The organism is Streptomyces sp. ATexAB-D23, assembly GCF_000373645.1.
Taxonomy (GTDB): domain Bacteria; phylum Actinomycetota; class Actinomycetes; order Streptomycetales; family Streptomycetaceae; genus Streptomyces; species Streptomyces castrisilvae.
Window position 1 is genome coordinate 1 of record NZ_KB892002.1, and the last position, 57,671, is coordinate 57,671.

General features: G+C 71.7%; 46 protein-coding genes and 1 pseudogene (1 of these 47 running past the window's edge). 12 read left to right on the plus strand and 35 right to left on the minus strand.

Translation table 11 applies throughout. The features are described 5' to 3' along the window. A pseudogene (locus B082_RS35435) lies at window positions 1-345 on the plus strand (coagulation factor 5/8 type domain-containing protein); the annotation flags it as partial. Window positions 346-419: 74 nt separating this feature from the next. Here B082_RS35435 and B082_RS0102400 read toward each other — a convergent pair. Continuing rightward, window positions 420-986 carry a TetR/AcrR family transcriptional regulator gene (locus B082_RS0102400; protein WP_026249349.1) on the minus strand — a complete coding sequence of 189 codons (567 nt, stop codon included), beginning with the start codon at window positions 984-986 and terminating at the stop codon, window positions 420-422. 136 nt (window positions 987-1,122) lie between these two features. On the opposite strand from B082_RS0102400, the gene B082_RS0102405 reads away from it, so the two are divergent. Then, a complete protein-coding gene (locus tag B082_RS0102405; protein ID WP_018550222.1) occupies window positions 1,123-2,040 on the plus strand; it encodes an SDR family oxidoreductase in 918 nt (305 codons plus the stop codon). Between the two features lie 74 nt (window positions 2,041-2,114). On the opposite strand, the gene B082_RS0102410 is transcribed toward B082_RS0102405, so the two are convergent. The 10 genes from B082_RS0102410 to B082_RS0102455 form a co-directional block, all read right to left on the minus strand. Continuing rightward, a complete protein-coding gene (locus B082_RS0102410) occupies window positions 2,115-3,491 on the minus strand; it encodes an alpha-amylase (protein WP_037709291.1) in 1,377 nt (458 codons plus the stop codon). A gap of 204 nt (window positions 3,492-3,695) precedes the next feature. Continuing rightward, entirely contained in the window at window positions 3,696-3,905 is a 210-nt protein-coding gene (locus B082_RS0102415; RefSeq protein WP_018550224.1) for a hypothetical protein, read from the minus strand. Between the two features lie 72 nt (window positions 3,906-3,977). Further along, window positions 3,978-4,589 (minus strand): response regulator transcription factor, encoded by a 612-nt coding sequence (locus B082_RS0102420; RefSeq protein ID WP_018550225.1) that lies wholly within the window; start codon window positions 4,587-4,589, stop codon window positions 3,978-3,980. Next, on the minus strand, window positions 4,586-5,764 hold the full coding sequence (locus B082_RS0102425) for a sensor histidine kinase (protein ID WP_018550226.1): 1,179 nt from the start codon (window positions 5,762-5,764) through the stop codon (window positions 4,586-4,588). Before B082_RS0102425 ends, B082_RS0102420 begins: the two co-directional genes overlap by 4 nt. Next, window positions 5,761-6,501: an ABC transporter permease gene (locus B082_RS0102430; protein WP_018550227.1), complete on the minus strand. Its 741-nt coding sequence runs from the start codon at window positions 6,499-6,501 to the stop codon at window positions 5,761-5,763. The genes B082_RS0102425 and B082_RS0102430 overlap by 4 nt, the downstream gene beginning before the upstream one ends. Further along, window positions 6,498-7,433, minus strand: a complete 936-nt coding sequence (locus B082_RS0102435) for an ABC transporter ATP-binding protein (protein ID WP_026249350.1) — start codon at window positions 7,431-7,433, stop codon at window positions 6,498-6,500. Before B082_RS0102435 ends, B082_RS0102430 begins: the two co-directional genes overlap by 4 nt. Before the next feature lie 168 nt (window positions 7,434-7,601). Then, entirely contained in the window at window positions 7,602-9,875 is a 2,274-nt protein-coding gene (locus B082_RS0102440) for a hypothetical protein (RefSeq protein ID WP_199783747.1), read from the minus strand. A 194-nt stretch (window positions 9,876-10,069) separates the two neighbouring features. After that, entirely contained in the window at window positions 10,070-10,489 is a 420-nt protein-coding gene (locus B082_RS0102445) for a DUF6113 family protein (protein WP_026249351.1), read from the minus strand. After that, complete coding sequence (gene mshB, locus B082_RS0102450; RefSeq protein ID WP_018550231.1) at window positions 10,486-11,391, minus strand: N-acetyl-1-D-myo-inositol-2-amino-2-deoxy-alpha-D-glucopyranoside deacetylase; 906 nt, start codon at window positions 11,389-11,391, stop codon at window positions 10,486-10,488. The genes B082_RS0102445 and mshB overlap by 4 nt, the downstream gene beginning before the upstream one ends. 63 nt (window positions 11,392-11,454) lie before the next feature. Further along, window positions 11,455-11,649, minus strand: a complete 195-nt coding sequence (locus B082_RS0102455; RefSeq protein ID WP_018100847.1) for a hypothetical protein — start codon at window positions 11,647-11,649, stop codon at window positions 11,455-11,457. Between the two features lie 163 nt (window positions 11,650-11,812). Between B082_RS0102455 and B082_RS0102460 the strand changes: the two genes are divergently transcribed. Then, the gene (locus B082_RS0102460; protein ID WP_078622469.1) at window positions 11,813-13,939 is read left to right on the plus strand and encodes a prolyl oligopeptidase family serine peptidase; all 2,127 of its coding nucleotides are present in this window, start codon (window positions 11,813-11,815) and stop codon (window positions 13,937-13,939) included. A gap of 4 nt (window positions 13,940-13,943) precedes the next feature. Here the strand turns inward: B082_RS0102460 and B082_RS0102465 are convergent, their stop codons facing one another. The 17 genes from B082_RS0102465 to B082_RS0102545 all read right to left on the minus strand — a co-directional run bounded on the left by B082_RS0102465 (window position 13,944) and on the right by B082_RS0102545 (window position 34,310). Next, window positions 13,944-15,029, minus strand: a complete 1,086-nt coding sequence (locus tag B082_RS0102465) for a hypothetical protein (RefSeq protein WP_026249352.1) — start codon at window positions 15,027-15,029, stop codon at window positions 13,944-13,946. Window positions 15,030-15,206: 177 nt separating this feature from the next. Beyond that, the gene (locus B082_RS0102470; RefSeq protein ID WP_018550234.1) at window positions 15,207-16,493 is read right to left on the minus strand and encodes an ABC transporter ATP-binding protein; all 1,287 of its coding nucleotides are present in this window, start codon (window positions 16,491-16,493) and stop codon (window positions 15,207-15,209) included. Further along, on the minus strand, window positions 16,483-17,460 hold the full coding sequence (locus B082_RS0102475; protein WP_018550235.1) for an ABC transporter ATP-binding protein: 978 nt from the start codon (window positions 17,458-17,460) through the stop codon (window positions 16,483-16,485). The genes B082_RS0102470 and B082_RS0102475 overlap by 11 nt, the downstream gene beginning before the upstream one ends. Window positions 17,461-17,473: 13 nt before the next feature. Then, window positions 17,474-18,448, minus strand: a complete 975-nt coding sequence (locus B082_RS0102480) for an ABC transporter permease (RefSeq protein WP_018550236.1) — start codon at window positions 18,446-18,448, stop codon at window positions 17,474-17,476. Continuing rightward, window positions 18,441-19,364 carry an ABC transporter permease gene (locus B082_RS0102485; RefSeq protein WP_018550237.1) on the minus strand — a complete coding sequence of 308 codons (924 nt, stop codon included), beginning with the start codon at window positions 19,362-19,364 and terminating at the stop codon, window positions 18,441-18,443. The genes B082_RS0102480 and B082_RS0102485 overlap by 8 nt, the downstream gene beginning before the upstream one ends. A 103-nt stretch (window positions 19,365-19,467) precedes the next feature. Then, window positions 19,468-21,102, minus strand: coding sequence for a peptide ABC transporter substrate-binding protein (locus B082_RS0102490; protein ID WP_018550238.1), 1,635 nt, complete (start codon window positions 21,100-21,102; stop codon window positions 19,468-19,470). Between the two features lie 199 nt (window positions 21,103-21,301). Then, on the minus strand, window positions 21,302-22,447 hold the full coding sequence (locus B082_RS0102495) for an ABC transporter ATP-binding protein (RefSeq protein WP_018550239.1): 1,146 nt from the start codon (window positions 22,445-22,447) through the stop codon (window positions 21,302-21,304). Continuing rightward, window positions 22,440-23,498 carry an ABC transporter ATP-binding protein gene (locus B082_RS0102500; protein ID WP_018550240.1) on the minus strand — a complete coding sequence of 353 codons (1,059 nt, stop codon included), beginning with the start codon at window positions 23,496-23,498 and terminating at the stop codon, window positions 22,440-22,442. Before B082_RS0102500 ends, B082_RS0102495 begins: the two co-directional genes overlap by 8 nt. A gap of 10 nt (window positions 23,499-23,508) precedes the next feature. Further along, window positions 23,509-24,456, minus strand: a complete 948-nt coding sequence (locus tag B082_RS0102505) for an ABC transporter permease (RefSeq protein WP_018550241.1) — start codon at window positions 24,454-24,456, stop codon at window positions 23,509-23,511. Next, on the minus strand, window positions 24,449-25,381 hold the full coding sequence (locus B082_RS0102510; RefSeq protein ID WP_026249353.1) for an ABC transporter permease: 933 nt from the start codon (window positions 25,379-25,381) through the stop codon (window positions 24,449-24,451). Before B082_RS0102510 ends, B082_RS0102505 begins: the two co-directional genes overlap by 8 nt. Before the next feature lie 167 nt (window positions 25,382-25,548). Then, window positions 25,549-27,189, minus strand: coding sequence for a peptide ABC transporter substrate-binding protein (locus B082_RS0102515; protein ID WP_018550243.1), 1,641 nt, complete (start codon window positions 27,187-27,189; stop codon window positions 25,549-25,551). 556 nt (window positions 27,190-27,745) lie between these two features. Beyond that, a complete protein-coding gene (locus tag B082_RS0102520; protein ID WP_158688847.1) occupies window positions 27,746-28,009 on the minus strand; it encodes a hypothetical protein in 264 nt (87 codons plus the stop codon). Window positions 28,010-28,228: 219 nt separating this feature from the next. Continuing rightward, the gene (gene typA, locus B082_RS0102525) at window positions 28,229-30,103 is read right to left on the minus strand and encodes a translational GTPase TypA (protein WP_018550245.1); all 1,875 of its coding nucleotides are present in this window, start codon (window positions 30,101-30,103) and stop codon (window positions 28,229-28,231) included. Between the two features lie 234 nt (window positions 30,104-30,337). Continuing rightward, on the minus strand, window positions 30,338-32,728 hold the full coding sequence (locus tag B082_RS0102530) for an ABC transporter family substrate-binding protein (protein ID WP_018550246.1): 2,391 nt from the start codon (window positions 32,726-32,728) through the stop codon (window positions 30,338-30,340). A gap of 229 nt (window positions 32,729-32,957) precedes the next feature. Beyond that, the gene (locus B082_RS0102535) at window positions 32,958-33,509 is read right to left on the minus strand and encodes an isochorismatase family protein (RefSeq protein WP_018550247.1); all 552 of its coding nucleotides are present in this window, start codon (window positions 33,507-33,509) and stop codon (window positions 32,958-32,960) included. A 55-nt stretch (window positions 33,510-33,564) separates the two neighbouring features. Then, a complete protein-coding gene (locus B082_RS0102540) occupies window positions 33,565-33,798 on the minus strand; it encodes a hypothetical protein (protein WP_018550248.1) in 234 nt (77 codons plus the stop codon). Continuing rightward, window positions 33,795-34,310 carry a MarR family winged helix-turn-helix transcriptional regulator gene (locus B082_RS0102545; RefSeq protein WP_234018103.1) on the minus strand — a complete coding sequence of 172 codons (516 nt, stop codon included), beginning with the start codon at window positions 34,308-34,310 and terminating at the stop codon, window positions 33,795-33,797. The genes B082_RS0102540 and B082_RS0102545 overlap by 4 nt, the downstream gene beginning before the upstream one ends. Before the next feature lie 159 nt (window positions 34,311-34,469). Here B082_RS0102545 and B082_RS0102550 point away from each other — a divergent pair, with 159 nt between their 5' ends. Together B082_RS0102550 and B082_RS0102555 are read left to right on the plus strand one after the other, a co-directional pair. Continuing rightward, window positions 34,470-36,593, plus strand: a complete 2,124-nt coding sequence (locus B082_RS0102550) for a TPM domain-containing protein (protein WP_018550250.1) — start codon at window positions 34,470-34,472, stop codon at window positions 36,591-36,593. Between the two features lie 72 nt (window positions 36,594-36,665). Further along, the gene (locus B082_RS0102555; RefSeq protein WP_018550251.1) at window positions 36,666-37,379 is read left to right on the plus strand and encodes a PspA/IM30 family protein; all 714 of its coding nucleotides are present in this window, start codon (window positions 36,666-36,668) and stop codon (window positions 37,377-37,379) included. A gap of 25 nt (window positions 37,380-37,404) precedes the next feature. On the opposite strand, the gene B082_RS0102560 is transcribed toward B082_RS0102555, so the two are convergent. From B082_RS0102560 to B082_RS0102585, 6 genes are all read right to left on the minus strand, one after another. Continuing rightward, complete coding sequence (locus B082_RS0102560) at window positions 37,405-39,960, minus strand: SpoIIE family protein phosphatase (protein WP_018550252.1); 2,556 nt, start codon at window positions 39,958-39,960, stop codon at window positions 37,405-37,407. 193 nt (window positions 39,961-40,153) lie between these two features. Continuing rightward, window positions 40,154-40,582 (minus strand): ATP-binding protein, encoded by a 429-nt coding sequence (locus tag B082_RS0102565; protein ID WP_026249355.1) that lies wholly within the window; start codon window positions 40,580-40,582, stop codon window positions 40,154-40,156. A gap of 299 nt (window positions 40,583-40,881) precedes the next feature. Beyond that, a complete protein-coding gene (locus B082_RS0102570; RefSeq protein WP_026249356.1) occupies window positions 40,882-41,292 on the minus strand; it encodes a (deoxy)nucleoside triphosphate pyrophosphohydrolase in 411 nt (136 codons plus the stop codon). A 106-nt stretch (window positions 41,293-41,398) separates the two neighbouring features. Further along, on the minus strand, window positions 41,399-41,599 hold the full coding sequence (locus tag B082_RS0102575) for an SPOR domain-containing protein (RefSeq protein ID WP_018550255.1): 201 nt from the start codon (window positions 41,597-41,599) through the stop codon (window positions 41,399-41,401). Window positions 41,600-41,864: 265 nt separating this feature from the next. Continuing rightward, window positions 41,865-42,617: a GntR family transcriptional regulator gene (locus tag B082_RS0102580; RefSeq protein ID WP_018550256.1), complete on the minus strand. Its 753-nt coding sequence runs from the start codon at window positions 42,615-42,617 to the stop codon at window positions 41,865-41,867. A 190-nt stretch (window positions 42,618-42,807) separates the two neighbouring features. After that, window positions 42,808-43,134, minus strand: coding sequence for a hypothetical protein (locus tag B082_RS0102585; protein ID WP_018550257.1), 327 nt, complete (start codon window positions 43,132-43,134; stop codon window positions 42,808-42,810). 403 nt (window positions 43,135-43,537) lie between these two features. On the opposite strand from B082_RS0102585, the gene B082_RS0102590 reads away from it, so the two are divergent. The 7 genes from B082_RS0102590 to B082_RS0102620 all read left to right on the plus strand — a co-directional run bounded on the left by B082_RS0102590 (window position 43,538) and on the right by B082_RS0102620 (window position 55,656). Next, the gene (locus B082_RS0102590) at window positions 43,538-45,721 is read left to right on the plus strand and encodes a M4 family metallopeptidase (RefSeq protein WP_026249357.1); all 2,184 of its coding nucleotides are present in this window, start codon (window positions 43,538-43,540) and stop codon (window positions 45,719-45,721) included. Between the two features lie 199 nt (window positions 45,722-45,920). Continuing rightward, complete coding sequence (locus B082_RS0102595) at window positions 45,921-48,824, plus strand: AAA family ATPase (protein WP_018550259.1); 2,904 nt, start codon at window positions 45,921-45,923, stop codon at window positions 48,822-48,824. A gap of 250 nt (window positions 48,825-49,074) precedes the next feature. Further along, a complete protein-coding gene (locus tag B082_RS0102600) occupies window positions 49,075-49,794 on the plus strand; it encodes a lytic polysaccharide monooxygenase (protein ID WP_018550260.1) in 720 nt (239 codons plus the stop codon). Between the two features lie 289 nt (window positions 49,795-50,083). Beyond that, window positions 50,084-51,328, plus strand: coding sequence for a helix-turn-helix domain-containing protein (locus tag B082_RS0102605; RefSeq protein ID WP_018550261.1), 1,245 nt, complete (start codon window positions 50,084-50,086; stop codon window positions 51,326-51,328). 289 nt (window positions 51,329-51,617) lie between these two features. Next, window positions 51,618-52,409 carry a toll/interleukin-1 receptor domain-containing protein gene (locus B082_RS0102610; RefSeq protein ID WP_026249358.1) on the plus strand — a complete coding sequence of 264 codons (792 nt, stop codon included), beginning with the start codon at window positions 51,618-51,620 and terminating at the stop codon, window positions 52,407-52,409. Continuing rightward, on the plus strand, window positions 52,406-54,373 hold the full coding sequence (locus B082_RS0102615) for a hypothetical protein (RefSeq protein WP_018550263.1): 1,968 nt from the start codon (window positions 52,406-52,408) through the stop codon (window positions 54,371-54,373). Before B082_RS0102610 ends, B082_RS0102615 begins: the two co-directional genes overlap by 4 nt. 17 nt (window positions 54,374-54,390) lie before the next feature. Then, complete coding sequence (locus B082_RS0102620; RefSeq protein ID WP_234018104.1) at window positions 54,391-55,656, plus strand: hypothetical protein; 1,266 nt, start codon at window positions 54,391-54,393, stop codon at window positions 55,654-55,656. 67 nt (window positions 55,657-55,723) lie between these two features. Here the strand turns inward: B082_RS0102620 and B082_RS35440 are convergent, their stop codons facing one another. Continuing rightward, window positions 55,724-57,671 carry the 3' portion of a tetratricopeptide repeat protein gene (locus tag B082_RS35440; RefSeq protein ID WP_018550265.1) on the minus strand. The gene runs 293 nt beyond the window's last position, so only the last 1,948 of its 2,241 coding nucleotides appear in the window; its start codon lies beyond the right edge, outside the window; it ends in the stop codon at window positions 55,724-55,726.

Genomic DNA, 57,671 nt, shown 5'->3' on the forward strand with positions numbered 1-57,671 from the left:
GAGAACGGCAGGACGATCTTCTACCAGAACGAGAAGGCGTACGACGCCCCGAACCAGGACGCCATCCAGAACGGTGACATCAAGGGCTTCGCGGCCTACAAGGTCGACGACTCCGTCACCACCCACGAGGCCTGGGGGCTCGGCAGCTACTGCAACTTCACCTCCGACCCCAACATCCACCAGGACCACGGCTTCCAGGCCCCGGTCAAGCCCGGCGTGAAGTTCCACGACCTGATCGTCGTCTCCCTCGGCGGCCAGGGACAGTACAACCACGTCATCAACGACACGGGTTCGCCCACCTCGGGGACCGACACCATTCCGTCCCAGGTCGTGTCGTTCCCGTAGAGCAGCACGGCTGAAGCACAGCACAGCCGGACTTCCGAAGGCCCGGACCGCGTCCACGCGGTCCGGGCCTTCGGCTATGCGCCCGCCGTCACCGCTCTGAGCGCTGCGAGGGCCTCGTGCGTGAAGTGCCCCATACTCCGGGAACCGTCGCCGTCGATCCAGCGTTCGAACGCGACCTTGAAGACGGCGATGCCGGCCTCGGCGGCCAGGCTCGCGGCCGGTTCCGCGACGCCGCGTGCGCGCAGGGCCCCGGCAAGCGCGGCGGACAGCGAGGCGAGCTTGATCAGCTCGCGTTCCCGCAGCTCCGCGTTGGCGGAGATGATCCCCTGGCGCCGCAGCGCGAACTCGCGCCGCCCGTCGAAGGAGGCCGCGACCACGTCGAGCGCCGCCGCCACCACGTCGATCGCGGGCGCGGACGCGGGCGCGTCGCCCAGACCGGCGACCAGGAGGTCCTGGAGCGCGGCCGACCCGCCGAACAGCACCTCACGCTTGTCGGCGTAGTGCCGGAAGAACGTGCGCTCGCTGAGCCCGGCGCGCCTGGCGATCTCGGTCACGGTCGTCTGCTCGTAACCCCGCTCGCCGTAGAGCTCCATGGCGGCCTGTTCCAGCCTGCCGCGTGCGTTCGGCTCCCATCGACCCATACGGCCGAGTGTATGGGACGGCAGTGACTGTCATCGGGGAGTACGCTGATGACAGTCGCTGACATCGGAAGTCCGGCCCTCGTCCTCCCGACCGGCCCGGACCGCCGGTATGTCGGCCTGTTCCAGGAGGTTTCCCATGCGTGTGTTCATCACCGGAGCGTCCGGCTGGATCGGTTCCGCCGTCGTTCCCGAGCTCATCGAAGCGGGCCACCGGGTCGTGGGGCTCGCCCGTTCCGACGCCTCGGCCGAGACGCTCGCCGCCGCGGGGGCCGAGGTGCGGCGCGGGTCGCTGGACGACCTCGGCGTTCTGCGCGAGGCGTCCGCCGACGCGGACGGCGTCATCCATCTCGCCTTCAAGCACGACATCGCGTTCTCCGGCGACTTCCAGGGCGCCACGGACGCGGACCGCCGGGCCATCGACACCTTCGGCGACGCGCTCGCCGGCTCCGGCAAGCCGTTCGTCATCGCGTCCGGTCTCCTCGGACTCGCCCCGGGCCGTTTGGCGACCGAGCGGGACGGGCAGAGCCCCGACCCGCAGGCGCCGTCCGGGGGCCCCGGCGGCCGGCAGGACAACGCCAGGGCGACCCTCGCGCTCGCCTCACGCGATGTCCGCTCGTCCGTCGTCCGGCTGCCCCCGACGGTCCACGGCGACGGGGACAACGGCTTCATGGCGGCCCTGATCGGCATCGCCCGCGAGAAGGGCGTGGCCGGTTACGTCGGCGACGGCTCCAACCGCTGGCCGGCCGTGCACCGCTCGGACGCGGCCCACCTGTTCCGGCTGGCCCTGGAGAACGCCGGCGCCGGCTCGACGCTGCACGCCGCGGCCGAGGAGGGCGTCCCGCTGCGGGCCGTCGCCGAGGTCTTCGGGCGCCACCTCGGCGTCCCCACGGCCTCGGTCCCGCCCGAGGAGGCGGCCGGTCACTTCGCCTGGCTGGGCGGCCTCGTGGGGATCGACGGCCCCTCGTCCTCCGCGCTGACCCGCGAGGCGCTGGGGTGGCAGCCGACCGGCCCGGGGCTCCTCGAAGACCTCGGCCGGGGGCACTACTTCGCCTGACCACCGACGGAACCGGCCGCTGCCGCCCCTGCGGAGGGGCGGTAGCGGCCGGCGATGTGCGCCGCTTGCCGGGATCAGCCGTGCAGGGCCAGTGCGCTCTTCGCCGGGACGGTCGCGGTCAGCGTGCCGTCGTCACCGACCTGAACCGTGTTTCCGTCACAGGCGTCCGGGGAAGCCTGCGCCACATTGCAGTACGTGCCCGCCGGGAGCGAGGTGGAGAACGTCTCGGTCAGCTCGCCTTCCCCGTTGTTGATGGCCACGAACCCCTTGTCGCCCCGGCCGAAGGCGATCGCCGACGAACCGTTGTCCCACCAGTCCGTCAGCTCCGCGCCCTCGGTGGCGTTGTGGAAGCCGACCATGCCGGTGATCGCGGTCTGCGCGTGCGTGCAGGTCCAGCCGTCGCTCCCGCAGGCCGCCGCGCCGCCGTTCGGCGGGCCGGCGTCCTTGTCCGACCACTCGTAGCCGGAGAAGACGTTCGGCGAGCCGTAGGGCGAGGCCAGCATGAAGACGTTGGCCAGGGTGTAGGCCGCGCCGTCCTTGTAGGTCAGCGTGGAACCGTTGCGCTCGGTGTCCCAGTTGTCGACGAACGTACGGGCGCTCGCGCTCGCCAGCTTGCCGTCGGCCACGCCCTGGAGCCCGCTGATGCCGCCGCCCTGGAAGGCGCTCTTGAGGTGGCCGCCGTAGCGGAACTCGTCCACGTCGCCCACGCCCGTGTACTCCTCGGGCTGGACCGCCTCGCCGCCACCGTGGATGACCTCGCCGACCCAGTAGCCCGGGTCGTCCATCTTGCCCTTGATCGCGGCGATGTCGTCGGCGGCCATGTGCTTGGCGGCGTCGATGCGGAAGCCGTCGACGCCCAGGCTCCGCAGGTCGGAGAGGTAGGCGGCGATCGTCGTACGGACGGCGTCGCTGCCGGTGTCCAGGTCGGCCAGGCCGACCAGTTCGCAGTTCTGGACGTCGTCGCGGTCGCCGTAGTCGCTGATGTCCTTGCGGCAGCCGTGGAAGTCCTGGTCCTGGAAGTACCCGGGATAGTCGTACTTCGTGTACGCGGTGCCGCCGGTCCCGGTGCCGGAACCGGACGACATGTGGTTGATGACCGCGTCGGCGACCACCTTCACCCCGGCCGAGTGACAGCTCTCCACCATCGAGGCGAAGGAGTCACGGTCGCCGAGCCGCCCGGCGATCTTGTAGCTGACCGGCTGGTACGAGGTCCACCACTGGTCGCCCTGGATGTGCTCGGAGGCGGGCGAGACCTCCACGTACCCGTAGCCTGCCGGGCCCAGGGAATCCGTACAGGCCTGGGCCACCGCGTCGTACTTCCACTCGAACAGGGTGGCGGTGACGGTCTTCTCGCCCGGCGGGGTGGCCTGGGAGGGCCAGGCGGTGAGCGCGGTGGCCCCGGCGGCTGCGAGCAGCCCGGCCAGCGTCACGCGGAGGGCGCGGGAACTCAATTGCGGCTCCTTCGGTCGCGGGTACGGAAATGGGGTCCGTACCCTGCGGGGGCGGCCACGCGCCTGGCCACCGTGGGGGGAGTTCGGAGCCTGCCGCGATGGCCGTGAGCACGTCAAGAGATGGCGCAAGAAATTCCAGCATGTTTCTGAAATGTTTTGCCGGGCAGGCGAGTTGGCGATACGGGTGCGGTGTCTTCCGCATCGTCACTGGTCACGGCGGTGCACCGCGAGCACCGTCACCGCTCCCGCCACCAGTGCCCACAGGACGTAGACGGTCCACGCACCCGTCTCCGACCACGGAAAGAGCCCGGGCCCGGCCGGCGGGAACGCCACCTCCGTCAGCCGCTCCCACCCGCTGACGGGCAGCGCGTGCCGGAGCACCGCCGTCAGGTGGCGCCGGTCGCTGAGGATCACGAGGCGGGGCTGGTCTCCCCCGGCCGGTGAGCGCGCCGGAGGCCGGCCCCGGCGCGGACCGCCGCGCGGGCTCTACAGCCAGCCCTTCTCGCGGGCCATCCGGACGGCCTCCGCGCGGTTGCGGGCCGCCATCTTCTGGATCGCCATGGAGAGGTAGTTGCGGACCGTGCCCTGGGAGAGGTGGAGCGCGGCGGCGATCTCCGCGTTGGTCGAGCCGTCCGCCGCGATGCGCAGCACCTCGCGCTCCCGCTCGGTCAGCGGACTCGCCCCGTCGGCGAGGGCGGCGGCGGCCAGGGTGGGGTCGATGACGCGTTCCCCGGCGAGCACCTTGCGTACCGCTGCGGCGAGCTGGGCCGCGGGAGCGTCCTTCACCAGGAAGGCGTCCGCGCCGGACTCCATCGCCCGGCGCAGATAGCCGGGCCTGCCGAACGTGGTGACGACGACGACCTTGACGTCCGGGAGGGCGTCGCGCAGCTGGGCCGTGGCCTCGATGCCGGTCATGCCGGGCATCTCGATGTCCAGGAGGGCCACGTCGACGCCGTGTTCCCGGGCCGCCGCGAGGACCTCGTCGCCGCGGGCGACCTGGGCGACCACCTCGATGTCGGGTTCCAGCCCGAGGAGCGCCGCGAGGGCCTCGCGCACCATGGACTGGTCCTCAGCGAGGAGGAGTCTGATCATGCTCATTCCGCGGATCCTAGGCCGGATTCGAACGGAACACTGAGGACCATGGTGAAGCCTTTGCCCGAGCGGGGGTGGGTGGGCCGGGTGGTGAGGGTGCCGTCGACGGTGGCGAGGCGTTCGGCGAGACCGGTGAGGCCGTTGCCGGGCCGGGTGCCGCCGGCGCCGCGGCCGTCGTCGGCGACGGTGAGTTCGAGGACCCGGCCGCCGAGCGTCTGTCGGGGGGCGACGGTGACCGTGCAGCGGTGCGCGCCGCTGTGGCGTACGACGTTGGTGACGGCTTCCCGCAGCCCCCAGGCGAGCACCTCCTCCGGCTCCTCGGGCAGGCCTTCGGGGACGTCGGTGGGGATGTCCGCGGTGACTCCGGCCGCGGCCAGCGCGGTCCGGGCCCCGGCCAGTTCGCCGGGGAGGGTGGGCCTGCGGTAGCCGGTGACGGCGCTGCGTACGTCCACCAGCGCCTGGCGGCTGACCTGTTCGATGTCGGCGACCTGTGCGGCGGCCTGCTCCGGCCGGCCGGGGAGCATCCGCCCGGCCAGTTCGCTCTTGAGGGTGATCAGGGAGAGGGAGTGGCCGAGCAGGTCGTGCAGGTCGCGGGCGAGGCGGAGGCGTTCCTCGTTGGCGGCGAGCTGGGCGACGGTCGCGCGGGCCTCGCGCAGATCGATCGTGGTGCGGATCATCTGCCGGATGCCGGCCATCGCGAAGCCGCCGAGCAGCGCCGGGAAGGCCAGCGCGCTGATGACCTCCCTGGGGTGGCCGCCGGCCGCGCCGATGCCGATCAGGACGGCGGTCACGAGCGGGATCAGCCAGCGGGCGGCCGCCAGGGGCAGGGTGGCCCCGACGGAGACCGAGACGTAGACGAACAGCACCAGCCAGGGGGTGCCCAGCGTCAGGGACAGCACGACGGCCAGGGCGCCGAGGAAGGCGAGCGCGGAACGGACCCGCAGGGGGTCGAGCGCCTTCGAGGTGTGGCGGTAGACCAGGAGCAGATAACTGCCGACGAACACCAGCAGGCCGAGCGTGCCCAGCGCCGTCGCCCACGCGGTGTGGTGGGCGTCCACGAGGTCCTTCACCGGGGCGCTCATGAAGGCGAGCCAGATCCCGATCCACAGGGCCTTGAGCCGCATCTGCTTGCGCCGCTCCGGCGGACTGCCGATACCCACCGGTGTCTCGTCCTCGTTCACGCTTTCAAGGTGTCCTTCCGGTAGAGCCAGGCCGCGCCGCCCGCGAAGAGCAGGAAGTAGACACAGAGGACGGCGATGTCCCTGGCGTGCGGCGCGCCGCCCATTTCGACGGCCTGGCCGAGTGCAGCGTACGCGTGTGTGGGAAGCCACTCGGAGATGTTCTGGAGCCACTGCGGGAAGGTGGCGCTCGGCATCCACAGGCCGCCGAGGATCGAGAGGCCGAAGTAGATGATCATCGTGACCGGGCGGACCGCGTCCCCGCTGGTGAGGTAGCCGATGGCGACGCCGAGCGCGGCGAAGACGAGCGAGCCGGCCCAGATGACGCCGGTCAGCGCGAGCCACTGCCACAGGTCGAAGCGGACGTGTTTGGCCGCCGCCGCGACGAGGAAGACGACGACGATGCAGGGCAGCGTCACCATGGCGGCGCTCGCGATCTTCGCCAGGACGTAGCCGCGGCCGGGCAGCGCGGTCAGCCTCAGCTGGCGCACCCAGCCCTTCTCGCGCTCCTTCGCGATGCGTTCGCTGTTGCCCATCAGGACGGCGGTCAGCGCGCCGAAGGAGGCCATGGAGACCATGAAGAAGGCCTGGAGCGTCAGATCGGTGCCCGGCACCGTGTCGGTGGTGTTCTGGGTGCCGGAGATCAGCAGGTAGATCACCGACGGGTAGATGACCGAGAAGAACATGAACTTCTTGTTCCGCAGGGTGCGGGTCACTTCCAGCCTGATGAGCGTGTTCATACGGTCCTGGCCTCCTCGGCCTCGGTGATGGCGACGAAGGCCTGCTCCAGGCCGAGTCCGGCGACTTCCAGCTCGCGCGGGTAGAGGCCGAGTCCGTAGACGGCGTGCACGGTCGCGTCCGCGTTGTGCGACTGGATGCGCACCCGCCGGCCGCTGATGTCGAGCGTGGCGAGGAACGGCAGTGCGCGCAGGGCCGTTTCGTCGACCGCGCCCTCCAGTTCGAAGGAGATCCGGCGGGCCCCCGCCTTCGCCTTGATCTCGGCGGCGGTGCCGTCGGCGAGGAGGCGGCCCTTGTGCAGGACCAGGACGCGGTCGGCGATCGCGTCGGCCTCTTCGAGGTAGTGGGTGGCGAACAGGACGGTACGGCCCTGCTCGGCCTGCTCGCGCATGGTGGCCCAGAACGCCTGGCGGGCGGTCACATCCATGCCGGTGGTCGGTTCGTCGAGCACGATCAGGTCGTTGGCGCCCGCGGTGGCGAGGGCGAACCGTACGCGCTGTTCCTGGCCGCCGGAGAGCTTGTTGACCATACGGCCGGCGATCGACGCGACGCCGGCTCGGGCCAGCACCTCGCTCACCGGGTAGGGGTGCGGGTGCAGATCGCAGACCAGCCGGACCAGTTCCTCGACGGTGACGTCCTCCATCAGGCCGCCGCTCTGGAGCATGGCGCCGACCCGGCCTGCCGCGATGGCCTCCTGCGGGGACGTGCCGAAGAGGCGGACGCTGCCGGAGTCCGCGGTGCGCAGGCCGAGGAGGAGGTCGAGGGTGGAGGACTTCCCGGCGCCGTTGGGGCCCAGCAGCGCGACGGTTTCGCCGGGGTGCAGGTCGAGGGTGAGTCCGTCGACGGCGCGTACGTCTCCGTAGGCCTTGGTGACCTGGTCGAAGCTGACCACGGCGGTCCTCGCCGCGGTCGTTTCGGTGGCTGTCGTTGTCATGCGTCCAGCCTGGCGGACCGGGGGGTGCGCCCGGCAGGGTCACGGGTCGTGGATACGGGATGACAGATGTCATGGCTCACGGATGACGGGCGGGCGGACCGGCCCCGGAACGCCGCCGCCCCCGGCCGGAGGTCCGGCCGGGGGCGGTGACAGGTGGTGCGGGGCGGGTCAGCCCTTGCCGTCGAGGTCGATGGTGACGGTCCGCTCGGCCTCGGTCTTGCCGAGCAGCGCGCCCTTCATGGCGGTGGCCACGTCGTCCGCGCCGAGCTGGTGCTTCTTGCCGTCGCTCTTGGTGATCATGACGCCGTCGAAGACGCCCCCGCAGAGCCGTTCGATGGCCTTCTTGTCGTAGAAGTCGACGAGCTTGCCGTCGACCGCCTTCATCGACAGGATCTGCGGCAGCGACTTGGCCGGGCCGAACGGGATCTGCCTCCCGCCCGCCTTGATGACGACCAGGCCGGACATCGCGGGCTCGGCGAACTCCTTCATCGCCCGGTCCAGTTCGGCCTGGGTGATGGTGGGCTGCTTGGTGACGACGGGCAGCTCGACGGTGTTCGTGCGGCCGGTCTCGACCTGGGCGCGGTAGGCGTCCCGGACGGAGACGACCGACTTGTTCACGTCGAGCGCCTGGCCGGCCTTGCCGGGTACGGCGACGGCCTTGCCGGGCTCGAACTTGATCGTCCCGTCCTGCGCGGTGCCCGAGACACCGGCCAGGTCCTGGAGCGCGACGGCGAGCTTCTCCTGGTCCACCGGGAACACCGGCTCCACGGTCCGCTCGCCGCCGAAGAGCGAACCGATGACGGAGACCGGGTTGTAGTCGGCGCCCGCGGCGGAGCGCACCGTCGCCTGGCTGTCCAGGGCGAGCCCGGCCTTGTCCGGCGCGAGCTGCGTCTCCTTGCCGTCGACGCTCAGCCGGAGCGGGGCCGCGGCGCGCTTGGCGAGCGCGGCGTCCAGCTTCTCGACGCCCTGCTCCTTCGTGCCGCCGCCGATGTCGACACCGAGCACGGTGGTGCCCTTGGGCACGTCCGAGTGGTTCATCAGCAGCCCGGCGCCGTACGCGACACCCAGCAGACAGACGGCCGCCACGGCGAGCAGCACCAGCTTGGAGCGGCCCTTCTTGGCGGGGGCCTCCTGCTTCGGGGCGGTCCGGGCCGCCGGGGCCTCCTGCTTCGGGGCGAAGCCGTCCTGTCCGGCGGGTCCGGTGCCCATCGGGTCGGCCGGGGCCCCGGCACCGTCGCCGCCCGGGAACGGCGAGGGGTTGTGCCGGTCGCCGGGCACGACGGGGATGCCGCTGTTCAGCGTGTCGCCCGAGACGTTGCCGCCGGGGGGCTGCGCGAACTGCGGGGTCAGCACCGCCGTGTCGTCGGACATCCGCGGCGGCACGGTTCCGGGGCCGCCAGGGCCACCGGGACCCTGCGCGCCGGGGCCGCCAGGACCACCGGAGCCGCCAGGACCACCGGGGCCGCCGGGACCCTGCGCGCCGGGGCCCGGCGGGAACGGCCCGGGGCCGTCGAGGTTCGGGGTGAGCGCCGAACTGCCGGCGGCCGGGCCCGTGGTGGGACCGGACGGGCCGGGGGTGCGGACCCCGAGGTTCGGCGTGGGGCGCGGGCCGTCGCCGGGCGCACCCGGGCCGGCCTGGACATCGCGCTGCGGGCCGTCCGAGAAGTACGGCAGGTCGGTGCGCGGGCCCGAGGGCGGGGTCACCCGGCCCGGCAGCCGGCCGCCCGGCCGAGCACCGGGGCCACCAGGACCGGTGGGGGCACCGGGGCCGCCCTGGCCCGTCGGGGCACCGGAACCACCGGACGGGCCGGGACCACCGGAAGCGCCGGGGCCACCGGGCATGCCGGGACCACCGGCACCGGGGCCGCCGGAAGCGCCCGGTCCGCCGGGAGCGTCCGGGCCGCCCGGGGTGCCGGGGCCGGTGGCGGGGAAACCCGCGCCGTCCGTGCCGCCGGACTGCCCGTCCGTGGACGGCTTGGCGCCCGCCGGCGCCTTGCGCGGGGCGAACCAGTCGCTGCCGCTCTTCTCCCTGGCCGGCTTCTCGGGCGCGGGTTCGGCCGCCGGGGCGGACTCCTCGCGGGCCTGGGGCGCCGATGGCTGGGGCGTCTGCCGGGCGCCGCCCTGTGCCGGGGCACCCGGGCGCGAGGTCTCGCCGGTCCGCTCGCCGCCGCCCTCGGCGTCGCTCATGGGCGTACGCATGACAACCGGCGGGATGGGCCGCGACCCGGGGATGTTGATCCGGATACGCGTCGTCAGGGTCGTCTCGGTCTTCGGCTCTTCGGACCGTCCGGGATCAGTGGATTCCGGGGTCTCCTCCGGGGCGTCCTGCGACGGGTGCGGCGACGGATACTGGCGGGATCCGTACGGCGGCGTACCCGAGGGGTACGCGGCTCCTCCGCGACCCTGGGGCCCGGAGGACGAACTGTCAGTTTCACGACTCAAAGCAGGTTCTCCCGATTGGCTCCGCCGCCCGTACTTCCCCCGTGCCGCAGCTCGGGCGCGCGAACCACCTTACTGGCCGCCGCCGACAGACACCCCGCGACCGGGGGAAACGACGGCGCACCCCCCGGACGGACAGGAGGCATTACGGGATCGGACGTGGCACATTACTTGGCAGGTCGGCCGCAGTCGGCCCGCTACCGGGGTGTGCGCGGCAAGGTGGCACAGATCACAGCGATGGCCATTCCGCCCAGCATGAAGAGGGCGAGGCCCAGCGCGTCACCGAAGACGTAGTCCCCTTCGGGCCGTCCACCGAGCAGAAAAATGACCGAAATCAGCCAGCCCGCGGCCGGCACCATGGCGCCCGCCTGGGTGCCGGTCAGGGTGCGCCCACCGAAGAAGAGACCGGCCGCCGCCGCCAGGGCGAGGACCAGTCCGCCGGGGAACCAGGCGGGTTGGACCAGCGCCCCGGCGATGCCGACGAGGATGCCGACGACCAGGAGACCGAACAGGGCGGCGATCCTGCCGAGGTTGAGAGGAGCGGCCATACCGGTGGCCGGAATGTCCCGCTTCGGCGCTTCCGTCCGACCGGCTCGCGCCCTGCTGCTGCCGCTCATCGTCCGGCTCCCGTCACACCCGCGAAGAGATCGTGTTCGAGTTCGGCCGTCAGAGCGCCCGCCGGGCCCGGTTCACCCGTGACCAACTCGTAGTACTCGACGGTGAAGAGGGGCTGGCCCAGGTCGTTCGAGAGAGCGAAGTAGGGCTCCTGGACGGCGATCTGGGTGGCGTGCGCCCGCATCGCGGCGGCCTTCGCCCCCTCGTACCCGGCGCCGTCGACGAGGGTGGTGACGAAGGCGTCGTCCACCACACCCGGCACGTCCTCGATCGCGGCGATCCCCCCGAACGCGTCGGGGGCGTCCGCCCGCAGAGCCGCGAACGCCTTCTCGGCGACCGAGCGGGGCACCCGGTTCCAGTAGACCTTGGCGACGGTGTGCGGGGCGGAGCCGGGGCGGTAGGCGGTGTCGGCAGCCAGTTCCGCGGCGCGGGTGGCGACCCGGTGGGCCTGGATGTGGTCGGGGTGGCCGTAGCCCCCGTCCGGGTCGTACGTCACCAGGACCTGGGGGCGCACCTCGCGGATCACGTCCACGAGGTGTCCGGCGGCCTCGTCCAGGTCGGCCGCCCAGAAGGCGCCGGGGCGGTGGTTCTGCTCGGTGCCCATCATCCCGGAGTCCCGGTAGCGGCCGGGACCGCCGAGGAAGCGGTGGTCGGTGACGCCCAGCGCCCTCATCGCCGCCGCGAGTTCGCCGCGGCGGTGGGGGCCGAGGGTGTCGTCCCGGTCCGCCGCGAGATGGGCGAGCGCGGGCGGGATGACCTCGCCCTCCTCGCCGAGTGTGCAGGTCACCAGCGTGACCAGGGCGCCTTCGGCCGCGTACCTGGCCATGGTGGCGCCGTTGTTGATCGACTCGTCGTCCGGGTGCGCGTGCACCAGGAGCAGCCGCCGGGCGGGAAGGTCCGTCATGGGGACCACCCTACGAGCCGGCGGCTCCGCCGGCCGAAGGCGGCCGGGGGCGGGGCGGTGGCGTCAGAACTTGATGCCCCCGATCATGCCGGCCACATTCGTGGTCAGCTCGGAGATGGTGGGCGCGATGGACGAACTGGCGAGATAGAAACCGAGCAGCGCGCAGACGACCGCATGTCCCCCCTTCAGTCCGGATTTCCGGATCAGCAGGAAGACGATGATCGCCAGCAGCACCACCGCCGAAATCGAGAGCGCCACGGCGGTTCACCTCCATCTGTACGGTCGGGACGGGCAGCACGCATGGAGCCAGCAGGTTCATACCCACCGAGCGCTACGGATCATAACTATCCGTGGCAACGCATTGATCGGGGCACAGCAGCACGAGGGGCGCACGGACGGGAGCGGCCGATAGGTTCGGCGCATGACTTCGCCAGAGATCAGCTTCCCGCTCCAGTTCGCCCGGACGATGAGATTCACCCTCGGGGCACCTCGCGCGTTCACGGTTTCACCCGACGGTGGACGCGTGGTCTATCTCCGCTCGGGTTCCGGCACGGATCGCTCGAACCGGCTCTGGGTGCTGGACCTGACCGGGGGCGCGGCCCCGCGCGAGCGGCTGGTGGCCGATCCCGCGGCGCTGCTGGGCGGTTCGACGGAGCGCCTGTCGGCCCAGGAGCGCGCCCGCCGGGAGCGCAGCCGCGAGGGGTCGTCGGGGATCGTGGGCTACGCGGTGGACGGGGCCGCCGAGTTGGCCGCGTTCGCCCTCTCGGGGAAGGTGTACGTCGCCGATCTGGTCTCCGGTACGGCGCGCGCGCTGCCCGTGCCGGGTCCGGTGATCGACCCGCGCCCCTCCCCGGACGGGCGACACGTCGCGTATGTGTCCAAGGGGGCGCTGCGCGTCGTGAGTGCCTCCGGCGAGGAGGACAGGACGCTCGCGGAGCCGGATGACGCCCATGTCACGTACGGGCTGGCGGAATTCGTCGCGGCCGAGGAGATGGGGCGCTCACGGGGCTTCTGGTGGTCGCCGGAGTCGGACCGGCTGCTCGTCGCCCGGGTCGACGACAGCCCGGTGCGGCGGTGGTGGATCGCCGACCCCGCGCACCCCGACCGCCGGCCCGCCGAGGTCGCCTACCCGGCGGCCGGCACGCCCAACGCGGTGGTGGGGCTCCATGTGATGGGCCTGGACGGCAAGCGCACCGAAGTGGTCTGGGACCGGGCCCGGTTCCCGTACCTGGCACGGGTGCACTGGTCGTCGCACGGGGCGCCGCTGCTGCTCGTGCAGGCCCGGGACCAGCAGAGCCAGCTGTGCCTCGCGGTGGACCCGGAGACCGGGGCGACCCGGACGGTGCACGCGGACGAGGACCCGGTGTGGCTGGAGCTGTTCCCCGGGGTGCCCGCGTGGGCGCCGGACGGGCGGCTGGTGCGGATCGCGGACGAGGGCGGGGCCCGGGTCCTGGCGGTGGGCGACCGGCCGCTGACCGGGGCGCAGCTGCACATCCAGTCGGTGCTGGACATCGGGGAATCGGACGTTCTGGTGGCGGCGTCGGCGGGCGAGGCGGCGGCCGCGCCGGAGACCGGCGAGAGCCATGTGTACCGGGTCAACGAGCTGGGTGTCGAGCGGGTCTCCGAGGGCGTGGGCGTGCACACGGCGGTCCGCTCCGGCCGGGTGACGGTGCTGGTCTCGGCGTCGCCGGAGCGGCCGGGGGCGGTGGCGCGGGTGCTGCGCGACGGCACGGAGATCGCGACGGTCGCGAGTCACGCGGAGCGCCCGGTCCTCGCCGCCCGGCCGGTTCTCACCGAAGGGGGCGCACGGCGGATTCCGTGCGCCGTGCTGCTCCCCACCGGGTACTCGGAATCGGATGGTCCGCTTCCGGTTCTGATGGACCCGTACGGCGGGCCGCACGGCCGGCGGGTCCTCGCCGCCCACAATCCGCACCTGACCTCGCAGTGGTTCGCCGACCAGGGCTTCGCCGTGGTCGTCGCGGACGGCCGGGGCACCCCGGGCCGCTCACCGGCCTGGGAGAAGGCGGTCAAGGACAACCTGGCACTCACCCTGGACGACCAGGTGGAGGCCCTCCAGGGGCTCGCCGGGCGCTTCCCGCTGGACCTGGGCCGGGTGGGCATCCGGGGCTGGTCCTACGGCGGCTTCCTGGCCGGCATGGCGGTGCTGCGGCGCCCCGACGTCTTCCACGCGGCGGTCGTCGGCGCCCCGGTGACGGACCTGCGGCTCTACGACACGCACTACACCGAGCGCTACCTCGGCGACCCGGCGAAGCAGCCGGAGGTGTACACGGACAACTCGCTGCTCGGCGACGAGGGGCTGTCGCACGCCGCCGAGCAGGTCCGGCCGATGATGATCGTCCACGGCCTGGCGGACGACAACGTGGTCGTCGCCCACACCCTGCGGCTGTCCTCGGCACTGCTCGCCGCCGGCCGGCCGCACGAGGTGCTGCCGCTGAGCGGGGTGACGCACATGACCCCGCAGGAGAAGGTCGCCGAGAACCTGCTGCTGCTCCAGGTGGACTTCCTGAAGCGGTCGTTGGGGCTCTGAGCCGCTACCAGCCGGGCGGCGGCTGCGAGGGCGGCGGGGGCGGGCCGAAGCCGCCGCCGCCCTGCGGGTAGCCGTAGCCGGGGGCCGGCCCCTGCCCGGGGTACGGGGGCTCCGCCGGTCCGGGCCGGGGCTCCGGCCCCCACCCCGTCCCGCCGTACCAGGGGTCCTCGCCCGGCCCCTGCCCGCCCGGCACGTCGGCCAGGCCCCGCGGGGCGAGGGTGATCAGCACGACCACGGCGGCGAACGCCTGGAAGATCCAGCTGGCCAGCGTGAGCTGCGTCTCGACCGGCAGCGAGCCGAAGTCGTCGAGCATGTCGTAGTGCGCGATCCGGACCACGCCCATCACCCCGCCGGGCAGCAGCAGCGCACCGGCCACCAGACCGAACGGACGGGCGTGCCGGGCCCGTGCCACGGCGCTGATCCCCGCGTACACGCACAGCAGGGCCAGCACGGCGTCGGCCCAGCCCGGCGGCGGTCCGGTCAGCTGGTGCCCCATCAGGTCACTGCCGACGTACCAGTCGGGGAAGATGTCCGGAGTCCGCACGACCTGGCGGACCTCCCAGGCGATCTGCACCGCCCCGGCCGCGCACAGCACCAGGAACGCCACCACCGCCGCACCCGGCCCCGGCCTGGCCGGCGGCTGCTCGTACGAGCCGGCCGGGGGCCTGCGCCCCGCCCCGGCCGTGATGATCATCGCGGCGCCCGCCGCGAGGGCCACGAACGCGGAGATCAGCGCCCGAGAGCGCAGATCGTCGGAGTACGAGATCTCCATCCGGCCGTTGTCGATGGTCCAGAGCCCGGGAAGCCGGACGCCGATCGTGACCACCCCGGCGACGACGAGGGCGGGGGCGGCGACCGCGGTGCGCAGCGCCGCCACGGCGACGGCCACGTACAGCACGAACAGGACGACGTCCATGGCCGAGGTCGCGGGCACGGCGTGCGGGCGGGCATCGTAGAACCCCATCCAGTAGCGCCACAGCTGGCCGAATTCCGCCGCCCTGGCGTCCCGTACCAGCCAGCTCGCGACGATCACCGCGAGCACGCCGGAGAGGACGGCACCGGTGACTCTTGCTCCGCGGGTAAGTATCACCCTCGCGATACTTCCGTGCGCCGGGTCCGCCGACAAGAGGGCCTGCCCCGGTGGCCGGTACGGCGACCGGCCGGGGGCGTGACACCCACCGGCCGGTCCACGGCACCCGCACGGCCGTACGACGTCCATGGTGCCGGGTCCGTATATCGGGCGAGTTGCCCGCGTGTTAACGCCCGGTCAGCTCACCCGGCTGCTTCCGGAGGCCGGCGGCGGGCCTTCATCGGGCCCGCTGGGCGCCTCCGGGGCCGGAGCCCCGGAGACCGGAGCGCCGGGCGCTGCCGGGGCGTCCCGGCCCCGCCCGTCGTCGCCCCGCACGGTCTCCTGCACCGGCTCCAGCGTGCCCTCCGGCGGCACCACCCGCTTCTCCTCCGCGAAGTGGCAGGCCGAGTCGTGCCGGGCCGGGCTGTCCGCGTCCCGGAAGGCGGCCGGGACGGCGAGCAGCGGTACCTCCAGTTCGCACCGCTCCTGCGCCTTCCAGCAGCGGGTGCGGAAACGGCAGCCGGACGGCGGGTTGGCCGGGGACGGCACGTCGCCGTGCAGGATGATCCGCTCCCGGTACTCGCGCGCCGCGGGGTCCGGCACCGGCACGGCGGAGAGCAGGGCCTGTGTGTAGGGGTGCGTGGGGTGGTCGTAGATCTCCGCGTCCGTGCCGATCTCGATGAAGCGGCCGAGGTACATGACGCCGACCCGGTCGGAGATGTGCCGCACGATGGACAGGTCGTGGGCGATGAAGACGTAGCTCAGGTTGAACTCCGCCTGGAGCCGGTCCAGCAGGTTGACGACCTGGGCCTGGACGGAGACGTCGAGGGCGGAGACCGGTTCGTCGGCCACGATGATCTCCGGGTTGAGCGCGAGGCCGCGGGCGATGCCGATGCGCTGGCGCTGACCGCCGGAGAACTGGTGCGGGTAGCGGTTGATGTACTCCGGGTTCAGGCCCACCACGTCCAGCAGGTCCTGCACCTTGCGCCGCCGGTCGCCCTTCGGGGCCACCTCGGGGTGGATCTCGTACGGCTCCCCGATGATGTCCCCGACGGTCATCCGCGGGTTGAGCGAGGTGTACGGGTCCTGGAAGACCATCTGGATGTTGCGGCGCACGGCCTTCAGCGCGCGGCCGGACAGCTTGGTGACGTCCTCGCCCTTGTACCGGATGGAGCCGGCCGTCGGCTGTTCCAGGTGCACCAGCAGCCGGGCGACCGTCGACTTGCCGCAGCCGGACTCCCCCACCACGCCGAGCGTCTCGCCGGCCCCGAGGTCGAAGGAGACCCCGTCGACCGCCTTGACGGCACCGACCTGCTTCTTGATCACGATGCCCTGGGTCAGCGGGTAGTGCTTGACGAGGTCGCGCACCTCAAGGATCGGTTCGCGGCCCGCGTACGCGCTCTGCTGCCGCGATTTGGCCAGGAGGTCGCGCGCCGTCTCGCCCTCCTGGCGCGCGACCCTGCGCCCCGAGTGGTCAGCGTGCATCGAGCGTCTCCTTCCAGAAGTGGCAGGCGCTCTGTCGGTGCTCGGCCACGTCGTACAGCGGCGGCACGTCGGTGCGGCAGACGTCCTGGGCCATCGGGCAGCGCGGGTTGAAGGCGCAGCCGGGCGGGATGTGCAGCAGGTTCGGGGGCAGGCCCTTGATCGCGTAGAGCTCCTGGCCCTTCTGGTCCAGGCGCGGGATCGAGGCCAGCAGACCCTTGGTGTACGGGTGCGCGGGTGCCTTGTAGATGTCGTGCACGGGCGAGGTCTCGACGATCCGGCCCGCGTACATCACGGCGATCTTGTCGGCGACGTCGGCGACGACCCCGAGGTCGTGGGTGATGAGGATCAGGCCCATGTTCAGTTCGCGCTGGAGCTCCGCGAGGAGGTCCATGACCTGGGCCTGGACGGTGACGTCGAGGGCGGTGGTGGGTTCGTCGGCGATGATCAGGGAGGGTTCCAGGGCCAGCGCCATGGCGATCATGATGCGCTGGCGCATGCCGCCGGAGAACTGGTGCGGGTAGTTGCCCACCCGCTCCTTGGCGGCCGGGATGCGTACCCGGTCCATCAGCTCGACCGCCTTGGCCTTCGCCTCCTTGCGGGACATCCCGCGGTGCACGACGTACATCTCGCCGAGCTGCTCACCCACGGTCAGGACCGGGTTCAGGGAGGACAGCGCGTCCTGGAAGATCATGGCCATCTCCTGGCCGCGGATCTTCCGGCGCTCCTCCCTCTTCATCTTCAGCAGGTCGCGGTCCTTGAAGAGGATCTCGCCGCCGCTGATCTTCCCCGGGGGCATGTCGAGGATGCCCATGACCGCCTGCGCGGTGACCGACTTGCCGGAGCCCGATTCGCCGAGCACGGCGAGCGTCTCGCCCTCGGCCACCGAGTAGTTGACCCCGTTGACGGCCCTGACGATCCCGTCCCGGGTGTGGAACTCCACGTGCAGATCGCGCACTTCGAGCAACATGGCAGCGGACTCCTCAGCGCAGCTTGGGGTCGAGGGCGTCGCGCACCGCGTCGCCGAGCATGATGAAGGCGAGCACCGTGACGGCCAGGGCTCCCGCGGGCCACAGGAGCATGTGCGGGGCGTTGCGGATGTACTGGGAAGCGGCGGAGATGTCGATGCCCCAGGAGACGGCGGGCGGCTTCAGGCCGACGCCGAGGAACGACAGGGTGGCTTCCAGGGAGATGTACGTGCCGAGCGCGATGGTCGCGACGACGATGACCGGGGCGACGGCGTTCGGCGCGATGTGGCGCAGCATCATGCGCCCGTTGGACGCTCCCAGGGCCCGTGCGGCCTGGACGTAGTCGTTGTGCTTGGCGGTGATGACGGAGCCGCGGGCGATGCGGGCGATCTGCGGCCAGCCGAGGAGCACGATGAAGCCGATCACCGGCCAGACGGTGGAGCTGGTCACCACGGAGAGGAAGACCAGGCCGCCGAGGACGACGGGGATGCCGAAGAACACGTCGGTGAGGCGGGAGAGGATCGCGTCCCACCAGCCGCCGAAGAAGCCCGCGAGGCCGCCGAGGACGCTGCCGATGAGGGAGACGCCGAGGGTCGAGCAGATGCCGACCGTCACGGAGTTGCGGGCGCCGTAGACGACGCGGGTGTAGACGTCGCAGCCCTGGCCGTCGTAGCCGAAGGGGTGGCCGGGCTGGGAGCTCTCCTGGGCCTTGCCGAGGTCGCAGTCGAGCGGGTCGCCGGAGGCGATGAGCTGCGGCCAGATGGAGATGACGACCAGGAACAGGATGATCAGCGCGGAGATGATGAAGACGGGGTTGCGGCGCAGGTCGCGCCAGGCGTCGGACCACAGGCTCTGCGGCTTGGAGTCGGGGCCCGTTCCGTCCGGGCCGCCGGGGGCCCGCTCCAGGCTGTCGCCCTCCGCGAGCGCGAGGTCCGTCGGTCCGCCGGCTCCGGCCGCCGAGATCGCCTCGTCCGGTGTCTGCTCAGGCATAGCGGATCCTCGGGTCGAGTACGGCGTAGAGCAGGTCCACGATCAGGTTGGCGGCCAGGAAGACGAGGACCAGGACGGTGACGAAGCCGACGACGGTCTGCGAGTTCTGGCGCAGGATGCCCTGGTAGAGCTGGTAGCCGACGCCGTGGATGTTGAAGATCCGCTCGGTGACGATCGCCCCGCCCATCAGGGCGCCCACGTCCGTACCGATGAAGGTGACGACGGGGATCAGCGAGTTGCGCAGCAGGTGCCGGATGATCACGCGGCGCCTGGGCAGCCCCTTGGCGGTGGCGGTACGGACGTAGTCGGCGCGGGTGTTCTCGGCGATCGAGGTCCGGGTGAGCCGGGTGACGTACGCCAGGGAGACGGAGGCGACCACGAGGCCCGGGATGATCAGCTCGTCGAGCGGGGCGTCGGTGGAGACGGACGGTTTGATGACGCCCCACTGGACGCCGAGCAGCAGCTGGAGCAGCAGACCGGTGACGAAGGTCGGGATCGAGATGACGATCAGCGTCAGGATCAGCACGGTGGTGTCGACGGGGCGTCCGCGGCGCAGTCCGGTGACGACGCCGAGGGTGATGCCGATGACGATCTCGAAGACGATCGCGACGAGGGTGAGGCGGATGGTGATGGGGAAGGCGGTGCCCATCAGCTCGGTGACCTTCTGCCCGTTGAACGCGGTGCCGAAGTCTCCGGTGAAGACGTTGCCCATGTAGGTGAGGTATTGCTGCCAGACCGGCTTGTCGAGGCCGAATTCCGAGCGGAGTTGGGCGGCGGTCGCCGGGTCGCACTGGCGGTCGCCGCAGAGACCCGCGATGGGGTCACCCATCACGTTCACCATGAGGAAGATCAACAGCGTGGTGCCGAAGAAGACCGGGATCATCTGCAGCAGCCGCCGGATCACATAACGTCCCATGAAGGGCTCCGGAGGTCGCGGGGACGGAGGCTGAGGTGTCGTGCGGGGACGGGGAGGCCGGGCGGCCGGTGCGTCGCCGCACAGGTCACCCGGCCGGGGTCCGCTACTTGACCTTGATCTGCTCGTACACCGGGACGCTGAACTGGTTCAGCGAGACGTTGGTGACGTTCTCCGAGTAGCCGGCGCTGCCGTTCTGGTACCAGAGCGGGATGACCGGCATCTGCTGGACCATGACCTTCTCGGCGTCCTGGAAGGTGGAGACGGCCTTGGCCTTGTCGGATTCGGCGTTGGCCTTGTTGACGAGGTCGTCGAACTGCTTGTTGCTCCACTTGCCGTCGTTGGACGAGGCGTTGCTGTAGTACACCGGCTGGAGGAAGTTCTGGATGAGCGGGTAGTCCATCTGCCAGCCCGCGCGCCAGGCGCCGGTCAGCTTCTGCTGGGAGACCTGGCTGCGGAAGTCGGCGAAGGTGCCGACGGGGGCGCCGACGCAGGCCCGGTTGTTGCCCATGACCTTGTTGATGCTGTTGCAGACGGCGTCGACCCATTCCTTGTGGGAGCCGGTGTCCGCGTTGTACGAGATCTTGAGCTGGCCGCCGGGGATGCCGCCGCCGTCCTCGATCATCTTCTTGGCCTCGGCGGCGTCGTACGTGCACTCCTTGCCGCAGAGGCCCTTCTTGAAGCCGCCCTCCTCGCCGAGGACCGGGGAGGTCCAGTCGGAGGCGGGGGTGCGGGTCTTCTGGAAGATCTGGCTGGTGATCTGGTCGCGGTTGATCGCCATCGACAGGCCCTGGCGGACCTTGATGCCGCCGGGGGTGTCCCACTTCTTGTCGTAGAAGGGGAACGCCAGGGTTTGGATGATGCCGGCCGGGGTGTTGATGTAGCGGTCGCCGAGGTCCGCCTTGACGTTCTTGAGCTGGGAGGCGGGCACGTCGTCCACGAGGTCGAGGTTGCCTGCCGTCAGGTCGGTGTAGGCGGTGTTGTTGTCGGTGTAGACCTTGAGGTCGATGCCGCCGTTCTCCGCCTTGTCGTCCCCGGGGTAGTCGTCCCACTTGCGCAGGCTCATCGAGGAGCCCTTGGTGTACTTGTCGATGGTGTACGGGCCGTTGCCGATCGGCTTGGAGACCCAGGCGGCGTGGTCGGTGTAGAAGGCCTTGGGGAGCGGGGCGAAGGCCGGGTAGCCGAGGGTGTCGGGCCACAGCGAGAACTTCTGCGTCAGCTTGACGGTGAAGGTCTTGTCGTCCACCTGCTTGAGGCCGGAGAGCTTGGTGGCACTGGCCTTGCCGGTCTCGGGGTGGACCTTGTCGTAGCCGTCGATGTAGCCGAAGAAGTAGGCGTTCTTCTGGTTGTTCTTCAGCAGGGCGCCGTAGTTCCAGGCGTCCACGAAGGACTTGGCGGTGATCTTCTCGCCGTTGCTGAAGGTCCAGCCGTCCTTCACGGTGATGGTGAAGTTCTGGTTGTCCTTGGTCTCGATCTTCTCGGCGAGCATGTTCGTGGCCTCGCCGGTCTTCGGGTCGTACTTCTTCAGACCCCGGAAGATCATGTCCAGCACCTTGCCGCCCTGCACCTCGTTGGTGTTGGCCGGCTCCAGCGGGTTCTGCGGGTCACCCCAGGACGAGCTCACGATCCCGTCGGCGCCACCTCCACCACCGCCGCCGCTGTCGCCCCCGCCGCAGGCCGTCGCCGCCAGGGCGACGGCCGCCGCACATGCGGCCCACTTGACGTGTGTGGCTCCGCGCATGGAGTGCCTCCTCGTAGTGCTCCGTCTCACGTGAGGTCAAATATCACCGCATACGGGACCTTGTGCATGTTCGCACCCGCCATCCGTGGGTATCCCCGGGGGTCGGCTCGCACCGCGTGACGTGTATCCGACAAGGCGGTCGGGGCAAAAAGGCGCCCCGGAACCGATCGGTTCCGGGGCGCCTTCGCTCGCGCGCGGCTTACGAGGCCGCGTGCACCACGTCCTTCTCCTCCGCGAAGTGGCACGCCGACTCGTGGGCGGCCGGCGTCTTCGAGGCCTTGAAGCGCTCGGGGACGGCCAGCAGCGGCACGTCGGTGGCGCACTTGTCCTGGGCCTTCCAGCAGCGGGTGCGGAAACGGCAGCCCGACGGCGGGTTGGCCGGGGAGGGGACGTCACCGGAGAGGATGATCCGCTCGCGGCCCTCGCGGGCCTCCGGGTCGGGCACCGGGACCGCCGACAGCAGCGCCTGGGTGTAGGGGTGCGTCGGGTGGTCGTAGATCGCGGTGTCCGTACCGATCTCGGCCATCTTGCCGAGGTACATGACGCCGACCCGGTCCGAGATGTGCCGGACGATGGACAGGTCGTGCGCGATGAAGAGGTAGGAGAGGTTGAACTCGTCCTGGAGCTTCTCCATCAGGTTGATGACCTGCGCCTGCACCGACACGTCGAGCGCGGAGACCGGCTCGTCGCAGATGATGATCTCCGGGTTGAGCGCGAGGCCGCGGGCGATGCCGATGCGCTGGCGCTGACCGCCGGAGAACTGGTGCGGGTAGCGGTTGATGTACTCCGGGTTCAGGCCCACCACGTCCAGCAGGTCCTGGACCCTGCGCCGCCGGTCGCCCTTGGGGGCCACCTCGGGGTGGATCTCGTACGTCTCGCCGATGATGTCGCCCACCGTCATACGGGGGTTGAGCGAGGTGTACGGGTCCTGGAAGACCATCTGGATGTTGCGGCGCACGGCCTTCAGCGCGCGGCCGGACAGCTTGGTGATGTCCTGGCCCTTGTAGAAGACCTCGCCCGCGGTCGCCCGCTCCAGCGTCATCAGGAGCTTGGCGACGGTGGACTTGCCACAGCCGGACTCGCCCACGATGCCCAGCGTCTCGCCCGCGTACAGGTCGAACGAGATGCCGTCCACGGCCTTGACCGCGCCGACCTGCTTCTTGAACAGGATGCCCTGGGTCAGCGGGAAGTGCTTGACCAGGTTGCGCACCTGGAGGATCGGCTCCCCCTGCGACACGGGCGCGTCGATGGCGGCTACGGCCTCCGCCTCGGTGGCCGCGTCGACGGTCTCGACGTCGGAGACGTTGGGGGTGGCGTCCACCGGCTTCTTCTCGATGTCAGCCATGGATCGTCTCCTTCCAGAAGTGACAGGCGCTGCGACGGCCGGCCAGCTCGGTGCCGTCCTGCTCGGTCACCGGGTGCAGGGCCGGGATGTCCGAACGGCAGATGTCCTGAGCCATGGTGCAGCGCGGGTTGAAGGCACAGCCCGACGGCACGTGCAGCAGGTTGGGCGGCAGGCCCTTGATCGCGAAGAGCTCCTGGCCCTTCTGGTCCAGGCGCGGGATCGAGGCCAGCAGACCCTTGGTGTACGGGTGCGCGGGGCGCTTGTAGATCTCGTGCACCGGGGCGGTCTCGACGATCCGGCCCGCGTACATCACCGCGATCTTGTCGGCGACGTCCGCGACGACCCCGAGGTCGTGCGTGATCAGGATCAGGCCCATGTTGTACTCGCGCTGGAGCTCCGCGAGCAGGTCCATGACCTGGGCCTGGACGGTCACGTCGAGCGCGGTGGTCGGCTCGTCCGCGATGATCAGGTCCGGCTCCAGGGCCAGCGCCATGGCGATCATGATGCGCTGGCGCATACCGCCGGAGAACTGGTGGGGGTAGTCCGAGATCCGGGCCGCGGCGGCCGGGATCTTCACCTGGTCCATCAGCTCGATGGCCTTGACGCGGGCTTCCTTCTTGGACAGGCCCTGGTGGACCCGGAACATCTCGCCGAGCTGGTAGCCGACGGTGAGGACCGGGTTCAGCGAGGACAGCGCGTCCTGGAAGATCATGGCGATCTTCTGACCGCGGATCTGCCGGCGCTCCTCGTAGGACATCTTGAGCATGTCCTGGCCGCGGAAGAGGATCTCGCCCTGCGGGATCTTGCCGGGCGGCATGTCGAGGATGCCCATGATGGCCTGCGCCGTCACGGACTTGCCGGAGCCGGACTCACCGAGGACGGCGAGGGTCTCGCCGGCGTCCACGCTGTAGTTGACACCGTTGACCGCCTTGGCCACACCGTCGCGGGTGTGGAACTCCACGTGCAGGTCACGGACTTCGAGCAGGGGACCGACGTGGTCGTCACCCCGGCGTGCGGACGGGACTTCGGCGGTCTTGTTGATGGTGGCCACGTTCGCCCTCCTATCGCGACTTCGGATCGAGGGCGTTGCGGACGGCTTCGCCGAGCATGATGAACGCCAGAACGGTGATGCTGAGCATGATCGACGGGTAGATCAGGATGTGCTGTGCCACCCGGATCTGGCTCGACCCGGTCGAGATGTCGATGCCCCACGAGATGGTCGGGTCGGCGAGGCCGAGGCCCAGGTACGACAGGGTCGCCTCGGCCGAGATGTAGACACCCAGCGAGATGGTGGCGACGACGATCACGGGCGCCATCACGTTCGGCAGGATGTGCCGGAACATGATCCGGCTGGTGCTCGCGCCGAGCGCACGGGCCGCCTGTACGTAGTCGGCCTCCTTGACGGCCATCACCGCACCGCGCATGACACGGGCGATCTGGGTCCAGCCGAGGAACGCCAGGGCCAGGACGACGACCCACACCTTGCGCTCGGAGAACGCCTGGAGGACGACCATCGCGCCGAGCAGGAAGGGCAGGCCCAGGAAGATGTTGGTGAAGCCGGAGAGGACCGCGTCCACCCAGCCGCCGAAGAAGCCGGACAGCATGCCGACGAGTCCGCCGAACACCGTCACCAGCGCGGTGACGCAGACGCCGACGGTGATCGAGGCGCGGGTGCCGTAGATGACGCGGGCGTAGACGCTGCGGCCCTGCCCGTCGTATCCGAGCCAGCCCTCCGAGCCGATCTTGCTCAGCTGCGGCTTGGTCAGGAAGTGGTGCGAGAGGTCCGCGTGGGTCGCCGACGCCCCGGTGAACAGACCGGGGAAGACGGCTATCGCCAGGAGGATGACGATGAGGACGGACGACACCAGGAAGTAGGGGTTGCGCCGCAGGTCGGCCCAGGCGTCGCCCCAGAGGCTGCGCGCCTTCTCGGCCTTCACGATCGCGGTCGGGTCCGCGACGGGGCCGTGGGTGTCTTCGGGCGCGGGTGCGGTCTTGGTCACGTCAGGCATAACGGATCCTCGGGTCCAGGACCGCGTACAGCAGGTCGACGAGCAGAGTCATGAACAGGTAGACGAGCACCAGGATGGTGACCAGGCCCACCAGGGTCGTGCCTTCGCGCCGGGTGATCGACTCGACGATGGTGCCGCCGATGCCCTTGACGTTGAAGACCGACTCGGTGACGACCGCGCCGCCCATCAGGGCGCCCAGGTCGGTGCCGAGGAAGGTGATGACCGGGATCATCGAGTTGCGCATCAGGTGCACGCCGATGATGCGGCGCTTGGGAAGCCCCTTGGCGACGGCCGTACGCATGTAGTCGGACCGCAGGTTCTCGGCCATCGTCGTACGGGTCAGTCGTGCCACGTACGCCAGGGACAGCGATCCGAGCACGATCGCCGGTGTGAGCAGTTCGCTCCAGGTCGCCTCGTTCGAGACGTTCGGTGAGATCAGCCCCAACTGGTCCGCGAACACGGACTTCACGATGTGGGCGAGCACGAAGACGGGGATCGAGATGATGAGCAGCGTCACGATCAGGACGGCGTTGTCGGCCAGCCGGCCGGCGCGCAGACCCGCGATCATGCCCAGGCCGATGCCGAGGATGATCTCGATGACGAACGCCATGCCCGCCAGCCGCAGCGTGACCGGGAAGGCGTCGCCGAGGACATCCGTGACGGGGCGACCGCTGGCTATCTGCTCGCCGAAGTCCTGGTGAAGGACCATGCCCTTCATGTAATCCCAGTACTGCACCAGAATCGGCTGGTCCAGTCCGAGCTTGTGCCGCATCGCTTCCAGAGTGGCCGGGTCGGCACCCTTGTCCCCGAAGAGCCCGCGCACGGGGTCGCCGGGCAGCGTGTAGACCATCAGGAAGATCAGCAGCGTTGTCCCGAGGAAGACCGGGATCATCTGGAGCAGTCGTCGTGCGACATAGCGCCCCATCATGCCTCCATGTAATAGGCGGCGGCAGCCGACGGGCCCTCCCCCGCCCCGACTCCCCTGTGGGGTGGTCGGTCGCGTGGAAGGGCCCCCCGGCCACTGCGTGCGGGCAGGCGCGGACCGGCTTTTCCTGCCGGTCCCGCGCGTGCGCGCGGACTACGTCGGTGTGGTTACTTCTTGACTTCGATCTGGGTCAGGATCGGGTCGCCGTCCTGCGCGTAGTCGACGTTCTGGACCTTCTCCGAGTAACCGGCGTTGACCTTGTAGTACCAGAGCGGGATGGAGGGCATGTAGTTCACCAGCTCCTTCTCGATCGCCTGGTACGCCGCGACGGACTCGTCGAGGCTCGCGGCGGAGTCCGCGGCCTTGATCTTGGCGTCGAGTTCCTTGTTGGAGAAGAAGCCGTTGTTACCGGCCGCGTTCGTGCGGAACAGGTCGCTGATGAAGTTCGCGTTCACCGGGTAGTCGAGCACCCAGCCACTGCGGTAGAACGACTTGACCTGCTTGGCGTCACGGGCGTTCAGGTCGGCCTGGAAGTCGGCCTTCGAGTCGCCGGCGCACGCGACACCGGTCGCCTGGGTGATGCTGTTGCAGACAGCCTCGACCCATTCCTTGTGGCCGCCGTCGGCGTTGAACTGGATGTAGATCTTGTTGCCGGGAACACCGCCGCCCTCCTTGATGAGGGCCTTGGCCTTGGCCGGGTCGTACTTGGTGACGTCGCCCGCGACGTCCTTCTGGTAACCGAGAACGCCCTGCGCGACCCAGCCGGTGGCCGGCTCACGGGTGCCCTGGAGCACCGTCTTGGTGATGGTGTCGCGGTCGATGGCCATCGACAGGCCCTGGAGGACCTTCGGGTCGGTGTCCTTCCACTGCTTGGTGTACATCGCGACGCCGATGGTCTGGATCGCGGAGTACGCCTTGTCGACGGCGCGGTCACCGAGGTCGGACCGGTAGACCGGGAGGTCCTTCGGCGCGATCTGGCGCAGCACGTCGACGTTGCCGGACTTCAGGTCCTCGTAGGCGGTTTCGAGGGTGGTGTAGTTCTTGAAGATCACACCACCGTTCTTCGCCTTGTCGGCACCCTTGTAGTCGTCGTTGCGGACGACCTTGATCTGCTTCTTGTGGTCCCAGCTGACGAACTTGTACGCGCCGTTGCCGACCGGCTTCTCACCGGCGGCCTTCGGGTCCGCGTAGAAGGACTCGGGCAGCGGGGAGAAGACCGTGTAGCCGAGCTTGTACGAGAAGTACGGGAGCGGGCCGTTGAGCTCGATGGTGAACGTGTAGTCGTCCACCTTCTTCAGACCGGACATGCTGTCCGACTTCGGCTTGGCCTTCGCGTCGTCCGGGTGGACGTCGGCGAAGCCCTTGATGTCGGCGAACCAGGACGCGTTGGTCTGGTTGTTCTTGATGTTGGCGGCCCAGTTCCAGGCCTTGATGTAGGACTCGGCCGTGACGGGGGTGCCGTCGTGGAACTTCCAGTCCTTCTTGAGCTTGACCGTCCAGAGCTTGCTGTCCTTGGTCTCGACAGACTCCGCGTTGATCATCTCAAGCTTGCCGGCCGGGTCGTAGTCGACCAGCTGCGAGAAGATCGCGTCGGTGACGATGCTGCCGTTCGACTCCATCGTGTTGGCCGGCTGCAGCGGGTTCTGCGGCTCACCGACCTCGACGGAGAAGATGCCGTCGGGGTTGACAGCGCCCTTGGCGCCACCCTTGCCCTTGTCGGCGTCGTCGTCGCCGCCGCCACAGGCAGTCGCAGCCAGGGCGATGATGGCCGCTCCCGCGACCCACTTGGCGCTCTTGGCACCACGCATGGGTTTCCTCCTCATGAGTCCACTTTTGACTACAAGAAGGGCACTGGGTCGATACACCGACACCCCTGACGGTGATCGTTTCAGTGCCCTTAGTGTGCTCGTGAGTCGGCGCACTCCCCACGGTGCGTGACCCATTGACCCGAGCTCAACGGAGCCAACTATTAAGTACGTCTGGGCCGTAAACCACACTTAAAGGGTCTCGGTTTGACAACATCCGTCACTTGCTAGATTCGAAATCCGGACAAACCGATCACAGACAGACACCCCCGAAACGGACTGTTAACACACGTTTCGGAGAGCGATATCCGATAGCCGGACGGATCGCCCTCACAAAACGTTTGACTTCCGCACCCCGGACCGTCGGACCGGCATTCCCCGTTGCCGCCCGGGTCCGGCGCGCGCCGAAGGCGCCCCATGACGGCGACACAGCAATCGGCAGCCACCGAACAAAGCTTCGATGACTGCCGATTGCCGACCTCCGGGGACCGCCCGTCTCGGGATGGTCCGGATCAGGACATGGGGCCGGCCGGCCCGCGCCGGAAGCGGCCCGGCCGGCTCAGGGGCGAGCCAGCGCCCAGACCCAGCCGACGGACCCTCCGAGGTTGAGGGCCTTGCAGTAGTACTCCGGCCCCGCCACGTTCGCGGCGTTGTTGCAGGCCTTCGCGCCGGCCGACGTGTAGCCGTACCACTGGACTATGACCTCTGCCGACGAGGTGCCCGCGGCAAGACCCACGGTCAGAGCCGCCGCACCCACCACGGTGGCGATCCTCGCCCTGAGCCGTCCCCGCGAAGCCGCTCCACCGCGCGTCACTGCACTCATGCTTTCCGCCCCTCGATCAACCGTCCGCTGCACCGCTCGGCACACCGACATCAGGGACATATCCGCTGTGCGGATACGTCGCCCCTGATAGCGGACTCAGCCTAGGGAAAGACCGCAGGACGTACAGACGGACGACCGATGCACACGAGATCCCCCTGACCGGAAGGGGCGTTTCCCCTTCCGGTCGGGTACGGATCAGGCAGTCGGCGCCGGGCCGGGTCAGTTGTGCTTGGCGCGGGACGCGGCGCGGCCGCGCTCCTTCTGGTCGAGGACGACCTTGCGGATACGCACGGTCTCCGGGGTCACCTCGATGCACTCGTCGTCGCGGCAGAACTCCAGGGACTGCTCCAGCGACAGCTTGCGGGCCGGCACCACGTTCTCCGTGGTGTCGGCGGAGGCCGCACGCATGTTGGTGAGCTTCTTCTCCTTGGTGATGTTCACGTCCATGTCGTCGGCGCGGGAGTTCTCGCCGATGATCATGCCCTCGTACACCTCGGTGCCGGCCTCGGTGAAGATGACACCGCGCTCCTGGAGGTTGACCATCGCGAACGGCGTCACCGTGCCCGAGCGGTCCGCGACCAGCGAGCCGTTGTGACGGGTGCGCAGCTCGCCGAACCAGGGCTCGTGGCCCTCGAAGATGGAGTGCGCGATGCCCGTGCCGCGGGTCTGGGTCAGGAACTCCGTACGGAAGCCGATGAGGCCGCGGGACGGGACGATCCACTCCATGCGGACCCAGCCCGAGCCGTGGTTCGTCATCGTCTCCATGCGGCCCTTGCGGGTCGCCATCAGCTGCGTGATGGCGCCGAGGTGCTCCTCCGGCGAGTCGATCGTCATGCGCTCGATCGGCTCGTGCGTCTTGCCGTCGATCTGCTTGGTGACGACCTCCGGCTTGCCCACGGTCAGCTCGAAGCCCTCGCGGCGCATCTGCTCGACCAGGATGGCGAGCGCGAGCTCACCGCGGCCCTGGACCTCCCAGGCGTCGGGGCGCTCGGTCTCCAGGACGCGCAGCGAGACGTTACCGATCAGCTCGCGGTCGAGGCGGTCCTTGATCTGGCGCGCGGTGACCTTGTGGCCCTTGCCGCCCTTGCCGACGAGCGGCGAGGTGTTCGCGCCGATGGTCATCGAGATGGCCGGCTCGTCGACCGTGATCAGCGGGAGCGCGATCGGGTTCTCGGTGTCGGCCAGGGTCTCGCCGATCATGATGTCCGGGATACCGGCGATGGCGCAGATGTCGCCGGGACCGGCCTTCTCGGCGGGCTTGCGGGTGAGCGCCTCGGTCATCAGCAGCTCGGTGATCCGGACGTTGGACTGCGTACCGTCGCGCTTGATCCAGGTGACCGTCTGGCCCTTGCGCAGCTCGCCCTGCTCGACGCGGCAGAGCGCGATGCGGCCGAGGAAGTTGTCGGCGTCGAGGTTGGTGACGTGCGCCTGGAGCGGGGCGTCCTCGTCGTACTCGGGGGCCGGGACCGTGGAGAGGATCGTGTTGAAGAACGGCTCCAGGCTGGTGCTGTCCTGCGGGACCGTGCCGTCCTCCGGCTTGGTCAGCGAGGCGACACCGTCACGGGCGCAGGCGTAGACGATCGGGAACTCGATCTGGTCCTCGTCGGCGTCCAGGTCGAGGAAGAGGTCGTACGTCTCGTCGATGACCTCGGAGATCCGGGAGTCCGGCCGGTCCGTCTTGTTGATGCAGAGGATGACCGGCAGCTTCGCGGTGAGCGCCTTGCGCAGCACGAACCGGGTCTGCGGCAGCGGGCCCTCGGAGGCGTCGACCAGCAGCACGACCGCGTCCACCATCGACAGGCCGCGCTCGACCTCGCCGCCGAAGTCGGCGTGGCCGGGGGTGTCGATGATGTTGATCGTGATGACGTCGCCGCCATCCTTGGGGTGGTACTTCACGGCCGTGTTCTTGGCCAGGATCGTGATGCCCTTCTCACGCTCCAGGTCGTTCGAGTCCATCATGCGTTCGTCGAGGTTCTCGGCGGCGTGCGCGGCGAAGGCGCCGGCCTGCCTGAGCATGGCGTCGACCAGCGTGGTCTTGCCGTGGTCGACGTGGGCGACGATGGCTACGTTACGGATGTCGTGGCGCGTGGGCATGGGTGGCTTGCGCTTCTCTCGGATCGGGGATTCAGGCGTCTTAGTCGGTCTTGAGTCCTCGTACGCCCGCCGGGCGGACACGCCACGGCTCGTCCCATGTTACGGGGCAGCCGCCGCTGCGGCTTCCCCGGCAGGTTTCCCGGGTCAATGGAATGGGCACGGCCGTGCCCGCCGGTGGGCCGGCGGGCACGGCCGTTGAGCTGCCTGCGTTCTTTCCGGTCCGGCTCCGACCTGCTACTTCCTGCCGTGTGCCGGAGCGCCCGCGGCCCGCGGGGCCTGGTAGCCGATGTCCTGGTAATGCGGCACCCCGAAACCGAAGGCCCCGACGTTCACGAGCTTCCGGTCGGCCGCGACGAGCTGGGGGCGCTGGAAGAGGGGAATGGACCCGGCGGCGGCCCAGATCCGTGCGTCCGCCTGCTTCATCAGGTCACGGGCCGTCTTCTCGTCCAGCTCCGAGACCGCCTGGTCGAAGAGCTGGTCGATGTGGTCCGTGCCGACACGGGTGTAGTTCTGCTCGACCAGCAGCGAACCGTCGCTCGCGGGCACCGGCTTGGCGAAGATCGGGCGGTCGTCGGTGGCCGGGTAGGCGCTGGCGGGCCAGGAGTACAGGGCCATGTCGTAGTCGCCGGACGCGACGTGGTCGCGGAAGTAGCTCTCGTCGGAGACCTTGGTGATCACCGTGCGGATGCCGATCGTGTCGAGCATGGCCGCGATCTTCTCCCCGACGCTGCGCAGACCGGCGGAGCCGGGCCCGGAGGGCAGGACGAAGCGCAGGCTCAGCGGCTTGCCGTTCTTGCCGAGCGGTCCGCGGGCCACGTCGGGCGCCTGGGCCGGGGCCGCGGTGCCGGCCGGGGCGTAGGCGCCGGCCGCGCCGCCGGGCTGCCGGTCCTGGGCCAGGACCACGTCCCGGGCGTCCTCGGACGCGCCCGTGTTCCCGAGGTGTCCGGCCTGGCGCAGCAGGGCGGCGCTCTGCGCGGCGGCGGCGGGGGCGGGCGCGATGACGGGGGCGGCGCCGGGCTTGTTGTCGTCGCCGACGATGTAGAGGCCGTCGCCGGCGGAGGGCTCACCCGCGGCGGCGCGGCTCGCCTTGCCGTCGTCCCCGGCCTTCTTCTCCGCCGCCTTGTCCTCCTTCTCCCCTGCCTTGCCCTCCTCCCCTGCCTTCTTCTCCTCGGCCTTCTTCTCCTCCGCCTTCTTCTCCGCCGCGTCCTTCTGCTGCTTCTCGCCCTCGCTGCCGGCCTTGGTGCCGTCGCTCTGCTTGAGGGCGCCCTCGCGCGTCCAGCCCGCGTCGGCGAGCAGCGCCTGGGCCTGTTCGGTGTCGTGGCCGCCGAGCGCCTGGCTGCCGTCCTTGTACGCGGGCTGCCCGGCGAGGGCGAGGTGGCTGCCGAGCGGCTGCGCGGGCAGGCCGAGCGGCTTGAGGACGGTGTCGGCGAGCTCCTGCCGGTCCAGGGCGCGGGCCACGGCCCGGCGCACCCGGTCGTCGGCGAGCGGCCCGGTCTCGCCGTTGAGCGCGAGCTGGGTGTAGGCGGGCTCCATCGCCTTGCGGACGGCGTAGGCGCGCAGCCCGCTCTGCTCGGTGGCGTACGCCTCGGCGGCCTTGGCCTTGTCGTCCCTGGCCTCCTGCTCCTCCTCGGCCGCCTCCTCGTCGGAGCCGTGCGCGACCGCCCAGGAGCGCAGCGCGGCGGCCGGGGTCAGCTCGGCGCCCGGCCCGGCGGCGGGCTGTGCGCCGCCGCCGCCCTCGCGGGCGGCCTGGGCGATGCGGTGGGCGGCGGTCGCGTCGATGTCGGCGACGTCGATGGTGCCCTCGGCCAGCGCGTCGGTGCGGTCCTCGGGCTTGACCGCCTTGAAGACCAGCGAGTCGAGCTTGGCCCGGCTGCCCCACCAGCGCGGGTTGCGGGTGAGCGTGACGGACCCGGTCTTCTTGTCCACCTCACGCAGCCGGAACGGTCCCGCGGTCGCCTTGACGGTGGTCCGGGCCCCGTCGTTGAAGGCGTCCGGGGAGCCGGTCACCTGCTTCGGGTACAGCGGGGAGAACAGCGAGCGCCAGTCCGCGTACGGCTTGGCGAAAGTGACCTTGACCTCCAGGTCGTCGGCGCCGCGTTCGATCTTCTGGATGCGCTCGTACCCGGCGTTGCGGGCGGTCCAGAACGCGGAGTCCTTGCCGCTCAGCGCGCGCCACTGGGCGACGAAGTCCGGCGCCCCGATCTCGCGGCCGTCGCTCCAGACCGCCTGCTGGTTGAGCCGGTAGACGACGACCTGCCGGGGCTCGCGCTCGACGACCTTCGCGGATTCCAGGTAGTCCGGGTTCAGTTGCGGCATGCCCTTGGAGTCGAGCGGGAAGAGCGTCGGCAGCAGGGCTCCGGTGATCCGGGTGGTGGCGCTGTCGGCGTCCGCCTGGAAGGCGTTGAGGGTGGCGGGCATCGCGTCGATCGCCCAGGTGACCTTGCCGCCTTCGGCGATCTGCGAGCGGGCGGCGGGTGCCACGTCCTGCGGGACGACGACGGCGGCGGGCGTCTCCTCACCGCTGGAGCTGCATCCGGCCAGGGCGGGGATCGTGAGCACGCCCGTGGTGAGGAGGGCGAGCGAGCGCTTGCGGGCCGTCCCGCGCGGGACGCCGACGTGGGACATGGCTGTTACCTCCGGGGACGGCCCGGCCCGCCCGCAGCCGAAGGGGCCGGATTCTGCGTGTTTGGTGGCATTTGCAGTTGATCACACTGATTCCGCCCCTCCACTGAAGGTGGCTCCGCGCGGGAAAGTGGTGCCGACACGGCGTGTCCGCCCGAAAGCTCACCCATGCGGCGGAGCGCCGCGACCCGGCCGGCCACGACGCTCCGCCGCATGGGTGTGGGCCCGCCGCTCAGCCCAGGAGCTTGACGATCTCCTCCGTGGTGCCGGTCTCGCCGAGGCGCGGGAAGATCCGCTGGACGCTGTTGTCATGGGCCTCGGCGCTCATGTCGGTCATGGCGTCCGTGGCGAGGGTGACGTGGTAGCCGTGCTCGTGGGCCGAGCGGGCCGTGGACTCGACGCCGATGCTGGTCGCGATCCCGGCCACCACGACCTGGGTGACACCCCGGCGGCGCAGCTGGAGGTCGAGGTCGGTGCCGTAGAAGGCGCCCCACTGCTGCTTGGTGACGACGATGTCGCCCTCGCGCGGGCCCAGCTCCGGGACGATCTCCGCCCAGTCGGCGGCCGGCTTGCCGGAGCGGGCGGGGCCCTCGGTGCGGCCGGGGGCGCCTCCGGTGACGCGGACCAGGACGACCGGGAGGCCCTTGGCCCGGAAGGCGTCGGCGAGGGTCGCGGCGCGGGCGACGACCTCGGCGGTGGGGTGGGCGCCGGGCAGGCCGGTGATGCCCTTCTGGAGGTCGACGACGATCAACGCGGTGTTCGGGTCGAGAACGGTGGCGGTCATGGTGGTGCTCCTCGGGATGGATGGGGTCGCGCGGGCCGGACGGGCCGGCGCGGGATCAGGTGCGGCCGCGCGGGGCGCGGCCGGTGAGGGTGAGGACGATGGGCAGGACGCCCGGTACGGCGGCGGCGAACGGGGCGGAGGAGGGCCGGGCGGGCACGGGGCGCGGGGCGACCCGCCCGATCCGGGCCGACTCGAACAGCAGCGAGGTGGTGAGCCCGGCGGCGGGTGCCGTACGCCGCGGGCGGACCGCCGCGCGTGTCGCCGCGGGAAGCACCTCGCGAACGGTCACGAACCGACCAGGCGCTCGATGAGGGCGACGGCCTCCGCGACCGTGCGCCGCTCGTGCCCGTCGAGTTCGGCGGCGACGGCCTCAGCCAGCCAGTTCCGCTTGGCGGCCCGGACCTCGGCGAGCGCGGTACGCCCGGCGTCCGTGATCGACATGACCGATTTACGCCCGTCGGCAGGGTCCGGCGCCCGCTCCACGAGCCCCTGCCCCTCCAGCGCGCCCAGGGTCAGCCGCATGGACTGGGGGCGTACGAACTCCGCTCGCGCCAGATCCGCCGTGGTCGCGGCTCCCCCGTCGTCCAGCCGGGCCAGCACGGAGCGCTGGGTCGGCGTCAGCAGGGACTGCGACGACGAGGAACGCAGCCGCCGCAGCAGCCGGCCGACCACGGAGGCCAGCTGGTTCGCCACCTCCTCGGCCGAGGGATCAACCGGGGCATCGACGGAGAGATGGGCAGAGGGGCCGGCGGGGGGATCGGCGCGTGGCCCTTCCGCCGGCCCGCCGGGTGCTTGCGTCATACATGCACCGTAGAAGATGGACAGGCCACCTTGCAAGGCAACCTGTCATTCCCGTACGACCCGCTGCCGCACCGGCCGCCGCACCGCCCGAAGCCGGTCACCGCCGCCGGGTCGCGACCCCTCGAAGGCGGACATAGCCTCACAAACGTGACGCCGCCTGTGAGCCGTACCCGGATCCTCATACCGGGCCGGGCGCTGCTCGCCGTGCTGCTGACGGTGTGCTGGCTGGCCCTGCCCCCCGCCCCCTTCGCACGCGCCGACGGACCGATCACGCTCTCCCGCGACGGGCAGATCACCGACAGGGTGGGCGCGCTCGGCCACCGCGGGCCCCAGGTGGTCACGGCGCTCGACCGGCTCTACGACAAGCACCGCGTCCAGCTCTTCGTGGCGTACGTCCGTGACTTCTCCGGGCGCTCCCCGCAGGACTGGGCCGACGAGACGGCCGACCGCAACGGACTCGGCCGCGACGACGTCCTGCTGGCCGTCGCCACCCACGCCCGGCAGTACGCCTACTCCGTCGACCAGGACTCCCCCCTCACCGACGCGCAGCTCCGGGACGTGGCGAACACCGCAGTCGAACCCGCGCTCAGGCAGCACGACTGGGCGGGCGCCGCGATCGGGGCCGCCGACGGATACACGGCCGTCCTGTCCGGCGAGGCCGTCCCCACCCCCACGATCAAGCCGGGCGCCGACGACCCCGGCGCGGGCTCCGGCGGGACCGGCACCGGCGACCTGCTCCTGCCGGTCGTCCTCGTCGGCGCCATCGCAATCGTCGCCGCGTACGCCTTCCTCCGGCGCAAGAGGCGTGCCACCAGCCGTACGACGCCCGGCGCCACGGGCTGGGGACCGGCGGGCCCGGGACGGGGCGGGGCCGAGCCGCCGCCCGCCCCGCTGCCCGAACTCGACGCCCGTGCCAAGGAGACGCTCGTCGCCACCGACGACGCGGTGCGCACAAGCGAGGAGGAACTCGGGTTCGCGACCGCCCAGTTCGGGGAAGAGGCCGCCGCGCCCTTCACCGAGGCGGTGGCCTACGCCAAGGGCGAGCTGACGGCCGCGTTCCGGCTGCGCCAGCAGCTCGACGACGCCTTCCCGGAGGACGACGCGACCCGCAGGCGGATGCTGGACGAGATCATCAGCCGCTGCGCGGACGCGGACGGCCGGCTGGACGCGGTCTCCGAGGACTTCGACCGGCTGCGCGAGCTGGAGCGCGACGCCCCGCAGGCCCTCGCCGCCGCCGAGACCGCGTTCCGCGAGCTGGCCGGCCGGGTCTCGGCGGCCGAGGCGGCGCTCGCCTCGATGCGCGAACGGTACGCGGACGGGGCGTCGGCCCCCGTCGCGGGCGACATCGAGCAGGCCAAGGACCGGCTGGTCTTCGCCACCTCCTCGCTCAACCGGGCCCGGCAGGCGGTGGACGGCGGCGACCACTCGGCCGCGGCCGTCTACGTACGGGCCACCGAGGGCGCCATCGGCCAGGCCGGCACCCTCGTCGACGGTGTCGAGCGGCGCGCCCGGGAGCTGGACGAGGCGGCGCGGAAGCTGCCGGCCGCGCTGACCGAGATGGAGACGGACCTCGCGGACGCGGACGGGCTGCTCGAAGGCACCGCGCCGGGGGCGTCCACGGCGGACCTGCGGGGCCGGATCGCCCGCGCACGTTCGGTGGCCGGAGATGTGCGCGGGGAACAGGGCGCCGGCCGGTACGACCCGATCGGAGCGCTGCGCCGGGTGGAGGAGGCGGACGCGGCGCTGGACGAGGCTCTGGCCGGTGCGCGCGAGCGGGAACAGGGCGACGTGCGGGCCCGCTCGCTGCTCGATCAGGCGATGCTCACCGCACGCTCGGCGGTGGGCGCCGCCGCCGACTTCATCACCACGAACCGGGGCGCGGTCGGCAGCGGGGCCAGGACCCGGCTCGCGGAGGCGCAGCGCCGGCTGGAGCGGGCCCGCGAACTGGCCGGTACCGGCGACCCGCAGGCCGCGCTGGCCGAGGCGCAGCGGGCGGACGCGCTGGCCGTCGAGGCACGCGGCCTGGCCGAGCAGGACGTACGGGGATACGGCGGCGGTCCGGGCGGCATGGCGGGCGGGGGCGGCGGGGGCATGGGCGGCGCGGTCCTCGGCGGCATCCTGCTCGGCGGGCTCCTCGGCGGGGGCGGCCGCCGGGGCGGCGGCTTCGGCGGGGGCGGCTTCGGCGGCGGAGGTCTCGGCGGCGGCTTCGGCGGGGGCGGCGGGCCGGGAAGCTTCGGCGGCGGGGGCACCCGGGGCCGGCGCGGCGGAGGCGGCCGCTTCTGAACGGCCTGTACGCCCCGCCCCGCCCCGACCCGACCCGACCGAGCAGCAGACCGGACACACAGGAGAGGTGCCATGAGCAAGCAGACCATTCTCGGACGCGTGACCCAGCTGGCGAAGGCCAACATCAACGCCCTGCTCGACCAGGCCGAGGACCCGCAGAAGATGCTGGACCAGCTGATCCGCGACTACACGTCCAACATCGCGGAGGCCGAGCAGGCCGTGGCCGCCACCATCGGCAACCTGCGCCTGATGGAGCAGGACCATGTCGAGGACGTCGAGGCGGCGAAGGAGTGGGGCGGCAAGGCGCTCGCCGCCAGCCGGAAGGCCGACGAGCTGCGGGCGGGCGGATCGGGCCCCGAGGCCGACAAGTTCGACAACCTGGCCAAGGTGGCGCTCGGCCGCCAGCTCCAGTCGGAGAAGGAGGCGAGGACCGCCGAGCCGACCATCGCCGCGCAGAACGAGGTGGTCGACAAGCTCAGGACGGGCCTGGACCGGATGAGGACGAAGCTGACGGAGCTGAAGGCCAAGCGCGACGAGCTGGTGGCACGCGCCAAGTCCGCGCAGGCGCAGAACCGGATGACGGACGCCGCCAGGAACATCAATGTCCTCGACCCGACGAGCGAGCTCAGCCGGTTCGAGGACAAGGTGCGGCGCGAGGAGGCGCGGGCGCTCGGCGAGCAGGAGCTGGCCGCCTCCTCGCTGGACGCCCAGTTCGAGCAGTTGGACGCGCTGGGCGACAGCGCCGAGGTGGAGGCCCGCCTCGCCGCGCTGAAGACCACGAAGTAAGCCCCGCCCGCAGACCGGGCCGGGCTCAGAACATGCTGAGCAGTTCCTCCACCGAGCGCTCGGCGGGCGGCCGGCCGTCGGGCAGCGGCAGCTCGAACCAGACGGTCTTGCCGCGCGGGGTCCGCCTCGCCCCCCACGCCGCGCTGAGGAGCCCGACGAGCTGGAGGCCGCGCCCGCCCTCGTCCGTGTCGCGGGCGCGCCGGCGCCGGGGCTGGACCAGACCGGCGTCCCACACCTCGCAGACCAGGGTGCGGTCGCGCAGCAGCCGGAGCCTGATCTCGCCCTCGCCGTAGCGCAGGGCGTTGGTGACCAGCTCGCTGACCAGGAGTTCGGTGGTGTCGACCAGCTCTTCCAGGCCCCATTCGGTCAGCTGGCCGCGGGCCAGTTCGCGGGCGCGGCCGACCGAGCGGAGTTCGCGGGGCAGCCGCCAGTCGCCGACGGCCTCGGTGGGCAGGCCCTGTATCCGGGCCATCAGCAGCGCGATGTCGTCCTCGCCGTGCCGGGTGTCCAGCGAGGTCAGTACGCGGTCGCAGACGTCCTCAAGGGGGCGTTCCGGTTCGACCAGGGCGGCGCGGAGCGCGGCCAGGCCCTCGTCCAGCGGGTGGTCGCGCGACTCGACGAGGCCGTCGGTGTAGAGGGCGAGCAGGGCGCCCTCCTTGAGCTCGACCTCGACCTCCTCGAAGGGTTCGCCGCCGACGCCGAGCGGCATCCCGGGCGGTACGTCCAGGAGCAGCGCGGCCTCGCCCGGCTCGACCACGACGGGCGGCAGATGGCCGGCGTTGGCGAAGGTGCAGCGCCGGGTGACCGGGTCGTAGACGGCGTAGACGCAGGTCGCGAGGTACACCTCGGAGAGGTCGGCCTCGCGGGACTTGCGCGCGGCCCGCGCGGGCCACTGGGCGCCCCCGCCGCCGTCGGACGGGGAAGCGCCGCCGGGGGTGCCGAGTCCCCGGGCGACCTCGTCGAGCGCGGAGAGCACCTCGGCGGGCTCCAGGTCGAGGAGGGCCAGCGTGCGTACGGCGGTGCGCAGTTCGCCCATGGCCACGGCGGCGCGCAGCCCTCGGCCCATCACGTCGCCAACGACGAGGGCGGTGCGGTGGCCGGGCAGCTCGATCACGTCGAACCAGTCGCCGCCCACCTCGGTGGCAGTGTTGCCCGGCAGGTAGCGGCAGGCGATGTCGAGCCCGGCGGCCTCGGGGTCGCCCGGGGGGAGCAGGCTGCGCTGGAGGATCAGGGCGCGTTCGTGCTCGCGGCGGTAGAGGCGGGCGTTGTCGATACAGACGGCGGCGCGGGCGGCCAGCTCGGTGGCCAGGGCCCGGTCCCGGTCGTCGAACGGCTCGCTGCCCTTCGTACGGGAGAACCGCACCAGGCCCACCACGGTGTCGTGGGCGACCATCGGCACGGCGAGCGTGGACTGTACGAAACCCCGGTCGTCGGCCGGGACGTCCTCCACCCGGCCGGTGCGCAGGGCGACGGCGCAGGGCGAGCTGAAGGGGTAGCGGTGCACGGCTCCGAGGGCGGGGGGCCCGTCGGGGCCGCCCGGCGGTCCGGAGTCGGATGCGGCGGGCAGCGCGTCCGAAACGGCGCTGGCGAAGGCGACGCGGCGCAGTTCGGCGGAGCCGCCGACCGCCTCCCCCGGCAGCGGGCTCCAGCTGCCGGGCGCGGCCTCGTCGCCGGTCAGGAGCGCCTGGTAGAGGTCGACGGACGCGAGGTCGCAGAAGACCGGGACCGCCACGTCGAGGAGTTCGCGGGCGGTGGTCTCCAGGTCCAGGGAGTTGCCGATGCGGGCGCTCGCCTCGTTGAGCAGGGCGAGGTTGCGGCGGGCGCTGGCGGCTTCCCTGGCGGCCATGTGACGCCGGGTCACGTCGGTGGCGAGCCCGGCGATGCCGATGGGGCGGCCCGATCCGCTGTGCACCCGGTAGAGGTTCATCGACCAGTGGCGGCGCTCGGTGTCGCCCGGGGCCATGCCGACGAGCTGGAGGTCGGTGACGGAGTTGCCCGTCTCCAGGACCCTTTCCAGCGTGGCCGTCAGGCGGTCCGCCTCCGCGCCGGAGAGGTAGTCGCCGACGGTGCGGCCGCGGTGGTCGTCGGCCCGGCCGCCGAAGACGGTGGCGAACCGCTCATTGGCCCGTACGACGGTGAGGTCGGTGCCGAAGAGAACGAAGCCGAAAGGAGATTGGCCGAATATCGCCTGCGAGGCGGCGAGATCCGTCTCGATCCGGCGCAGTGCGCGGACGTCCACGACGATGCAGACCGCGGCGCGCTCGCCGGTGGCGGTCTCACTGGGCATCACGTAGATCTCGGCGAGCCCGTGCACTCCGTCCTCGCCCGGCATCCGGAAGGGGACGAGGCCCGTCCACTCCTTGCCGTCGAGCACCTCGCCGACCCGGCGGCGGCCCTCGCGGCGCACCTCCCCGGGCAGGAACGCCTCGACCGGGTCCTTGCCCACCGCCTGGTGAGCGGCAACGCCGAAGAGACCGGCGGCCCGGCGGCTCCACTGCTCGATCAGGCCGTCGGGCCCGATCGAGAAGGAGGCGACTCTGACGTAGTCGTAGATCGAGCCGGGCGGACTGCTCTGCCACACGACGTCGCCCGCTGTCCCAGGTATTTCGCTCACGCGACCGTCCCCTCCAGCTCACACACCGGACCGGTCATGCCCGCAGTATTCAGCACTACGGCCCCGTCCGGCACGGCGTTCACGATCACAGCACGGTCTCAGTCCCTTTCAGCCAGGTTCTGCCCGACCTCCGGTGATCGCTGTGCGTCCCACCTCACTCCTAACCAGGCAGGGCCAGCTCGAACCACACCGTCTTGCCGCTCTTTCCCCGCCTGGTCCCCCAGCGCCGGGCCGCGCAGGCCACGAGCTGGAGCCCTCTGCCGCTCTCGTCCTCCGGTCCGGGCGCGCGTTCGGTGGGCGGATCCGGAAGCGGATCGGAGACTTCCACCAGGAGACCGGGGTGGGCGGAGAGGTGGTCGCCGTCGGGGTGAGGGCGCATGAGGCGCACCCCGATGGGCCCGTCCGTATAGCGCATGGAGTTGGTCACCAGCTCGCTGACCAGCAGAACCGCCTCGTCGCCGACGGCGGTGTCGAGCCCCCAGCAGCGCAGCGCGTCATGAACGGCGTGCCGGGCGGTACGCACGGCGCCGGGGACAGCCGGAAAGCTCCACTCGACGCGGTCGCCTTCGGTATCGGTCACACCGATCACTCCCAGGGCCTGCAACGGAAACGCCCTGCATGCGGGGGCTGAACAGCACATACCCGATATTCATGTCCAAATACCGCTGCCCTCGACACGTGGGGCGTACGGGTGTACGGCAGTGCGCACGTACAGGTGCCCGGGAAGCGGGGGCGCACACATGCGGCGCCGCGCACCGCGCCTCGGTCGCTCCGCCCGGGGGCGTGCGCCGCACCCCGCGCCCCCGGGCTCAGCGCGGAGCACTGCCGGGCACAGCGCAGAGCGCCGCCGGGCGGCCGGACGCGCGGACTTCCCCGGTCGCCGGGCGGTCAGCGCGCGACGCCCCCGCCCCCGGGCAGCCGGCGCACGGCTTCCGCGACGGCGGGGAGGTCCTGCTCCAGCCAGTCGACCGTGCCGCTCTCGCCGGGCCCGAGCCAGCGCAGCTCGTCGTGGTCCTGCAAGGGCGCGGGCACGCCGGACACCAGCCGGGCCGTCCACACGCGCAGGACATAGCCGCGCGCCAGCGGCCATTCGCCCGGGATGCGCTCCAGGGGCTCCGTCTCCACGCCCAGCTCCTCGCGGAGTTCGCGCACGAGGGCCTGCTCGCCGCTCTCCCCCGGCTCGACCTTGCCGCCGGGCAGCTCCCAGCGGCCGGCCAGCTCGGGCGGCGCGCTGCGGCGCGCGGCCAGCAGCCGCCCCCGGTCGTAGACGGCCCCGGCCACCACCACGCGATCAGTCATGCCGGGGAGCGTAACGCCCCGTCCCCGGGCCCCTGAAAAAGCCCACGAACGGCTGGATTCCCCCCGGGCGCGGAGCACCGGCGCGCGAAGACCCGCCGGACAGGCCCTACGGCCGGGCGGCCTGACTTATGCGTTCCACCCAGTAGAGCTGCTCGTGGCCCCGGTCCTGCAACTTGTCGGCCGTCCGCTGGGCCTCGTCCTGCGTGGCATACCTGCCCACGCGGTAGCGGTTGCCGTTGTCATCCTGCCGAACCACCAGCCAAGGAAGCACGGCACCGCTGTCGCTCATCGTGTTTCTCCCGAGCATCGCGCCCCTCCCCTGAACGACGTGCACGCTTCTAAGGAACCCCAGGAAACCGCAGTACGCATATGCCCGAGCGTACGCCTGACCTTCACTCAACGCATACGTCTTTTCACAAAGAGGCACCAATCCGGCCAGGAACGGATCGACGCCCTGGGGGCGCATCCGATTGGATGCGCCCCCAGGGCGTCACGGAAACCCCACCGCCCCCAAGGCGCCGCACATAGGAGCGGGACATGACAATCGGGCACAGGTGTCCGCCCGGCCGCGATCACCTCACGGGCAGCCGGTATCCCACCCGGTAGCGGTCGGCGGGCACCACCACGTCGGCGGTCTCGACGGGCCGCCCCGAGGCGTAGAAGGTCCGCTCGATCACCATGACCACATGCCCCGGCACACCCCCCAGCGCCAGGAGCTCCTCCGCCAGCCCCGGCCGCGCGCCCACCTGCTCGGCCACGTTGTCCACGACGACATCGATGGCGGCCATCCGCTCGACCACCCCGCAGCCGCCCAACGGGCCCTCCTCCGGCAGCATCACCGGCGTGCGCCCCGTGACCGCGAGGGGCTCCCAGGAGGTGGAGAGCATCATCGGCTCACCGGCCTCCCGGAACACATAGCGCGTACGCATCACCCGGTCGCCCGGCTCGATGCCCAGCCGGGCGGCGATCTCGGGGCTCACGCCCTCCTGTTCGCTCCTCGACTCCCAGGTCCCCCGCGCCCCCTCGGCCGACTGCTCCTGCCGGAACGGGCCCGCGCCCGCGTCGGGCCGGAAGCCGGATCGCTCGATCATGCGCGGGACCGGACGCTCCCGCACATACGTACCGGAACCGGACCGGCCCTCGACCAGCCCTTCGGCCATCAGGACCTTGCGCGCCTCCAGCGCGACGGTGTCCGAGACCCCGTACTCCTCGCGAATGCGCGCCTGTGAGGGCAGGCGCGTATGCGGCGGCAGCGAACCGTTGACGATCTTTTCCCTCAGATCGCTCGCCACGCGCAGATAGGCGGGCCGCTCACCGAAAGCCACAGGCCACTCCCCAAGAGGTTGACAGACTGCGACAGCGTCGCAACCGTGGGTTCCGGACCGCAAGCGGAGGCCATAGTTTCACTCGAAGTGATGACATTGGCCGGGCCTGGGCATATCCCGCGGACGGGGCCGGTGACCGGCCCCGAGGGGCGACCGCACGCGGCCGCCCCTCAGTCGTGCGTGCGCATGGTCACCAGTCGACGGTCTCGGACCAGATGGACTGGATGGAGGCCGAACCCCACGGGTTGACGGCGACCGAGGTCTGGCCCACGGGGGCCCAGTCGCCGAGGACGACGCGCTGCGGGAGCCGGGGGTCCGGCGCGTTGAGCACCGCGTGGATCCGGTGGTGCCCGGTCCCTCCGGTGCACAGGCTGGAGATCGTGCTGCCCGCACCGCTCCCGTAGGAGACCGTGCAGTTGGCCGGTGCCGCCTGGGCGGAGGGGGCCGACGTCAGCATCGCGCCGACGGCGGCCATGGCAACAGCCGCGGTACCGATCACACTGCGCTTCCCGAACATGAGACTCCTTGGGTCCGTTGATGGGTCCAGCGACGGGCCCCGTGACCGGAATCCGCCGCGATCCGCCGAACACCCCGCGCATGTCAGATTCATGACACTTCCGGAGATCGCGTGAAGAATCCTCCACACATGTGTGCGCGCTGACAAGAGCGTTGCCCATATTTGGTCCAGTCCAATCGAGGCGACTTCACGCCAGGGGGACCGCGCGTAGGGAAACCCCTCAGCATTCGCGCAGTGCCTGGCAGCCGCTCCGGCGGGCTCCCCACACTCGTGCGTCGGCACCGCTCCCCACCGGGGCGCCGCCGCCGGTTCGTCGCACCTGCCCACCGCGCCACCGCCCCCAACACCCCGCGGGCCGGCGGCCGGACTCCCCTGTACGAGGTGAAAGGACACCCCCGTTCCTATGTACATACGAAGAGCCGCGAGGCTTCTGACGGCCACTGTGGCCTGTGCGTGTGCCTCCGCCATCGCCCTGCCCGGGGCGACGGCCGCCCCGTCACCCGCCGCCCCCGCCCCCGCCCCGGCCGCCGGCCCCCACGCCTTCGCCCCGGCCCCGTACACGACGCAGCCCTCGGCCGCCGTCCGCAAGGACGTGGAGGCCGACGCGAAGAAGGCCCTGGCGGCCCACGGGCAGGCCGCCCACCGCAGCGGCTCCGACTCCTTCACCGTCCGGAACCTGGTGGTCGACCGGGACGGCTCCGCCTCCGTACGGTTCGACCGGACGTACAAGGGCCTGCCGGCCTACGGCGGCGATGTCGTCGTACGGCTGAAGCAGGACGGCGCCTACGAGTCGCTGACCACGGCGGCGCGGGCCACGCCCTCGGTGTCCACCACTCCCGAACTCACCGCGCCCCGCGCCTCCCAGCTCTCGAAGAAGGCGTTCCGGGGCTCGGTCGACTCGGTCTCCGCGCCGCGTCTGGCCGTCCAGCTGAACGACGACGACGCCACCCTGGTCTGGGAGACCGTGGTCAGCGGGGTGCGCGCCGACCAGACCCCGAGCCGGCTGCACGTCCTGGTGGACGCGCGCTCCGGCGAGGTCGTCCGCACCAGCGACGAGGTGAGCACCTTCGCGGCCGCCGGTGACGCCGCCCCGGCCCGTACGGCCACCGCGGCGAAGGCGCCGGCCGTCGCGGGGGCCGCCGCCACCGCGGGCACCGGCCGCACGATCTACAGCGGGCAGGTGTCGCTCGACGTCACGCAGACCGGCGGTGGGTACGCCCTCCAGGACCCGTCGCACGGCAACGGCTACACAACCAACCTCAACCACGCCACCAGCGGCACCGGTTCCGTCTTCACCAGCACCACCGGCACCTTCGGTAACGGCTCCGCGAGCGACCCCGCGTCGGCCGGCGCCGACGCCCATTACGGGGCGGCGATGACGTTCGACTACTTCAAGACCGCCCACGGCCGCAACGGCATCTTCGGCGACGGCCGGGGCGTGCCCTCGCGGACCCACTACGGCAACGCGTACGTGAACGCCTTCTGGGACGGCAGCCAGATGACGTACGGGGACGGCCAGGGCAACCAGCGCCCGCTGGTCGAACTCGACGTCGCCGGGCACGAGATGGCGCACGGCGTGAGCGGCGCGCTCACCGGCTGGGACGAGACCGGTGAGACCGGCGGGATGAACGAGGGCACCAGCGACATCTTCGGCACACTGGTGGAGTTCTACGCCAACAACCCGGTCGACAAGCCCGACTACACCATGGGCGAGCTGATCAACATCAGCGGCAACAACCAGCCGCTGCGCTGGATGAACCAGCCCTCGCTGGACGGCGCGTCGCCCGACTGCTGGAACAGCAACAACGGCAGCCTCGACCCGCACTACTCGATGGGCCCGCTGAACCACTGGTTCTTCCTGGCGGCCGTCGGCAGCGGCAACCACGGCTATGGCAACAGCCCGACCTGCAACAACTCCACGGTCACCGGGATCGGCAACGACAAGGCCGGCAAGATCTGGTTCAAGGCCCTGGCCTCGTACGCCAACAGCCGGGAGAACTACCACCAGGCCCGGATCGACTCGCTGAAGGCGGCGGCCGACCTCTACGGCGCCCACTGCACCGAGTACAACACCATCGACGCGGCCTGGGCGGCGGTGAGCGTCACCGGCGCGGACCCGGTCCCCGGCACCTGCGGCAGCCAGCCCGGTTCGCCTTCCGTGACCAACCCCGGCAATCAGACGAGCGCCGTCGGCACCGCCGTCAGCGTGCGGATCCAGGCGAGCGACCCGGGCGGCCAGACCCTCATCTACAGCGCGAGCGGCCTGCCCGCGGGCCTGTCGATCAGCTCCTCCACCGGCCTCGTCACCGGCACCCCGACCACCGCCGGCACCTCGGCCGTGACCGTCACCGCGAAGAACCCCGCCGGCGCCACGGGCACGGCGGCCTTCACCTGGACCGTCACCGGCGGCGGCAACCCGCCCGAGGGCTGCGGCGACCTGCCCGCCTGGAACGCGACCACCGGCTACACACCGGGTGACCAGGTCTCCTACAACGGCCACACCTACACCTCGCAGTGGTACTCGACCGGAGCGGAGCCGGGCGCCCCGGGCTCCTGGGCCGTCTGGACGGACAGCGGCCCCTGCTGACCCCCTGAGTACCTGAGCACCTGACACCGGTCCACCTGACCACCGGTCACGGCGCGTGCCCCGCCGCGCCGTGACCGGTCAACCCGCGTCGGGGAGTGCACCGTTGACCCCGCCCCCGCCCGGTCCTACATTCGGTCGGTCATGGGCGGGCCCTGCTGCACGGGCAGCGGGGAAGAAGGCTGCGCGCAGAGGGGCCCCGATGACCCGCTCCAGAACCGACCGTCTCCGTACCGCCGACTCCCGTACCGCCGACTCCCGTAACCCGGGCTCCCGTAACCCGGGCTCCCGCACCGCGGGCCGGGACGCCCTGCGCAACGCGGCCCGCGCCCATCTGGAGGGCGGCGGCGGTGTCCTGCTCACCGGCCCCGAGGGCATCGGCCGGAGCACGACGGTGAACCAGCTCGCCGACGAGTTCGCGGCGCGCGGGCACCGCGTCCTGCGCTGTGCGCCGGCCTCGTCCGACCGGGACAGCCCCTTCCTCGGCCTCATCGACCTGCTGGCCACGGCCGGCGACGCCCCGCTGGCCGGTCTGGCCGCCCAGGAACGGGCCCTGCTCGAAGGCGCGCTCCTGCGCCGCACGCCGCCCGCCGGAGCCGACCCCACCACGGGCCGGGACGCGCTGGTCCTGCGCATCGCCGTGCGCAAGGTCCTGGCCGCGCTCGCCGGGACCGGGCCCCTGCTGCTGGTCGTCGACGACGCGCAGTGGCTGGACGAGCCGACGGCCCGGGTCCTGCTGTTCCTCGCCCGCCGCACCGTGCCCGGGTACGCCGTACTCGCCACCCTGCGCACGCCGCTCGCCCCGTCCGACGAGGGTCCGCGGCCGGACCGGGCGACGGCCTTGGAGCTGTGCCCGCAGCCGGTCCGTACGCTGCCGCTCGAACCCCTGACCGTCCGCGAGATCGCCGATGTGCTGGACGCGCACGGCGAGGGCCCCTGGCCGCCGCAGCTGACCGCGCGCCTGCACGAGGCCGGCGCGGGAAATCCCCGTACGGCCCTGGAACTGTCCGCAGCCCTCCACGCGGCGGTCTCCTCCGGCGCGCCCCTCCCCGACTCCTCGGAGCCGCTGCCCGTCCCCGAGTCCCTGAGCCGTCCGCTCCTGGAGCGGGTGCGGGCGCTGCCGGCGCGGGCCCAGCAGGTGCTGCTCACCGCGAGCGCCGCCGTCCGCCCGACGGTGGAGCTGCTGCGGCGGGCGGGCTGCCGGTACGCGGACGCCGATGTCGACACCTGCGTACGGCACGGCCTGCTACGGGCGCGGGACCACGGCACGCTCGGCTTCCCCGACCCGCTCACGCCGTTGGTCCTGGCGGCGCGGGCCCCGTACGCGCTGCGGATGGACGCGCACCGCGCCCTGGCCGGGGCCGCCGACGACCCGGTCGAGCGCGCCCACCACCTCGCCCGGCTGACGGCGGGCCCGGACCCGGCGGTGGCGGACCGGCTCGTCGAGGCGGCTGCCGCGGCCCGGCGCCGGGGCGCACCGGGGACGGCGGCCCGGTTCGGGCGGCTGGCGGCGCAGTACACCCCGGCCGACGGGACACCCACCGGCATCGGCCGCCGGCTCACCGCCGCGGAGGACGGGCTGGACGCGGGCGACTTCGGCTTCGCCCGGCAGCTCGCGTACGAGGTGCTGCGGGAGGCCGTCCGGCCCGCCGACCGGGTCCGCGCCTGGAACGTGGTGGTGGACTCCTCGGGCCAGGCGATGTCGGAGGTCGCGGACGTGTTCCCCGAGGCGGTACGGGACGCGGGGCGCGATCCCGGGCTGCTGGCCCCGCTGCACTACCGCATGAGCTGGCACGCGTGGATGGTGGGCGGCTCGGCGCGGCGGGCGCGCGACCACGCCGCACGGGCGGCCGGGCTCGCCGCGCGGGCGGGCGACCGGCGCACGGAGGTGCTGGCGCTGACCCAGCAGGCGGCTCTGGAACTCTTCCTGGGCCTGCCCGGGGCGGAGTCGACGCTCACCTCCGCACTCGCCGCGCCCCACGACGCGTACGCGATGAGCCACCACAACGGGCCGATCTATCTCAAGCACCGCTTCCACCTGGTGCACGACCAGCTGGAGGAGGCCCGAGCGGAGCTGCGGACGCTCGTGTACACCCTGCGTCAGCGCGGTTCGGCGGACTGTCTGAGCCAGTGCCTGATCGGCCTCGCCCAGCTGGAGATCCAGCGCGGGCGTTGCCGGCAGGGGTTGTCGATGGCCCGTCAGAGCCTGCGGATCGCCGAACGGGCGGGGCTGAGCCAGGGGCCCGCCTGGTACGCGGTCGCCCTCGCCGAGACCGCGGGCGGCAGCCTGAGCCAGGGCCTGGCGGCGGCGGAGGCGGCCAGGCGGCACAGCGAGGACGACGACGACCGGCTGTTCCTGCCCAGGGCGCTGCACGCCGAGGGCCGGATCAGGCTGTTCAGCGGCCAGTACGGGCAGGCCGCCCAGCTGCTGCGCCGTACCGCCGAGATGGAGAGCGCCCAGGGCCAGGGCGACCCCGCGACCCGCCGCTGGCACGCCGACCTCGTCGAGGCGCTGGCCCGCAGCGGGGCGGTGGACGAGGCGGAGTCGGTCGGCGACCGGGCCCGCGCCCAGGCCGCCCGGCTCGGCAGGACCGGCACCCTCGCCGCCCTGGACCGGGCGGCGGCCACGGTGGCCGAGGAGCGCGGTCGCCTGGGTGCGGCCGCCGCGGGCTACGAGGACGCCGCGGGGCGCCTGCGGGCGGCCGGCTACCCCCTGGAGGAGGCCCGCGCCCATGTGGCGCTCGGCCGCGTCCGCCGCCGCCTCGGTGACGAGGGCGCCTCCCGCGCGGCCTTCGCCCAGGCGCTGCGCATCTTCACGGCGGCGGGCGCGCGGGCCTGGGTCGCGGGTGTACGGGCGGAGCGGGACCGGGGCGAGGAGGCGCCGTTCCCGCACCTGGAGGGCAACGCCTGGCCGGAGCGGCTGAGTTCGACGGAGCGCAGTGTGGTGACGCGGGTGGCCCAGGGTGCGACGAACCGCGAGATCGCGGCGGGTCTGACGCTCAGCGTGAAGACGGTGGAGGCGGCGCTCACCCGCGCCTATCGCAAGCTGGGCGCGAAGTCGCGCGTGGAGATCACCCGAATCGTCATGGCCCGCCCGGCAACGTGAGGCGCGATCAGGGGAGTTGGGTGCGCAGTCCCTTGACGAGGACACGCCCATGAGTATGGTCTAGACCTGAAGGTGAGCCTCGGTCGCGGAAGCGGCCGACGGCGCGCGAAGGGCTGCGGGCGGCGCCCCCTCGCCACCGGCCGCACCCATGCCCTCACCGTGTTCAGCACTCCCCACACGAGGCCGCACCGGTGCGGGCGCGTCCGACCGCTGCCGTCACCCCGCGGCAGTCCCCAGCGAAGGAGTTGGCATGAACGCGAAGCGAAGACTGGCCCTCGTGATCGGTGCCGGAGTCGCCCCCCTGCTCGCGGTGGCCCTGCCGGCCGCCACGGCCAGTGCCCACGGATACGTCTCCAACCCGCCGAGCCGCCAGGCCCAGTGCGCCTCGGGCGTCGTCGACTGCGGCCAGATCAAGTACGAGCCGCAGAGCGTCGAGGGCCCCAAGGGCCTCATGAGCTGCAGCGGCGGCAACGCGCAGTTCGCCGAGCTGGACAACGACAACAAGGGCTGGAAGGCCACGTCGGTCGGCAGCTCGACCGACTTCTCCTGGACCCTGACGGCCCGCCACGCCACGAGCACCTGGCAGTACTACATCGGCAACTCCAAGATCGCCGAGTTCAACGACAACGGCGCCCAGCCCGGCGCCACCAAGACCCACCACGTGAACTTCGGCAGCTTCTCCGGCCGCCAGAAGGTCCTCGCCGTCTGGAACATCTCCGACACGGCCAACGCGTTCTACGCCTGCATCGACGTCCAGATCGGCGGCGGCGGTGGCGAGAACCCCGGCGGCGGCGACGACGGCGACCCGGGCGACTGCGCCACCGCGGCCTGGGACGCCGGCCGCGTCTACAACGGCGGCGACACCGTCTCGTACAACGGCCACACCTGGCGCGCCAAGTGGTGGGTCCAGGGCGACCAGCCCGGCACCACCGGCGAGTGGGGCGTCTGGGAGGACCTCGGCGTCTGCTGACGCCACACAGGTGAGCGGTTCGGCCTCTCCGCGGGGGTGCGGTGCTCCCGCGGAGGGGCCTTCGCCATGCGACACGTCCCGCCTCGCCGGGCAGAAGAGGCAACAGGCAACCCTGCCAAATCTTGATCCCTGAACCGCGCCTCGTGCCAGACTCCCTCTTGGATGCGGAGCGGAACGAACCCCTCACCAAGGGTGTTCGTCACCGGTCTCCGCATCGCCGGTGAACGTCGAACGAAAGTCCCCCGTGAGGGCGCACGGCTCTCACGGTCACTGTTCGAGGGAGAGTCCGATGACGAGCACACCTTCACACTTCGGCCCGGAACTGCGCCGATTACGGCAGGAGGCGGGGCTGTCCCTGGCCGACTTCGCCATGGCGCTCAACTACGACAAGGGCCATCTCAGCAAGGTCGAGCGCGGCGGGCGTACGGCCTCGTCCGAACTGGCCCGGCGGTGCGACGCCTTCCTCGGCGCGAAGGGCGAACTGGAGCGCCTGGCCGCCCGCCCCGATCCCGCCCCGGACACGGCCGAAGCCCCTGCCCCGAGCCTCTGGCAGGTCGGGCGCCGGGCGGTCCTCGCGGCGGGCACGGGGTCGCTGATCGATCTCGGGCTCAAGGGCGGAGGTCAGCCGCACTCCGCCGCCGGTCCTCTCCTTCTCTCTTTCCGGGCACAGTTCGACCAGCTTCGCCAACTCGGCCAGTCCACCGCCCCGAAGCTGCTGCTTCCCCTCCTGGAGACGCAGACCCGTACGGTCGCCGGGCTGGCCGCCGACAGCCCCTCTGCCACCCGCACCCCCGTGCTCCTGCTCGCCTCGCGGTTCGCGGAGTTCACCGGCTGGATGGCCCAGGAGGCCGGGGACAGCGGCGCTGCGCTCGGCTGGACCGGCGAGGCCGCCGAACTGGCCCGTGCCGGGGGCGATCCGTACCTCGGTTCGTACGCACTCGTGCGACGCGCCCTGGTCACGCTCTACGACGGCGACGCCGCGAGCACCGTCACTCTGGCCCGCCGGGCGCAGCGCGACGACCTCCCGCCCCGTATCCGGGGACTCGCGGCTCAACGAGAGGCGCAGGGACACGCTCTCGTCGGCGAGGAACGCGACTGCCTGCGCAGCCTCGACAGGGCGCGGGAGTTGCTCGCGGGTGACGACGCCCGCGGCAGCGCGGGACCCGTGATCGGCACCACCCATGTGAACGATCCGGCGGCGATGACGACCGGTTGGTGCCTGCACGACCTCGGCCGGCCGAAGGCCGCCGCCGAGATCCTCGACCGGGAGTGCCGCCGCCTCCCTCCGCACGCCCTGCGCACCCGTGCCCGGTACGGCTTCCGCAGGTCCCTGGCGCACGCGGCCTCCGGGGAGGTCGAGCACGCGTGCACGATCGCCGGGGAACTCCTCGGGGTCATGCCTGCCGTGCCCTCGGCCACGGTGAACAGCGACGTCCGGCGTCTCGCGCGGGAGCTCCACCGGTTCCGCAGCAGCCGGGCCGTACGCGATCTGCAGCCCGCGCTGGCCCGGGTGCTCGCCCCCGCGCAGGACTGACACCACCTACGCGACCGGGCCGTACCGGCGACCGACACCACGGCCGAAGCTGCCCGGCCCGCCGGGCACCCCGGCCCCCTCCCGCTCAACCACCTGATCCCCGTCCACCGCATCACACCGCGCTCCGGCCTCTCGGGCCTGCCCGCGATCAGTGAGAGCGGGGCGGCGCACCTTCCTCCCTCCGTACGCCACGCGTGGACGCGTCATGCCGTCATGCGCACGGGCCTCTTGCCCCGGGCGGACCGGGACCTCCTCCACGTCTCACCTCACCTCAAAGATGGGAACCTTCATGCCCGACGTCTTCGTCAACTACCGCACAGGCGATGAGGAATCAGCGGCCACTCTCATCGACCGGGAACTCGCCCGCCGGTTCGGCCGCGAGCGGGTCTTCTTCGCCAGCAACTCGATCGAGCCCGGACACCGCTACCCGGCGGAGCTGGTCAAGGCCGTGGAGGAGTGCCAGGCGCTCCTCGCCGTCATCGGGCCGCGCTGGGCGGAGGTGCGCGGTGCCGACGGCCGCCCCGCCCTGGAGGCCCGGCAGGACTGGACCCGGCGCGAGATCGAGACGGCGCTCGACCGCGGAGTCCTGGTGATTCCCGTGCTCGTAGGAAAGGCCACCCGGATCGACCCCGCCGTCCTCCCGGAGGACCTGCGAGAGCTGGCGGACTGCCAGTACAGGCGGTTCGACCACCGCAACGCCGAGTCGGATCTGGCGGCGATCGGCGACGCCCTCGCCCGGCTGCTGCCGGAGCTGGGCGAGGAGGACCGGGACGCCCGTGCGGCACGGGAGCGGGCGGAGGCGAAGTCCCGCAAGAAGTCGGCCAAGGACCGCGGGCGCGCCAGGATGCAGGCACGCGACATGGAACAACGCGTACGCGGCGGTATCGGCAACCTCAACGGAGATCTCGGCACCTTCGTCAACGAGCCGCAGGGGCCGGTGAACACCGGTCGCGGACCGCAATACAACGCACCCCACTTCGAGGGGGACAACACCGGCGTGCAGTTCACGGCGGGCGACAACAGCGGTACGGTCCACCAGCGCTTCGAGCGCGAGCGCCGGCGTTCGGACGACGAGCGATGACCGAGCAGGAACGCGTCACGGTCAATGATCCGCGCGGCCCGGTCAACAACGGCGAGGGGCCCCAGTACATCTTCTACGGCGCCGGCGCGGACTGGATGCGCCGCAAGGGAATCGAGTCCCTGCGCATTGTCCACGAGGACCGAGTGCGCCTGGCCGACCGGTTCACCCCGCCGGGGGGATATCGCACCGCCGCCGACCGCCTGGAGAAGCCGGGGTCGGTGGTGCTGCTGGACGCACCACCCGGCAGTGGCCGCCGTGCCGCGGCGATCATGCTGCTGCACGAACTCGGGGAGGACGGGGGCACCGACGGGGACGAGGCACGATTCGAGGAACTTCCCGCCACCGATACGGACGAGCACACTCCCGGCGAGGGCGACCGGTTCCTCCTCGACCTCTCGGGAATCACGGACGAGGAGACGTACGCCAAGGCCCGGCACTGCCTCGCCGTACGCCGGTCCCGCGTCCAGCAGGCGGGCGCCCACATGGTGGTCGTCCTGCCGTCGGGCATGGCGCACGCCCATGCGCCGGACCTCGAAGCCGACACGGTGAAGCTGCGGCGGCCCCGGGGTATCGCGGTCGTCACCCGGCATCTGCGCGTGGCCCGGATGGAATTCCGCCCCTCGGACCTGCGGAGCGCCGGGCTTCAGCACCTGTGCGACCGCTCCCCCATGTGGGAACTGGCGCGGCTCGCTTCGCTGGTGAGGGCCGCCCGGGACAGCGGCCGGTTCGGTGCGGACTTCGCGGGATGGCTGGACCAGGCGATGCACGCGGTGACCGACCGGGCCGATGAGGTGAGCCGGCAGGTGACCACGGTCCGCGCCACGCCCGATCGGACCCTGCTGCTCACGGCCGCGGTGTTCGAGGAGTTCCGCGCCGACACCGTGTACGAGGCGTGGCACGGCCTCATGAAGACGGTGGGACACGAGGAGGAGGCAACGACCGAGCTCGCGCGGACGGACTTCGGGGAGCGGCTGGCGGCCCTCGGGATCGAGCGCGACGCCTCCGGTCGGCTCCGCTTCGAGCAGCTGGCGTACGCCGACGCGGTACGGACGTACTTCTGGGAGAACTTCCCCGGCGTACGCGACGACCTCAGGGACTGGATCGACGAGGCCGCCGGGCTCCGGAGGATGACCGTGGACGACCGGGTCGACGTCGTCATCCGCTTCGGCGAGCAGTGCCTCGCCGTCGGGCGGCCAGACCACCTCTTCGACCTGGTGGTCCGCTGGGCGGACGGTGCGACCGGGACAGCCTGCGACCCGCGAGCTGTGGCAGCTCTCGAACTCGGCCTCAGCCACGAAAGGCTCGGCGGGTGGTTCCGCAGGCGGATGTACGACTGCGTGAGGTCCGGGCCCTTGTCTGACGGCCTCGTGCGCGTCCTGACCGTCGCCTGCCGCCAGAACCTCGGTGCGACACATCCGGATCAGGCTCTGGTGCGGCTGCACTACCTGGCCGTCCGGCGGGGGCAGGCGGCGCACGAGGCAGGGGAGGCGCTGCTCGAACTCGGCAACAGCGACCACGAGCTCCACCGGCTGCTGGTCGGCCGCCTGCGGGACCGGATGCGTCGCGAACGGGATGCGGAGGCCCATCTCCAGCTGCTCACCGAGCTCCTGAGGAGCGACCGGGTCCCGGATCCGCCGCCGTGGCCGGACCTGTTCCGGGGCTGGGAGGCGGTCTTCGCCCAGCCGCCGACGGACCGCTGGACACCACTGGTGAAGAGCTGGCTGACCAGCGTGACCCACGACAGTGGGCGGGACATGGCACTGGGCGTGATGGTCGGAGCGACGCACGGGCGCGCGGCCGCACTCCACCGCCTCTACGCCCTCGCCTGCGACTGGGCGGGGGGCGGGCGCGATCCCTCCCGGGCAGCCGTCGCCAGCCGCTTCTGGCAACACATCGACCAGGCTTCGTTCGCCCGCACGGAACACACGGCCCCCGGGCCCCGGACCACGGAAGAGGAACGATGAAGGACCGCTTTCCCCGCATGCTGTTCGTCGCTCTCTGCGGCCTGGCACCGGCTGCCCTGGGGAACTTCCTGAGCTGGTCGCCCTGGCTGTGGGGCTTCATGTCCATGGTCACGGTCTCCGGCTCCCTCCTGCTCGTGATGGCGGTCCTCAGCAGCGACCGCACGCCGGCCGAACCGTACGAGCCCGCGGAACCCGATACGCCTGCCGCACCGGCGGAACAGCCGTACCAGGAGACCCGGGTGATCGACGCCGCGCTGCCGAGCGCGACGGACGGCTACGACTTCCTCTTCTCCGCCACCGTGTGGTGGAGGCCGGCACCCGACTACGGCGACTGGTCCGACAGCGCCTCCCCGGCCCTCGCCGTGTCCTCGGTCGTCAGCCGGGCCCTGGCAGTGGTCCGTCGTGAGGAGCCCGGCCGAGCGACCTTCGCGCGCTATCTCCTGGAAGGAGAGCTGGGCATTCCGCTGACGGACCGCAGCGGACGGGTCGAGGCCATGGTGGCCGATGTGACGCTGACCCTCGCTCCCGGCGACCGCGAGCGCCTGCGGAAGCTGAGCGACCTCCGCAAGGACGAGGAGATCTGGGAGCACGAGCGTCAGCACGAGCGCAACAAGCGGCGCTACCTCGGGGAGGACGTCATGACGAGCACGGGCAGCGCGGTCGTGTGGTGGCTGGCCCGTCACGAGGACGAGATCGAGAAGGCGGTCGACATGATCGGCCCGCTCGCCCAGGTCGCGGCGGCAGCGAACGACCAGGAGGTACCCGAACTCTTCCGTCACCTGCTCGTCCCGCCCGTGGGCGCCCGGAGCGAAGCGATGGCCGGAGGCCCTCTCTGGGACGGACCGGCCCGAGAGGAAGGGGGGTTTGACCGTGAGGAGGAGGTCGGGGTCGCGGATCGTCTGCTCGTACTGCTGGCGGCGGCGGGTCTGAAGCCTGATATGGACGGGTACACCGTGCTGGTGCACAGGGTGCTGCTCACTCTTGAGGCGGAGGGGCTGCACGATGCCGCAGAGGAGATCAGGCGGACCATTCTCGTGACGCCCGACGAGGGCGCGGCCGGGGAATACGGGGAGTACACCCGCGCGACCGCTGATCCGCACGCCGACGACGCGGCCGGGTTCGTGGCCGGGGCGGCTCGGAACGGCGCGGGCGACCAGGGCCAGGGCTGGTGGACGCCGAGTGGCGAGGACACGTCGCCCCCGTATTCCTGGGACGCCTCCCACAGCCCGCACCGGCCCCCCACGCCTCGCTCGGGAGCCGACGAGGACGAGGGCGTCAGCTGACACGCACCAGTCGGCCGACTCTCCGGGCTCCTTCTCTCCGCGCACCCCGCAAGGGAGAGAAGGAGCCTCACGCCGGCTCCGGCGCCCCCGGCATCTCCGTCAGGCGCTCGCGGGCGCGGTCGGCGTACGGGGAGTCGGGCAGGCCGGCGCACAGCCGTAGGTCGGTCCGGGCGCCGTCGGGGTCGCCGCTTGCGGTGCGGCAGCCGGCGCGTTCCCACAGCAGTTCGGCCGGGTCGGCGTCCGGGAGGTCGAGGGCGGCGGTGAAGTCGTCTATGGCCTCCTGCCACCGCTCGGCCGAACGGTTCACGTAGCCGCGGTTGTAGAGCAGGGACGCGTCGGGGCCGACGAGTTCCAGGGCGCGGGTGAGGTCCTCGACCGCGTCGTCGGGCCGGCCCTGTTCCTGGGCGATGACCGCGCGGTTGGCCAGCGCCTCGTAGAGGCCCGGGTCGTGGTCCAGGGCCGTGGTGAAGTCGGCCAGGGCGGCGTCGGGGTCGCCGTCCTCCAGGGCGAGCAGGCCGCGGGTGCAGAGCAGGTCGGCGCTGTCGGGGTGGTGGGCGAGGCCCTCGGCCACGTCCGCGCGGGCGCCGTCGAGGTCGCCGGCCTCCAGCAGCAGGGACGCGCGGTTGATCCGGGCGCGCAGGTAATCCGGTTCCAGCTCCAGGACGTAGCCGAAGTCGGCGAGGGCCCCCTTGGTGTCGCCGAGTTCGGCGCGCAGGTCGCCCCGGTTGTAGTACGCCTCGGGGAACGGCGGGCTGACGTCGATGGCGGACTGGTAGTCGGCGAGGGCCGCGTCGGTGTCGCCGGAACGGCGGTGGAGCGAGGCGCGGTCGAAGTAGTACTCGGGGTGGTTGGGGTCGGCGGCGATCACCCGGGAGAGATCGGCGACCCCCTCCTCGATCCGGCCCAGCGCGGCCCGTACCTGCCCCCGGTTGTGCAACAGCACCGAGCGGTGCAACTCGTGCTCGCCCGGGGCCAGATCGGCGTCGAGCCGGGCCAGCCCCTCGGTCACCAGCTCCTCGGCCCGCGTCAGGTTGCCCATGTGCATCTCGACCAGGGCAAGGCCGTTCTGCTGGAAGACCTTCTGGAACGAGCGGGACGCCTCGGGCATCTGCGACGCCAGGGCGATGGCGGTGTGCAGGTGGACCCGGGCGGTGAGGTGGTTGCGGGAGTCGGGCGCGCGGTGGCGGGTGTACAGCATGCCGAGCGCGTAGTTGGAGAACAGGTGCACCATCGGCGTGGTGAAGCGGCTGCGCAGGTCGAAGTAGATCTCCTCGGCCTCGTCCACCTGCCCGAGGACGGCCAGCGAACTGGTCAGCCTGGTGCTCGCCGTGCAGTACGCGTCCTCCTCACGCTCGGGGTCGGCCAGCGCCCGCGCCCGGCGGCCGAGTTCGATCGCCGCGTGGTAGAAGCCCATGTCCACGCAGCGGCCGGTCGCCTCCAGCACCGCCCGCAGCCCGGCCCCGTGCGGGTCGCTCCCGCGTTCCAGGTGGTACGGGAGAGCGCCGAGCCGGTGGGCCTGCGGCATGGTCCGCTCCAGCACGGCGGCCCTGGCGTCGTGCAGCCCGGCCCGAATCTCCGCGGGCGCGGCCTCGTAGGCGGAGCGCTCGCCGGGGTCGTCGGACGTGCCGTCGGACTCCACGTAGGCCCGGACCGGATCGGTGCCCCGGCGCGGTGCGGATGGGGCGTCGGCGGGGGCGGGGGCGGTGGCGGGGGCGGGGGCCGGTGCGTCCACGCGTACGGCGTACCGGGCCAGCGCGCCGGCCAGCTCGGTGGCGTGCGCCGGCAACGGGTCGGCGGTGGTGGCCACGACCACGCGCAGCCTCGCCGGGTCGACCCGGCGCAGCACGATGGCCAGGAGTTCCTGCTCGGTGGCGTCCGCCGCGTGCACGGCGTCGAAGCGTACGGTGACCGGCCGGCCGGACTCGGCCGCCCAGCGGTTCAGGAACTCCACCACACCGTGTGCCAGGCGCCGGGTCCGCGCAGGGCCGTAGAAGCGGGTGCGTTCCTCGGGGACG

Excerpts from the sequence above, each read along its gene's own strand:
- B082_RS0102605 (WP_018550261.1), top strand. The coding sequence starts at position 50,084 with ATGACGAGCACACCTTCACACTTCGGCCCGGAACTGCGCCGATTACGG.
- B082_RS0102400 (WP_026249349.1), bottom strand. The coding sequence starts at position 986 with ATGGGTCGATGGGAGCCGAACGCACGCGGCAGGCTGGAACAGGCCGCC.
- B082_RS0102445 (WP_026249351.1), bottom strand. The coding sequence starts at position 10,489 with ATGAGCGGCAGCAGCAGGGCGCGAGCCGGTCGGACGGAAGCGCCGAAG.
- typA (WP_018550245.1), bottom strand. The coding sequence starts at position 30,103 with ATGCCCACGCGCCACGACATCCGTAACGTAGCCATCGTCGCCCACGTC.
- B082_RS0102570 (WP_026249356.1), bottom strand. The coding sequence starts at position 41,292 with ATGACTGATCGCGTGGTGGTGGCCGGGGCCGTCTACGACCGGGGGCGG.
- B082_RS0102555 (WP_018550251.1), top strand. The coding sequence starts at position 36,666 with ATGAGCAAGCAGACCATTCTCGGACGCGTGACCCAGCTGGCGAAGGCC.
- B082_RS0102430 (WP_018550227.1), bottom strand. The coding sequence starts at position 6,501 with ATGAACACGCTCATCAGGCTGGAAGTGACCCGCACCCTGCGGAACAAG.
- B082_RS0102610 (WP_026249358.1), top strand. The coding sequence starts at position 51,618 with ATGCCCGACGTCTTCGTCAACTACCGCACAGGCGATGAGGAATCAGCG.
- B082_RS0102480 (WP_018550236.1), bottom strand. The coding sequence starts at position 18,448 with ATGCCTGAGCAGACACCGGACGAGGCGATCTCGGCGGCCGGAGCCGGC.
- B082_RS0102585 (WP_018550257.1), bottom strand. The coding sequence starts at position 43,134 with ATGTTCGGGAAGCGCAGTGTGATCGGTACCGCGGCTGTTGCCATGGCC.
- B082_RS0102590 (WP_026249357.1), top strand. The coding sequence starts at position 43,538 with ATGTACATACGAAGAGCCGCGAGGCTTCTGACGGCCACTGTGGCCTGT.
- B082_RS0102595 (WP_018550259.1), top strand. The coding sequence starts at position 45,921 with ATGACCCGCTCCAGAACCGACCGTCTCCGTACCGCCGACTCCCGTACC.
- B082_RS0102515 (WP_018550243.1), bottom strand. The coding sequence starts at position 27,189 with ATGCGTGGTGCCAAGAGCGCCAAGTGGGTCGCGGGAGCGGCCATCATC.
- B082_RS0102510 (WP_026249353.1), bottom strand. The coding sequence starts at position 25,381 with ATGGGGCGCTATGTCGCACGACGACTGCTCCAGATGATCCCGGTCTTC.
- B082_RS0102405 (WP_018550222.1), top strand. The coding sequence starts at position 1,123 with ATGCGTGTGTTCATCACCGGAGCGTCCGGCTGGATCGGTTCCGCCGTC.
- B082_RS0102495 (WP_018550239.1), bottom strand. The coding sequence starts at position 22,447 with ATGGCTGACATCGAGAAGAAGCCGGTGGACGCCACCCCCAACGTCTCC.
- B082_RS0102505 (WP_018550241.1), bottom strand. The coding sequence starts at position 24,456 with ATGCCTGACGTGACCAAGACCGCACCCGCGCCCGAAGACACCCACGGC.
- B082_RS0102435 (WP_026249350.1), bottom strand. The coding sequence starts at position 7,433 with ATGACAACGACAGCCACCGAAACGACCGCGGCGAGGACCGCCGTGGTC.
- B082_RS0102545 (WP_234018103.1), bottom strand. The coding sequence starts at position 34,310 with ATGACGCAAGCACCCGGCGGGCCGGCGGAAGGGCCACGCGCCGATCCC.
- B082_RS0102615 (WP_018550263.1), top strand. The coding sequence starts at position 52,406 with ATGACCGAGCAGGAACGCGTCACGGTCAATGATCCGCGCGGCCCGGTC.
- B082_RS0102600 (WP_018550260.1), top strand. The coding sequence starts at position 49,075 with ATGAACGCGAAGCGAAGACTGGCCCTCGTGATCGGTGCCGGAGTCGCC.
- B082_RS0102530 (WP_018550246.1), bottom strand. The coding sequence starts at position 32,728 with ATGTCCCACGTCGGCGTCCCGCGCGGGACGGCCCGCAAGCGCTCGCTC.
- B082_RS0102490 (WP_018550238.1), bottom strand. The coding sequence starts at position 21,102 with ATGCGCGGAGCCACACACGTCAAGTGGGCCGCATGTGCGGCGGCCGTC.
- B082_RS0102520 (WP_158688847.1), bottom strand. The coding sequence starts at position 28,009 with ATGAGTGCAGTGACGCGCGGTGGAGCGGCTTCGCGGGGACGGCTCAGG.
- B082_RS0102475 (WP_018550235.1), bottom strand. The coding sequence starts at position 17,460 with ATGTTGCTCGAAGTGCGCGATCTGCACGTGGAGTTCCACACCCGGGAC.
- B082_RS0102620 (WP_234018104.1), top strand. The coding sequence starts at position 54,391 with ATGCTGTTCGTCGCTCTCTGCGGCCTGGCACCGGCTGCCCTGGGGAAC.
- B082_RS0102420 (WP_018550225.1), bottom strand. The coding sequence starts at position 4,589 with ATGAGCATGATCAGACTCCTCCTCGCTGAGGACCAGTCCATGGTGCGC.
- B082_RS0102575 (WP_018550255.1), bottom strand. The coding sequence starts at position 41,599 with ATGCTCGGGAGAAACACGATGAGCGACAGCGGTGCCGTGCTTCCTTGG.
- B082_RS0102460 (WP_078622469.1), top strand. The coding sequence starts at position 11,813 with ATGACTTCGCCAGAGATCAGCTTCCCGCTCCAGTTCGCCCGGACGATG.
- mshB (WP_018550231.1), bottom strand. The coding sequence starts at position 11,391 with ATGACGGACCTTCCCGCCCGGCGGCTGCTCCTGGTGCACGCGCACCCG.
- B082_RS0102470 (WP_018550234.1), bottom strand. The coding sequence starts at position 16,493 with ATGCACGCTGACCACTCGGGGCGCAGGGTCGCGCGCCAGGAGGGCGAG.
- B082_RS0102485 (WP_018550237.1), bottom strand. The coding sequence starts at position 19,364 with ATGGGACGTTATGTGATCCGGCGGCTGCTGCAGATGATCCCGGTCTTC.
- B082_RS0102535 (WP_018550247.1), bottom strand. The coding sequence starts at position 33,509 with ATGACCGCCACCGTTCTCGACCCGAACACCGCGTTGATCGTCGTCGAC.